The following is a 57,474-nucleotide window of genomic DNA, read 5'->3' as shown; positions in this document are numbered from 1 at the left end:
CCTGCTTGCAATGTTTTTCACTCGGGATGTCGCGAACAGACTACAGCAAGACACGTACATTCAGCGCGCGAGAATGTTCGGAGCCCGTGGGGAGTACTTGCCGCACTTCGAGTTGACCATTCCCAAGCAGTTGTACGCGAATTGGCATAGGTGCTTCGTATTCCACCGGCTTGCACTGGCTACGATCAAGAACAAGCTTGGCTCTCCCGTTTGGGTCGGCGATAGCCGCGTTTCAGTCGCATCCAAAGCAAGCATTAACAACGCCACGGTCGTTCTTGATAAGGGCGAGATGTCGTTTCAAATGTTTGACTACAACCCGTCGCTGGAGGCCTTGCTATTGCTGGATCAAGCCAGCACCAAAACACTGTGTGAGCTCAAGGATAAAATCGGTCCGCAAGCGATTCCGGACTTCTTGATCGACTACATCGAAATGGTCCAACCCAACGGAATCGGTTCGCTCGCAATCCACAAATCCTCTCCGGTGCCCAAGGGCAATACCTACGATCAGGCAGCGATTTCGCGTGCCAAAGGCTTTCTCGGCAAAACTCAGCTTGAGCCGGACAAATTCCCGAAGGCGATTCACCACATCAAGATTTTCTACAACGGCTCAAACAAGGCCCGTTTGTTCTACAAACACAGCGGAACAGTTCAGTTCATTCAAAACCAGAAACCAGCGCAGGACTAAATTAGGTGCCGCAGTATTGGGTCGAAATCTCGGCTCTATCGCACGGGCACGGTGGCCCAGGGTGGGAATTGGGTGTTTGCCTTTGGAGTCCAGCCGCCGATCGACGCAACAATAAGCGTTACGAGATAATGCGAGAGCCCGTCCTCGGTGACGTAGTATACCACTTGATCACTATCGACACTGGGCGAGCCCTGGTCGGAGTATCCGAGATATCGGGAAATGCTCAGCGCGTTCTGCAGCCACCGCCTGAGCCAGGTGCTTGGGCAGACTTTCCAGCGTACTATCGGATACCACTGCGCAATTTCGCGCCGTTGTCCCACCAGCCGTTGTTGCGAGAGATAGAGAGCGGCAACCTCGACAGCATCAGGCAGGACATCTATCCGAACAGACCAAAACATCATCCCTATGCGACGTACGGCTCTGGAATCCGTGTTGCTCAAGGTCTTTACCTGGGAAAGCTTACGAATCGCCTCGTCGAGATCTTTGACGTTTACACCGGGCGTCTGGCGACTAGTCCAAGTGAGATCGTTACGAGCATCAGGGAGTATCAGGAAGGTGAAGCGTTTAGAAGTGAGCGTACCTTCTTTGCTCGGAATGCCGCCTTACGGGACGACGCCATAAAGGCGCATGGACTACGTTGCGTGGTGTGCAGTTTTGATTTTCAGGAAACCTACGGAGAAATCGGGACTGGTTACATTGAAGTCCACCACCTTCATCCGTTGAGCCTAGCAGCCCAAGAAGCCGGAACAGTCGTCTCCCTAACAGTCGAGGATGTTCGGCCACTTTGCGCCAATTGTCACCGAATGGCACATCGTAGGCAGCCGCCATTCTCAATTGAAGAGCTGAAAGCCGCGTATACCCTTGGGCGACGGTCTTAGTCGGCTAGGTGATCAAGGTATCCGTCGCAACCGGTGAAGTATCCACCTACCCCGTCCATAACGTCCTTGAGAGCACTAAGGTTCAGAACATCCACACCGAGCGGGACCTCGTGCCCCCGCGTATCGACTGGGTAGCGATATGAGTAAGACTGCGGATCAACCTTCGCAAATTCGGCTACAATAGAGCTCACCACCGCATCTGTTTTGTCAGGATCCTGAACTCCATAGCCTGCCAATACTTTGACAAATTCAGTCCAAAGGAACGCGATGTCATGCGATTTCCAATTGGCTTCAACGCCAACGCGCCCGCCAAATGTGTAGATTAGATATTTAAGCTCCAGCTCTATGAACTGCCTGTACAGAAAAATAACTGGATAAATTAAAGTATCGCGCTTGAACCCCGACTGTTGGGCCTCATCTACCAGGGTGTCAGCGGCCTCTTTGTATCCCGTCATCATGAGCACGAGACGGCCATGGACTCCCTGAGTAGTCAGAGCATTTTGCTGCCAATCGCTAGATTTTGTGAAGGCTTGGTCACCTGGCTTAGGCCACCTAAACTCTCGGCTCAATATCTCTGCAAAGTCTCCCAAGGCGGTTACCTTCATTTTCGTATACATGATGTGCATTTGTGACGAATTGCCAGCGGAGTGTTTCAACCGGCAGGTTAAAACGCCTTCCTGCAATAGTCGTTATTCGGTAGCTGCTTTCCAAACAGCTTGGCAGGCAACCATATTCTATGCACTTTACCTCGATGACACCAAAGATCACCCGCTGTGACCGCCTCACTTCTGTCTAAGAGGTGATTGCCGGGTGGGCAATCATATCCAACTGTCGCGTACGTTTTGAACTGCTTCCAGAATGTTATCTCGTAGATTGCAGTCCGCGGGTCGCTATCAACTGTTGCACGACGTATCTCAAGGCCCGGCTCGCGCTTATATTCCTTTCCAGCCTTTTGAATCATCTCCCTTGCAAAATCCGCTTCCGCTCCATCAACGTAAGTGCTTACCTCGTAGGGAGTTTCGATAAAGCGACCGTCCTCACGATAAACTAATCCACGGACAATCTTCTCCGTCATTTTATCAACACCGGAACGTGGAATTTGCACTGCGAGTTGCTCGCCTTTTGCTCGGCCCCATCTTTCGCCGAGTCCGGACAGGATCTGGTCTTCCGGTATCTCCTCGCCCTTAAACATGTCGCCCAAGATTTTCCGGCAGCGGAGGGTTCGGGCGGCCGCGTCCTTCTCATCCCTTCCAGCGTTCGGGTCCATTGCTCTCAACGCAGTTTCGATGAGGCCTTGGGATGCCGGGTGTTTCGCATCCAACGCAAGCGCAAAGCGGTTCAGCAAGTCACTTTCAATTTTGCTATACTGTTGATTGCATTCCAAGCAGCACGGAAATTGCCATTTCTCTAGGTTGTCAGGCGTCGCATCGGGGTACCAAGATTTCGGAAACATGTGATCCGACGTGAGTTCGACATGGTCCTTGAGGCAGTGTACGCATTTCCCGATCCCCGGCTTCTTCGCCATTCGTCTCATCTGCTCCTGATTGTACCTCTCTATAGCACACTCACAGACGTTGTGCTGGCCTTGCCCGCGAGATCAATGTGGCATTGCCGCATGAGCTGCACGACGCGCGACGACTGGAATCGATGCGTTCTTTCGTTCGAGGACAGTTCGTTTCGCTCGTCATGGAGGCGGATTACGTCATTCATGCGCCGGCCGAAGGCTTGGCCTCTTGATAAGGTGGTGGCAAAACTTATCAGTTGCCTCGATATTCCATAACATCGGATATGCGATCAGCGACAGCGCGAAATTCCATAACATTCGATGGGCGAACCTCTGCTTTTTGACGCGTGAATTGGTTCAGACGCGATTGAATGCGGTCGCCCAGGTCGAGCGTTCAATGATTCCGTTGACGCGGCCGAGGTAAGCGACAGCATCTTGTGCTGCCATGGCCGCAGGCCCGTCATTTGCTGACGGGCAGGGGAGCCTTGAGATTTGGAGAGCTCCTATTCGCCCGACAAACGGTTGAGCAGCGAAGCTGCGTCCTGCAACCGGTGCGTTTCGTAGAACATTTGCTCGAGATCCATCGAAACTCTCACTCCTTCACTTACACTACCGGCCAGCGCGCAGGCCTCGGCAGCCTTGGCAATCCGTGCGGCCTCGCCGAGGCGAATACCAATTTCGGTCAAGATCAGGCCAATTGCCTGTTCGGTAACTTTGCGATCCATCATTGCCTCCGATTTACGGCGACAGTGACGCTCCACGTGCCGGGGAAGTCGAGCGGAAACGCAGCAATCTAGTGGCTCTTATCAGCCGGTCCGGATCACAAAATGATCCGAAAGAGCCCAAGGCTCTACGACCTATTTGGTCGGACGCTTTGGGGTGGCCTTCGGCGCGCCTTTTCCGGCAACATGGTCCTTAAAAAGCTTAACGGGATCGGCGCCAAGAGCGCGCGCAATGGCCGTGAACTCGATGATATCAAGGCGACGCTCGCCATTCTCATACTTTGCGACAAAAGATTGAGGGCGGCCGAGTTTTTTGGCCAACGCCTGCTGGCGAATGTCCGCTGATTTCCGCACTGCGACAAGCAGGTCGATCAGCCGGGCATAATCTGCGGATTTGAGGGTCTTCTGCATTTGCCGCCAAGGCCGTGAATCGGCGGCAAGTAATCTGATCCCGAAAATGGATTATCCCAAAATAGGATTATATTAACCGACCCTACCGATAGTGATCGCGGCAGCCGAGGGTTTTGTGGACTTCGGTAATAAGGGAAGCGATGTGCTGACCTGTCCACGCCGGGTCGTTCATGAGGCGGCGGGAGGGCAAATCGAGTAGTAAGCGGGGATGGTCCATGAATATTGCGGTGAAGGCGGCCTTGGGCTGTGCACTTGGATTTATCGTTGTCGGAGCTCTGGTCGGCGGCGGGAAAAGCGCTCCTCCGCCAGCTCCGAGCGTGCCGCTTCCCTCTGATCAGGCCCGTTTTATTGAGGCCGTCACAAAGGCGCGCTCCCAGTTTATTGCGGCCGCAAATGAGCTGGCTGCAGGAGGTCTTCGCAACAGCAGACAGCAGGCGGTTTGCAACGCCCTCCAAGGCAATTACGTTTCCGGCTGGATCGCGAAGGTTGCGGATCAATCAACAAATGGGGATGGCAAAGGTGTGGTTACCCTCGAGCTTGCCCCAAACTTGCAGGTATCGACCTGGAACAACGCCGTATCTGATTTTTCTGACAAAACCTTGATCGATCCGGAGAGTCAGCTCTTTAAGTCTCTGGCTGCAATGAAGAGAGGTGATACCGTCCGGTTCTCTGGTGATTTCTTTCCATCAAAAGTCGATTGCGTGAGAGAAATGAGCGTGACCCTGGCAGGGTCGATGAGGAGCCCGGTCTTCACCATGCGCTTCTCATCGATCCGCAAACTTTAGCGGTAAGGCTGGTCCATTCGTTGCCCTACCGTCAAAAACTTAGGTACCGAGGCGGCATTTTGATGATGAGACGGTTGATCATTCCATTCTGAATTCTTTGATGTGCCAGTTTTCGAGGTAGGTCGCCCCTAGGGCAAATTGCTTATCGTCTCCAAGGAAATTCCCGTTACTGTTGCGCCTCTCGATTCTTCTTCAGCGCCGCTTTGAAAGCAAGCAAAGGTCTTGCGGGATATTGCGCCTAAAGCGCTAGAGCTTTCGCAGCTGAATTCGAAAGCAACTCTTGTGACGAAACATGTTCGGTCGTGAGTGAAATTGCTTCCCGTAACCTTGTATGTCTTAAATCAGATGACGATGCTGACGTGCAAGCGAAAGTGGCCTTGGGAAACTTGCAGCCCATGATTGTCTTGGCAGCCCGAGCCAAGATTTGCTTGGAGTTGACGGATTTCCGCCAACACTAAGCCGACAGATCAAACCACCAATCGCCTTGAAATTTCGGTTTGAGAAAATTGATCAGAGACAAAACATTGTTAGATACCAATTTTGGCGAGGGAAACACCGCATGTAATTCTTGCTCCGGTAAAATGTAATCTATTAAAACTTGCACGAGTTGGCCACGGCGAAGGGCCTTCTGTGCGACATATTGGGGCAAGATAGAAATTCCAAGTCCATTTTCTGTGGCTGCCAGGACTGTTGAAAGGTTATTTGATCGCAATCTTCCATAAACATAAACAGGAAAAGAAATGCCATTTGACTCCTGGAGGTGCCAGACAGCATCCCCCTGCACGGTCGTGTAAACGATGCAGTCGTGTTTATTCAGCTGAGCTGGTTCAGAGGGAGCCCCACGATTTTCGACGTAATCTGGTGAAGCCACCATAACCCATGGATTGCGACCGAGGTATCTTCCCCCAAGTGAAGAATCTGCAAGTCGGCCCATGCGGAGTGCGATATCGACGCCTTGCGAGACAAGATCTACGTAGTTGTCATCACAACTTAGATCAATTCGAAGACTAGCATTACGATTCATGAAATCAATAAGCAGAGGAGTTACGATGCGTCGACCAAACGCAACCGATGTAGAGATTCGCAATGTACCTTCAAGCTGAACACGTCTCTGGCTGATGATGTTTTCAGCTTCGGCGAGTTCGTGCAAAGCCGCTTTGCACTTCTCATAATATAATGATCCTAATTCGGTGAGACTGATACCACGCGTATTGCGATTGAGTAACCGTACCCCGAGTTGCAATTCAAGCTGGGCAATACTCTTCGTTACAGTCGACTGAGAAATTGTGAGGTCGTCAGCAGCCTTAGAGAAGCTGCCGAGTTCGACCACTCTTGTAAAAACGCCGATCTCGCGAATTCTATCCATAACGGTTTATTGCTCGCAGAATTCGTTCTTGTCCAAATTAAGCTTGCGTCTGCGAAGGCAGTCGGTGCCAAATATCTAGTAATATTAGGTAAAGGAGCAACCACAAAGCTCCGTTAAACAAGGTTTTGGAATAACTGATATCGTCCTTGTGTCCTTCGCGCGAGGGTGTGAATGCAGCACATTGGGAATTCCCTCGCCTAGAGTTGGACTGGCCAGGCGACCTTCATATTCCATTGGCGGAATTCGACGCGATGAAAAGAGATATTGCTCGGCGCAAGCACGTTGAACTCCGGTCCGAGTCCGGTGATCAATCCAATTATCAAGCACACGCTAAAGACAGTGGCGTGCAATCGGTTGATCGCGCAATGCTGCTGATCGAGACCTTGGCCGAGGACGATGAGGGCTATAGGCTGACGGACCTAGCCATTCGCACAGGTTTGTCACGGTCAACGATTCACCGCTTACTCATCACATTAGAAAGGCGCCGCTTTGTACAATTCGACCGCGGGCAAGCTAGTTGGCATATTGGTGCTCAGAGCTTCGCGGTCGGCGCGACATTCGTTCGCCGAAGAAATTTCTTAACGCAGGTCATCCCCTATCTACGTAAGCTGCGAGACCAAACGCGCGAAACTGTAAATCTCGCCGTCGTCGACAACGGCGCGATGTTGGTCCTCACCCGTCTCGAAAGCCGCGAGATTATGCGCTCTGTAACCAAAGTCGGTGGTCGTGTGCCAATGGTTGCATCGGGACTTGGCAAAGCGTTGCTCTCTACTTACACCGAGGAAGACGTTTTCGCGATCATTCACCGAGAAGGCATGCCGAGGTTGACATCAAGGTCAATCGTCCGCGCCGGAGACCTATGCAAATCTCTACATGACATTCGCCAGCGCGGCTATTCCGTAGATTACGAGGAAGCGCAGATTGGATTGCGCTGTGTGTCCGCCGTGATTTATGACAATTGCAGTGAGCCGCTCGCCGCCATTTCCGTCTCAGGTACGGCGTCGCGGGTTCCCGATGATCGATTGCCTATACTCGGTAAGCTCGTGCAGGATGTCGCCATCGAAATAACATTGGCGCTTGGCGGAACGATTCCTGTAGCGACGGGTAAAAATGATGAATCCGCCAGGAATCCACGGATATGACCGAATCGTCGGCCTCAGCGGCGGTCACTTCTTCACAGCGGTGGCAAGGCAATTCAGGAGCGGATTTCCCATTGGGGTTGGCCCCTTCTAGCGGAGGGGCACCGCGCTCGCTCCTCCATATGATCAAGGGCATTTGCCCGTTCCCTGCGCGATTTATCCAATCGAGGAAAGGACCTGCTAATGACTAGCGAAGTAATTCGAAATCCTAAAACCGATCATCTCCTCACGCCAGAGAACGCTGCTTTCATTATTATCGACTATCAGCCGATCCAAGTTTCTTCGATCCGTTCGATGCCGCGCGAGGAACTCGTATTTAACATCGTCAGTGTTGCTAAGGCCGCAGTAAACTACAACCTTCCTATCGTCCATTCGACGGTTAACGTTGCGACTGGGCGTAATAAACCACCGATCCAAGACTTGCAGGATGTAATAGGTCATCTGCCTACCTATGACCGAACTTCCATCAATAGCTGGGAAGATGCTGACTTCAAGCAGGCGGTGAAGGCGATCGGCCGCCGAAAACTCATTATGACCGCGCTTTGGACCGAGGCCTGTCTGACCTTCCCAGCTCTCGATGCAATTCAGGAGGGCTTTGAGGTATATGTACCGATTGACGCCGTAGGCGGCACTTCCGTGACTGCACATGAGGCAGCGTTGCGGCGCGTCGAGCAGGCTGGAGCGAACCTCATAAGCCGCGTCCAGATGTATTGCGAGCTCCAGCGCGACTGGATGCGCGACGGGACCGTTGCGGGATTTATGGGCGTCTTCGACAACTATGACGGTTTCAACGTCGAGAAGGTTGCTGAGCAAGCGACCAAGCGCACCCCCTAGTGCCAGAAGATAGCGGCACCTAATAGTCTCCGCTGTAGTGATCGTCATGACGTAATTTGGCGGGCAACTGGCGTGCTTCGTGTTAAAGCACGACAATGAAACACCTTATCATTCAAAAGAACGGAGAGATAAAGCCAATGAGCGATACAGCCGAGAAAGTGAAGAAATATGCCGCAGCTTGGAATGAGGCTGATACCACCCATCGCGACGCATTGCTGGCCGCCTGCTGGGCTGACAACGGTATTTATGTGGACCCAAATGTCGAGATTTTGGGACGTGACAATCTTTCACGTCATATCGCCAAAGTGCAGATGGGGCGTCCCGGTGCGCATCTCGAGTTCATGAGCGGCATTGAAACGCATCACAATGTGCTACGGTTTCTCTGGCGTCTAGTGCACGCTGACGCCACATTTGGAGATACATCGATCGACGTCGGCGAAATCGGGCCCGACGGTCGCTTGATCAAGATGATTGGATTTTTCGGACCTCCGCCTTCACTTTAGCGCAATTTTTTCGTCAACCGCATCACAAGAAAAAGATTGCCGCGACTCCCTTGTAAAGCTCGGCAGGAATTTTCTCGGAAAGCTCGACATTCGGCAGCGCCAGCCTGTCTACATTTGGCCCACCAGAGCGCTTCATCCAGACCGGACTCACGGATCAGGCGTGCTTTCCCTCAGCACAACGACATGCCGCAGGGCAGAGGTTTGGCTGCATCGATACTATTTTACGGCTTGCCGGCGGAATTCGCTAATGCTCATAGGAGCGTCAAGCGGGTAGTGTCGATGTCAAGCCACCGTATTTCGAGTGAATTCTTCGATGTAATCCAACAATTCGTCGGAGGCCGCTGCTGCTGCGCTCGTATCGCCTCGAGCGATTTGTTCAGCCAGATTGGCATGCAGGGCGGCAGTTTCGGCGAGACTTGCATGCTTGTTATGATATTTTACCCAGAAACGTCTGGATAGGCCATGCATGAGTGCCATGGATTTTGCAGCAAATTCATTTTGAGAAGCTTCGTATTCAAGTTCGGTTAGACGGCTGTCCCAACGACTAAATAGCGTCTCATCGTCATCATCGCTGAAACTCCGCAAACTCAAGCCAATGTTGGCGAACTCCATTCTCTGTTCAGGGGTAGCGCGTTCAGCGGATAGTCGCGCAAGCAAACGCTCCGTCTCCCTTCTCATTTCCAGAAGACTAAGCTGTTTGTGAACATTCAATTCGCTCACAAGGACTCCCCTGCGAGGGAGAATGAGAACAAGTCCTTCGCGTTCTAATCGTCGCAAAGCTTCGCGGATCGGTGTTCTTCCCATGTTCAATTGACTGGCGAGAGCTTGTTCGGAAAGAGCTGCCCCCGGTTGCAGTCGCAAGGTGATGATCAGCTCCTCCAAGGTGCGGTAGGCGTGTTCAGCTAAACTGATGTCTGAATTAGCGTCGGCGTTCTCGGGGGCGACAGGCTTTTGCCGTTGGCGGACGTCAGTTTTGCGAAGCATCAAAAGAGACTTTCTTGTTCGATATCCAAAAACACATTTAGCCCACATTTGTCCGATCGCAACGACACAAACATTTCGAAGGCGGCTGATTAATAATTAGTTGCAATCCAACTTGACAGCGTATTGGCACGACCGTATTATCTGACGACAACTGATATTTCACATGTCGGCATACAGGCTGGCTGTATTCGATCGGAGGTAGCGCCATGGAACTGCGAAACTCATCTATGTCCAACAGGCAGCGTGCTTTCCGCGCGACTTATCGTCAGCAGATTGCGACGTGGTACAACGGCTGGCTGCATGTCTCGGTTATCTTTATTGCCGGCTTCTCCATCATTTACGTGTGCTCTGCTAATTTGAGCGACGTTGCTTGGTGGCAGTGGGGCGTCATTCCTGCTGTTTTCTTGACGTATCAGTTCGGAGAATATTGGGCCCATCGTGTGTGGCTTCATCGGCCTGCGCGTAATGGAGCGCTGCGGGAGCTCTACAACCGCCACACACTGCAGCATCATCAGTTCTTTACGGACGACGAGATGCGCTTCGCCGATCATATGGATTGGCGCGTGACCTTCTTTCCCCCATTCACAATGGCGACGATGCTTCTCATTGCGTTGCCCAGCGCGGTGATCGTGGGTTTGCTCATTTCATCGAACGCCGGCTGGTTGGTGATGGCGAGCGTGATTGGCAGCTATATGTGGTACGAGTTCGTTCATTTCTGCTGTCATGTCGAGGACAACTGGTTCCTCGTGTATTGCCCCATCGTCAATACTGCCCGCAGACACCATCGAGCCCATCATGATCACTCGATCATGATGGAGGTCAACATGGGTATCGGGACGCCGATCTTTGATTGGGTTTACGGTACGTCCGATCTTGACCGCGGCTTCTTTGGTCACGTTTTCAATGGCAATAGCTGGGAACATGTGAAGTCAAATCTGCGGCGAACAGCGAAGGCAGCTGACAAGCTTCCTCCCAAGGTTGCAGTGGCCGGCAGATAATCCACCGAAAGTGCCCTCGTAACGTTGGAGGAAAGCGATGGAAGCTGTGCTTTCGGTTGCTCGTTCGGTTGAGCCGGACCTCAGGTCACTTGGATGCTTCGCTATTCTTTGGGCGGCTTGTTCTCTTAGCGGGTTGATCATTTCTGGTCTGCTGCCGTTGGGTGCTCGCGCAAATAGTTCAGCGCCGTTGGGATTTGGCCTCGTGATTGGCAACGCAATATTGCTGGTCCTGTTGCTGATAGGAACGGTTGTATTTGCCGCATCCACCCTTCGTTTATCGAGCATCATCCTGATGGGGAGTTGGATATTTCTTTTTGCGCCAGCCATTTTTAACGTCGTTCCACAGCGGTGGCTCGACAGTTACGCGGGATTGCTGGTCTTGCTCTGTATTCAAGCAGCGGCAGTGATGATGTTGGGCCAATCCGCACATTTCGCAAATGCACTGTCGTTGTGAGCGAGGAAGAAGGTCATGTTGGTCAAGATAAAGCTTGTGATTTCGACTCTCGTTCTTCTCGTCGCTGCCTGCATCGCGTTTTATGACTATCGCATCGGACTATACCCACCCGCCGCAGTGGCATTGGGGGTCGGCATGTTTGTGGTTTTTGCCATCTGGGTATTTCCGGACGTCAAACGCAAAGGCAACGTCAAACGTAACAGCTAACTCAACAACAAAGGGCCTATCGGTGGAATGAGTTCCGGCGATGTCAACGCGGAGTAAGGGGAGTCGATGAGGTTAAAAGGCAGAACATTCCTTGTGACGGGCGCAGCAAGTGGCCTTGGAGAGAGTACGGCTCGCCTTATGGCCAAAGAGGGAGCCAATGTCGTGATTGGTGACATACTCGACGAAGAGGCTTCCCGCGTTGCTCAGTCGATCGTGTCTGACGGCGGATCCGCATCAACCGTTCATCTAGATGTCCGTAATGAGCCGGAGTGGATTGATGCCGTGAAATCTGTTGTGTCAACTTATAGCAAACTCAACGGACTTGTTAGCAATGCGGGAATCAGCGGAATGATTCCCGATGTCATGGATACAGATTATTTCGATCGTCTGATGTCGATCCATGCTCGTGGAACATTCCTTGGCATTAAGCATGCTGCGCCGGTGATCGCGCAGGCGGGTGGCGGTTCTATTGTTGCCACGTCATCCATCGCTGGAAAGATCGGCGCGGATTACGTTCACATGGGCTACAACGCCGCAAAGGCGGCGATACTCCTGCTCGTGAAATCTGCGGCGGGGCGCTATGCAAAGGACAATATTCGTTCGAATGCCGTTATTCCCGGTTGGATGCCGCCAATGCGCACATCCGTTGCATCTGCGGACCCGGAGTTACGTCCAAAACTTTTGCAGTCCGTCCCCTTGGGTCGTACTGGGCTTTTTCCTGAAGTCGCTGAAGCAATAGTGTTTCTGTCGACTGATGCGGCTTCATACATCAATGGGGCAGAGCTGCCGGTCGACGGTGGATTTTTGGCATATCGAGGGTTTCCCCAGCAGCTGTGAGCGGGGGGATGACGGGTTTTCATTGAGCGATTTTTATTCGCTCGCGGGGAAGAAACCACAAGGGCAAGGGCATGAGTACGTTTGAAGGTTCGAGAACGATTAACGGCGTGGAAGTGACTGTCGATGGGCGACCGTTGGATCGGGCTCTCCAGATTAAAACGTATGATGGCGGCTTCTTCGAGTGGGGTTACGAAGGCGATGCGCCGATGCAACTGTCTCTAGCGATTCTTAGTGAGTATCTTGGCGATTCGCAGAAGGCACTCTCTCTCGCTAATGGATTCATGAAAGAGATCGTTGCGAACCTGGGAAATGACTGGCAACTCACAAGCGACGACATTCGAACAGCGTTGCTGAATCTGCATGTCAACTGACGGTTTGCGCCGATATGCAGATACTCACCAGAATCTTTCAGACGTTCTTTGCGACATCTCGTGCTTTTCGGAGATGAAATGCAGGAGAAAGATTCGATGAATAAGAGCGGTTAACTCCATAGATGCAATTCGCCCAAGAACTTGTTGGAGCATCCAAATGAAATTCGTTTGGATCATGCGGAGATAGCGTCGAAAACAATAAGTCCTAAGAGCGTGCAAAGCGCCAAATTTAACGGAGGGGTAGTTGTCCGGAGAAGCGGAATCATATTCCGTTGACTTGAACGTCAACGGTCTGTCGTTGTCATTTGGCGGTTTGAAGGCGTTGACCAATGTTTCGTTCTCGGTTGCTCCGGGATCGATCACGGCGGTGATCGGCCCGAACGGCGCCGGCAAGACGTCGCTGTTCAACTGCATTTCCGGTTTTTATCGCCCCTCGGCGGGTGCGATCGAGTTTGCCGGCGAGGACATCAGCAAGCTGCACCCACCTGCACGCGCCAAGATCGGACTCGCTCGCACATTCCAGAATATTGCGCTGTTTCGCGGCATGACCGTGCTGGACAATATCAAGCTCGGCCGTCATGCGCACATGCAGACCAACGTGCTCGATGCGTTGTGGTACTTCGGCCGCGCGCGGCGCGAGGAGCTTGCGCTGCGGTCCGAGATCGAGCAACGGGTTCTCAATTTTCTTGAGATGGAACATATTCGTGACCAGCCGGTCGCGTCGCTCTCCTATGGTCTGCGCAAGCGGGTCGAGTTGGCCCGTGCGTTGGCGATGCAGCCACGCCTGCTGATGCTCGATGAGCCGGTGGCGGGCATGAACCGCGAAGAGACTGAAGACATGGCGCGCTTCATCCTCGATGTGAAGGAGGAGTGGGGCGTCACCATTCTGATGGTCGAACACGACATGGGTCTGGTGATGGACATTTCCGACCATGTCGTCGTGCTGAATTTCGGGCAGGTGATCGCGGCCGGAAAGCCCGCAGAAATCCAGAACAACCCGAACGTGATTGCGGCCTATCTCGGTTCGGGGGACGTCGGCGATCTGTCGCGTCGGATCGCAGGCGAGAGGGCAGCGTGATGGATTGGCTGTTTCTCTTCGAGGTGGTGCTGTCGGGATTGGGGTCGGGCGCATTGCTTGCGCTGACCGGCATTGCCTTCGTGTTGATCTACAAGGCGACGAAGGTGATCAATCTCGCCGTCGGCGAAATGCTGATGCTCGGTGCTTACTTTTTCTTCGGTCTAACGATTTCCCTGATGCTCCCGATTTGGCTCGCTGTTATCCTGACATTGGTGGGTGGGGGCATTCTTGGCGGCGTCTTCGAGCGCGTCCTGATCCGTCCGATGCTCGGCGAGAGCCCGATTTCGGTGTTCATGGTTACGGTCGGTCTGAGCTCGGTGCTAATCGGTTTTGTCGAGTTCATCTGGGGTGGCGATCCGAGGACGCTGCCCAGTTTCCTGCCATCCAAGCCGATCTTCATCGGCGATGCTTATGTCTCGCCGAAGATCGCCGTGTGTTTTGCGATTGCTTCTATCCTGATCGCTGTATTTCTTTTGGTCTTCCGGACATGGCGAGGTGGCGTTGCGCTCCGCGCGACGGCAACGGATCAAGGCGCGGCGCTCTCCTGCGGCATCAACGTTCCAGCGGTGTTCTCGGTGTCGTGGATTGTCGCAGGGATGGCGGCAGCCGGGTCGGGTATTCTTATTGGCTCGATCGGCGGCATCTCACCAAACATGGGCGTGTTTGGCCTCTCGGTGCTGGTCGCTGTCATTGTAGGCGGTCTGGATTCGATCGCTGGTGCGCTTGTCGCTGGCCTCGCGATTGGTGTCGTTGAAGCGCTGGTCGGAACCTACATGGGCGGCGAATACAAGCTGCTCGTCACTTTCAGCATTCTGGTGGTTGCCTTGATGATCCGTCCTTACGGGTTGTTCGGCACAGTTGAAATTGAGCGACTCTGATGCGGATCGGCGCGGTACACGAAACTTACGCCCAGGCGGAATCGCTGCTCGATACCAACGTGCAGCGTCTAATGATGGTCGCGCTGCTCGCGGCGCTGGTGCTGTTTCCATTCTTCGTGGATCAGTACTGGATTTATCTCGCCTGTCTGGTGGCGATCCACATTGTCAGCACGACCGGCCTGAACATTCTCACCGGCTATACCGGCCTCGTCAGCCTGGGCCAAGCGGCCTTCATGTCCGTCGGCGCATACACTGTCGCTATTCTGGAAATCCGGATCGGTACGCCGTTCTTCATTAATCTCGTTGTCGCGGGATTTGTTTCCGCCGCCGTCGGTCTTGTTGTCGGCGTGCCGAGTTTGCGCGTGAAGGGCCTTTATCTCGCCATCGCGACCATTGCCGCATCCTTCATACTGCACTTCATATTTGCCAATGGCCCTGCATTCCTTGGCGGTACGCAAGGGCTGAGCATGCCACCTGCGCGGCTGTTCGGTTACGATCTGGCGCGTCCGTTCCAGCTTTATTGGCTGTTCATACCGTTGACGGCGCTCGCCGTATTCGCCGCGGCCAACCTGTTCCGGACCCGGATCGGCCGCGCCTTTATCGCAATCCGCGATCGCGATATTTCCGCCGAAGTGCTCGGCATTCCGCTCTTGAGATACAAGCTGCTCTCGTTCGCACTGTCGTCGTTCTACGCCGGCGTCGCGGGCGGCATGTGGGCGTATTTCTTCCGCGTCGTGACGCCGGAGAGCTTTCCGCTGATCTATTCGGTCTTCTTCCTCGCCGCCGTCATCGTTGGCGGCATGGGCACGATCCTCGGCGCGATCCTTGGCGCGATCTTCATGACCATGGTGCCGGAGATTCTCAAGATTGCGGTGTCCTACATGACGTTCATTCCGAATGCGGTGGCGCAACTGTCGCCGATCCGGACAATCGTTTTCGGCTTGCTGATCATCGGTTTTCTGCTGTTCGAGCCGCAGGGCCTCGCCGAAATCTGGCGCCGCGTCCGACGTTTCTTTCATTTATGGCCATTCAAGAAATAACACACAGGGAGACACAGTAATGAAACACATTCCGAGGCGTCGAAAAATTCTATCCTACGCAGCAGCAGGTTGCCTGGCATTTGGAATCAATATGCAGGCGTGGGCCGCTGATGATATTGTAATAGGCGCGTCGATGCCGATGACGGGCGTATTTGGATTTGCTGGTATTCCTCTCAACGTAGGATTCCAGGATTATGTAAAGATCATCAACGACGCCGGTGGAATCGATGGTCGTAAGATCAGATATATACCCGAGGATACCTCTTACGCAGTTGATAAATCCATTGCAGCATTTAACCGGATCACCGCCAGCGAGAAGATAAGCCTCTATTACGGAGATTCCACGGGCTTCGCAAAAACCGTCAATGCCGAACTGAACCGGCGCGGCAATATTCTTATGGCTGGAACGTCCTTCGCGACCGAGCTGAACGATCCGAAAGAATTTCCTTTTCAATTCATTCCTGGACCCGATTATTCGCAAATGATCGGCATTCTGCTGGAATACATCGCCAAGACCCAGCCGGGCGCGAGGATCGCTCTGGTCAACTCGGACACCGAGTTCGGCCGCGATCCGGTTACAGCAACCGAAAAGCGTGCGGGTGATTTGGGATTGAAGATCGTCGCAAAGATCGCGACGCCGCCAACCAGCATCGACGTCTCCACCGAAGTACTCAAGCTGCGTCGTGCCGATCCGGATTACACCATCTTCCACGGCTACGTTCTTGCACCACTGCCGGAATTCATGGCGCAGATGAAGCAGCTGGGCCTCAAGAGCAAGTTCATGGGCACATTCTGGTCGATGGATAATGGGATTTGGGCGAATTCGGCTCAAGTCGCTGACGGCTACATGGGCGTGATGCCATATCGATACTATTTTGATACAGAGGGATCTTCACCGATGCTGGACAAGATCCGGCAGCTGCACCGGGAATATCAGCCGACGTACTATACGCAGGGCTTTCTGACCGCGATGTTGATGATCGAGGCTGTAAAGCGCACGCTCGATGCCAAGAAGGACCTTACGGCAGCGAACATGAAAGCGGCGCTGAACTCCATCAAGAACTTCGATACCGGCGGCATCATCGGCGTGCCGATCTCGATCCCAGGCAACACGGTGCCCGTCGGCCGTGTCTATCAGTATGACGGCGCGAACAAGACCATGAAGCCGGTCTCCGACTGGATCAAGATCGCGAAGTGACGAGCATGCTCGCAGAAAATCTCTTTGCTGAAATGCAGCAAGCGCAGTATCAACAAGCAGCGATTTCGCTGAAGAATGACCTTCTCTCAGTCAATAATATCGAGGTCGTCTATAACAAGACGGTCCAGGTGCTTCGCGGCCTGTCGTTGAAAGTCGACAAGGGAGCGGTGGTCGCATTGCTGGGCTCCAATGGAGCAGGTAAGTCGACCACGCTGAAGGCCATTTCCAATCTACTCGAACTGGAAGATGGCAAGGTCACAACAGGTGAAATCCTGTTCAAGGGCAGTTCCGTATCGCGTCTCGCTCCGCATCAACTGGTGCGGGGCGGACTCTTCCATGTGATGGAAGGGCGACGGATTTTTGAGGATCTGACGGTTGAAGAAAATCTGACTGCTGCGACCTACGCAATGTCCGGCCGCAGCGGAGCGAAGACGCCGTTCGATCTTGTCTATACCTATTTCCCCCGGCTGTTCGAGCGGCGCACCGGCCGCGCCGGCTATCTCTCCGGCGGCGAGCAGCAGATGCTGGCCATCGGCCGCGCGTTGATCGCGCAGCCGGAATTGATGTTGCTGGATGAGCCGTCGCTCGGACTATCGCCAAAACTGGTGGAGGAAATTTTCACCATCATCGCGCGCATCAGCCGGGAGCAGGGAGTTTCGATGCTTCTGGTCGAACAGAACGCCGCGGTGGCGTTTGCCGTCTCCACCTACGGCTACATCATGGAATCCGGAAAGATCGTGACCGACGGGCCAACGGAACAGCTGATCCGCGACCAGGACGTTCGCGAGTTCTATCTCGGCGTGGGTGCGGCAAATGCCGAGACAAAGAGCTTTCGCGGGATCAAGCATTACAAGCGCCGTAAGCGCTGGCTGTCCTGAGGCTGTGTGAGGATTGCATGAGCGAGACATTTCCAGAGTTCACGCTGCCGCAAATGCTGCGCGATAATGCACGCCGGGCGCCGGAAGACGTGGCGATCCGCCAGAAGGAATTCGGCATCTGGAATCCTTCGACCTGGCAGCGTTACTATCAGCGCGCCTGCCATGTGGGTCTTGGGTTTCGCGCGCTTGGACTCAACAAAGGGGGACATGTCGCCATTTTGTCCGAAAACCGGATCGAGTGGGTGCTGGCCCAGCTTGGCGCGAACATCGTCGATGGGATCGTAGTCGGCGTTTATCCGACGAGTCCGTCGAATGAAGTGGCCTACGTTCTGGCGCACTCCGAATCCGAAGTCATCGTCTGCGAGGATCAGGAACAGGTCGACAAGGTTCTCGAACGCCGCGACGAGTTGCCGAAGCTGCAGCGGATCATTGTCGTGGAAACCAAGGGTATCCGGGACTATCCGCCGGATCAGGTGATGTCGTTCGACGCGCTGGAAGCGCTGGGCGCTGCCTTCGAGACAAAGTATGCGGGGCTCGTTGACACAACGATCGACAGGCAGACGTTGGCGCAGATCGGGCTTATTATCTACACGTCCGGTTCGACCGGGAAGCCGAAGGGCGCGATGCTGAGCTACAAGAACATCCGCGCGCAGGCGATCGCCTCGGTGGATCGTCTCAGTCTGTCGAAAGACGAGAGCCTGCTGTCTTATCTGCCGCTATGTCATGTCGCTGAACAGATGACGACGGTGATGGTGCCGGTCTATCTCGGTTCGCTGGTTAATTTCGGCGAGTCGATCCGCACTGTGCAGGAAGACCTGCGGGAAGTCGCACCAAGCATGTTCCTCGGGGTGCCACGTATCTGGGAAAAATTGCATTCGTCCATCCATATCAAATTGCTGGAAGCCGGAAGCATTCGCCGGGCGCTGTTCGAGTACGCTTATGCTGCGTGCGAGCCGTTTGCGGAGAAGAACGCAGCGGACAGGACGTTGTCGGAGATGATCAGGTTCGGTCTGTCTTACTGGCTGATTTTTCGGGCGCTGCAGAATTTTATCGGGTTGCGCAAAACCCGCATTGCCATGACGGGTGCGGCGCCGATTTCGCCGGCTATCGTGCACTTCTTCCGCACCATCGGTGTGCCGCTGATCGAAGTTTATGGTCTTACGGAAAGCTCCGGGATTGCGCTGGGGCAAGTGCTGACGGATCGGCGGGTGGGGACGGTCGGTTATGGCATCGCCTTAATGGATGCGCGGCTGGGAGATTCCAACGAACTGCTGTTGCGCGGCGATACGGTTTTTGTCGGTTACTATCGAAACGACGAAGCCACCAATGTCGCAATCCGCGATGGCTGGCTGCATACCGGCGACGTCGCGGAGTTCAAGGATGGCCACTTCCGCATTGTGGATCGCCTGAAGGACATCATGATCACGGCTGGCGGGAAGAATCTCAGTCCGTCGGAAATCGAGAATACCGTCAAGGCCAGCCCTTTTATCAAGGAATGCATCGTCATCGGTGAGGCGCGCAAGTATGTCTCAGCGTTGATCCAGATCGATTACGACCTCGCCGGCAAGTGGGCGGAAGAGAAGGGCATCGCCTATACCAACTTCAGGAATCTCACCGAGAACGAAAGCCTCCGTGAGTTGATTCAGTCAGAGATCGATACGGCGAATGGTCAGCTTGCGCAGGTTTCGCAAATTCGTAAATTCCATCTTCTGACGAAAGAGCTGGATCACGACGATGACGAAGTGACCGCGACGATGAAAGTTCGCCGCGCCAACGTTCAGAAGAAGTATGCCCTGGAAATCGAAAATCTCTATGTCGTTCGTGAACTGGAGATGGCAGAAAAATAGAGCAGTTAAGGTGCCCGCAGACATCATTCAGGCAGTCAACAGTGGGCGATTCACCCATTTTGGGGATTTGAGGTTGGCATGGCACCTCATAAGGCCTCTGCGCGGGGCTGATAAATTGCCGTATGTTGGCAATGGGCGACAGGAATGCGTTGGTTGGCCACGATAAGTGCGTCTAATTCCACAAGCAAATGACCCTTCTTCTCGTAATTAGCTGTTACGCATGCGCGGGCGGCCAAGTTGTCGCTGTCCGCCACGGCTGACAACATCTGCATGCGGCTGCCGACATGAATCCATGGTCCAAGGAGAGCATTTTCCATAAGGACCCTGTTCATGATCCGTTGTAGCACGCCTGGATGGACGAGACCTTCGCGCGCATAAATTGGTTCAGCGTCTCGCACCTCGGCGCGATACTCCGCGCCTACCTCACCTTGCCAAGATCTTGGGGCGGTGCCGAGCCACTTACCGAGCCGATAGGATTCTGCGTCGATTGGCGTTCGCGTCTCAACAGGCGCGGTGTCGGGATAATCGGCGAGCGAAAATGACGGCGCTTTGGCGGCAAGTAAGGCTGTTCCGGTTGCTGCTATTTCACCGCTTCCGACAGTCAGGGCCATCACTTCGCCGGACTCCTCGGCCTGAACCAGCACCATCTCGCCGTCATAGACGGGCTTGGCGAAGCGCGCTTCGATCAATCCTCGTTCGAGAAATGCCCGGCCCCATTTCGCAACGGGAACGTGGATCATGTAGGCGAGCACATCGACGCCGGGCACCAATCCGCCCTTGAAGCCATATTTCAGGGCCACGGAGTCGTCGTGCATCTTATTTTCCGACAGCTTGGCGGTGTTGTAAGCTTTTACACGATACGGCTCTAGCCGCTCAGTCATGATTCATCCTCGCGATGCGAGCGCCAAGCCGTGTGCTCTGCATTCCAAAATGTTAGGGCCGGATAGCGGGAGTCAGGCGGACCGGGCTTTGCTGTTGTGCGCCTGAAATTGGCTCGTCTTGTTGTTACCTGCAATCAACTCGGCAGCTTTCTCGGCCATGGCCATGATCGGCAGATTGGTATTTCCGCTGATCACAGTCGGCATGATTGAACCATCGATGACTCTCAGGTTGTCGATTCCCCTGACTCGCAATTGGCCATCGACAACAGCGTTGCTGTCTTCGCCCATGCGACAAGTGCCAACAGGATGGTAGATCGTTTCGGCGCGCGCGCGAATCCATTTTTTTCGGGAATCGACACTGGTAAACGCATCGATGTCGATTTTTCGTTTGACGAATTTTTTCAGACCCGGCTGATCGATGATTCCGCACAGTTGCCTGACCCCTTCCTGCATGCTGACGAAATCCGACTCGTCAGAAAGAAAACGAGGATCGATAGCTGGAGTGTCGGATGGATTGGCCGACCGCAATCGCAGGGTTCCACGGCTCTTGGGCCGAAGCTGGCAAACGCGAATCGCGAAACCATGAGCGATGCGTTCGTTGGGTGGGGGATTCCGGAGCGCGACGATCAGATGAGCTTGCCACTCCGGCAGCGATGAACCCTGGTCGGGTCCCCAGAAGGCGCCGGCCTCGACGCCCTGGGACGTTGCGGGGCCTGTACCACGAAGAATATATTGCGCCCCTGCGAGGCCGCCCTTGATCAAGCCGAGATAAGGCGTCAGCGTCACCGGCTGAGATGCCTCCATGCGGATCGCGCAGTCGAGATGGTCCTGCAGGTTGTCTCCGACGCCGGCGGAATCAAGAACAGGCTTGATGCCGAGCGACTGCAGGTGATCCGCCGGACCGATGCCCGACAACATCAATAGCTGTGGTGAGCCGATGGCTCCGGATGTCAGCAATACCTCGCGCTCCGCCGGGATGGTGACCTCGCGTCCTCCCTTTTCGATCACGACGCCCCGCGCGCGCGTTCCCTCCATGGCGATCCGGCGAACTCTGCAGTTGGCCATAAGAGTGAGATTGCGCCGTCCCTTCGCTCGATCAAGATACTTGAAGGCTCCGGATCGCTTTCCTTCCGCGATGGTGAGTTCGTAGAAGCCCGCGCCGACTTGGGACGGACCGTTGAAGCCGTTGTTTTCCGGCAAGCCGGCCGACACCGCGCTTTCAATGAATGCTTTCGAAATGGGATGTTGCAGAGTGCCGTAGGACAGCCGGATAGGGCCAGAGTAGCCTCGATCCTGATCTCTCTCCCCGGTGACTAAAGTCGCGTCCTCGATTTTTCTAAGATATGGGCGCAGGTTCTCGTAACTCCATGACGGTAGGCCCTGCGCGGCCCACGAGTCGTAGTCCCAGGCATTACCTCGGATTGCAATCATGGAGTTGATGGAGGACGAGCCGCCCACAACCCGTCCACGCGGAATGTAGATCTTTCGATTGTTGAGATTGGCCTGAGGCTCCGTCCAGAACTGCCAGTTATACTTCGGACTCGTATAGAGCACCCGAATGCCAGCGGGCATGTGGACGAAGATGGACGCGGAGGGGGCTCCGGCCTCGATCAGGAGGACGTTGACATTTGGATCTTCGCTCAGTCGCGAAGCCAGCACGCATCCTGCGGATCCCGCGCCGACGATGATGTAATCATATCCGGATAGTTTCATTTTCGAATCCCCCTGGGAACGCGCGCGGCTGGCAGGTGCGGCTGATCTGGCATGAAGTGCGTAGCGTCAGTCGTTTGCGATTGCAGCGACGAATTTTGCCATTGTTTTTAAGTCAGTTTGGATTACCATTTTGGTATGTCCAATTATAAGAGTAGCGACTCTGGCGTCAACAGAGAGGTGCTTCGGTGATCACTCGTGTGTTTACGGTCATGCTTGTTGCGGCAGCCTGTGCCGTTTTTTTCTGGTCGGCGAAAGGGTTGCAGCATTGGAAGGCGAGTATGTCGCCACAAGAAAGATCGGCCTTTGAAAAGACGGTCTGGGCCCTCGGTCACTAGTGAGGCTCTCCGCTGCCAGATATTCGGCCTGGCGTATCGGCGCGACGTCCGTGGTTGCCAACAATGCACCCGGATTATTCGGGCAGCCCGGATTTGGAATGCTGCGGATGCGTTCCAGTATCGACGATCCGGCGGTCGCTGAGCCTCTGAATTTTCGCCTGATCAAACTTTAGCACGGTTTTGAGAACTTGTTCGGTGTCTTCACCTCGAAGCGGCGGGCTCTTCGAATATTCGATCTTCGTTTTCGAGAACTTGATCGGGTTGCCGACGAGAGGCGTAATGGCGCCGGAAGGATGCGGAAGATTGATCTGCAACTCCCGATGGATCACTTGCGGATGAGCAAACACCTGATCCAGCGTGTTGATCGGCGCGCAAGGAACGCCGACCGGTTCCAGCAACGATACCCAGTGATGCGTCGTCTGCTTGGCCAGATGGACATCGAGAAGCGGGATGAGTTGATCACGATTATGAAGCCGGTCGGTGTTCGTGGCAAAACGGGTATCGGCGGCCAGTTCCGCAAATCCCGCCGTCGCGCAAAATTTTCTGAACTGCTGGTCGTTTCCGACCGCGAGCACGAATGAACCGTCTTTTGTCTTGAATACCTGATAGGGGACGATGTTCGGATGCGCGTTCCCGTAGCGCTTGGGCGGACGCCCCGTCGTAAGATAATTCATGTTCTGATTGGCAAGCACGGACACCTGAACATCGAGCAGAGCCATGTCGATGTGTTGGCCTTCGCCGGTGCGTTCGCGATGCAGCAGCGCGGAAAGGACACCCGTCGCGCTGTACATGCCGGTCAGAATGTCGACGATCGGAACGCCAACCTTCTGAGGGCCTCCACCCGGTTTGTCGTCGCTCTCACCGGTAATGCTCATCAGTCCGCCGGTTGCCTGGATGGCCATGTCGTATCCTGCGACGTCCTTCATCGGGCCGGTCTGACCGTAGCCGGTGATGGAGCAATAAATGATATCTTGCTTCAGTTTCCGGAGGGACTCGTAGTCCAGTCCGTACCGACGCATGTCGCCGACCTTGTAATTCTCAATCACGATGTCGGCTTGCTGCGCCAGCGAGCGTACGATTTCGCTGCCTTCCTCGGTTGCGATATCGACGCAGATCGAATGCTTGCCGCGGTTAGCGCTGAGAAAATAGGCGCTTTCGGTTGTGTCGTTGGAGTCTCCGTCCTTCAGGAACGGAGGACCCCATTGCCGCGTGTCGTCGCCGGTGCCGGGACGTTCGATCTTCCAGACCTCCGCGCCGAGATCGGAAAGCAACTGGCCCAACCATGGTCCGGCAAGAATTCTTGAAAGATCGAGCACTCGGTAACCAACCAGAGGTCCAGCCATGACATTTCCTTGTCAGTTTATGCGGCGAAATCTGCTCTCGAGAGATCGCATGTTTCTTCGATCTATAATTGGATTGACCAAATTGGTCAAACCAAACAAAATTGAGGCTGGTCTGTGAAGTCCGATCCGGGCTGCCGACTCCGGCGCAAGTTTTTGCTGAACGATCTGGATTTTGCTGATGCTGAACGGGGAGATTGCTTGACAGCCGATAGGGGCGGACGTATGGAAGACCAAAATGGTCTGTCCAATTTGGATGCCGGTTATGTGGTTGGTTCCCGCATAACGATAATAACTAGAGGCAACGCGAAGTGAGGTTTGCTGTATGGCGCGAGTCACTCTCCAGAATGTGTCGAAATCCTTTGGCGGAGATCGAGGCCCTTGGGCCGTTCAGGATTTCTCATTGGATATTGCCGACGGCGAACTGATTGTTTTTGTCGGGCCGTCCGGCTGCGGGAAGTCGACGACGCTGCGCATGCTTGCCGGTCTTGACGATGTGACGTCCGGCAAGATTCTGATCGGCGGGCGGGATGTAACCGCGTTGCCGCCAAAAGATCGCAACATCGCGATGGTGTTCCAGAACTACGCGCTTTATCCGCAGAAGACCGTCTACGACAACATGGCGTTCGGCCTGCGTGTCCGGGGCGAGTCGAAGGACGAGATCGATCGTCGTGTGCGAAGCGCGGCGTCGAGTCTTGGTTTGGAGCCGTTGCTCGAGCGGAAGCCGCGACAGTTGTCGGGCGGTCAGATGCAGCGCGTCGCGCTCGGTCGCGCGCTCGTTCGCGACCCCGACGTTTTTTTGCTGGACGAGCCTCTTTCCAACCTTGACGCAAAGTTGCGCGTGAAGACTCGCGAGGAGATCGCGACGCTGCATGCGAGGCTTGGCGCCACGATGATCTTCGTGACGCACGACCAGGTCGAAGCCATGACGCTCGGTGATCGGATCGTCATCATGCGGGACGGCTTGATCCAGCAGGTCGGTAGCCCGCTCGATCTCTACGACCGGCCTGTCAACGCTTTCGTGGCAGCATTTATCGGCTCGCCCGAAATGAATCTGGCCGAGGGTGAACTGATCCGCGACAGTGCTGGAATGAAGGTCCGCGCGGGCGAAACGGTGCTCGAACTTCCGGACGGCGAGTTTGTCGAGATTGAAAAGAACGTCACGTTCGGCATTCGGCCGGAACACATTACGCGCGCTGATTCAGCATCCGGCATCGATATGGTCGTCAGCCTGGTCGAGCAAATCGGTGCGCAAACATATGTTCTCGGAACGATATTCGGTCAGAAGTTTCGTGCGGTGTTCGCGCGCGACGATGTGCTCGCGGCCGGCGACAGGATTCCCGTTGCTCTGCCGGCGCAGCAGCTTCACTTGTTCTCGCGAGACAGCGGAAAAACATTGAGACAATCAAAATCGATAAATGAAATTAACAAAGGGAGGGAGAATTATGACCAAGTACAACCCAAGCGAATGGAAGTCCAAGGGTAAGTCTTCCGGCTTTAACCGGCGAAGCTTCCTGAAGACATCGGCCGCCGTGATGGCGGGGGCGGCAAGCTCTTTTGCAGCTCCCTACGTCAATGCGCAGGCAAAGGTAACGCTCAGATTTCTGAACAATGAGACCGCGGCCGATAGCCAGACTGTCCTGCGAAATGCTTGCAGTGCGTACGAGAGCAAGTTCGGCGTCAAGATCATTGTCGATTCGACGCCGATCAGCGGTGCCTATGCGAAGACCATGGCGGCGATCAATGCGGGCACGCCTTATGACCTTTCTACCCAAGGTTATATCGCTCATATTCTTCAGTACGCCCGTGGTGGTCATCTTCTTCCGATGACGGAGCTTGTAAAGCAGCATTCGTGGGGCAAGATGGGTGCGTGGACGTACCAGGGTGAGAACTGGTTCTATCCCTACGATTACAACCTGGTGACGTGCTACTATCGAAAGGATCTCTATGCCGAGAAGGGTCTCAAAGTCCCGACCACCTGGGCAGAGTATCTCGAAAACTGCCGGGCGCTGACCGTTTCAAAAGACGGAAATATCGAACGCGGCGGTTGCGTTATTCCTCTGGCGAGCGACAGCGCTACCAACTGGGCAAGTTTTGGCAATCTGTTTGCGGAAGCTCCGCAGTTCTACGACGACAAGTGGAACGTTGTTCTGGATGCGCCGGAGAACGCCGGCCGCGCAGGCCGCTTCCTCGATCTTTTCGGCGAGCTCTACAAGACAATGCCTCCCGGATTGAACACGGTGGGTTACGCGGAGCTTATGAGTCTCTTCGTTACCGGGAAGGTCGCGCATACGCTTTACTCGGGACGAGTGGTCGAAGCGCTCGAGGCACGAAATCCGGAACTTGCAGACAAGTACGGAATTTTCGCTGCGCCGGATAGCGGTGGCAAACAGTCCGCGCTGCCCTTCGCCTTCGATGGCTTCGTCGCGTTCAAGACCAAGCAGAGTGAGGAAACAATGAAGTTCCTCAAATGGTTCATCGACGAGCATTATATCGACTGGTTGCATTCCGCCTGGATGAACTTCCAGCCTGTGCGCCTGGATGTCTATGAAGACCCTCGCTGGAAGAAGCACCCGATGATTCAGAAGCATTGGGCAACGATGATGCAGATGAAGTCGTTCATCGACCCGGACAGCAAGGTCAGGCTTTCATCGGTTGACCTGATCGGGCCGTCGATCGACCTGCGGCCTTGCAAGGTGTTTGACGCGAACATCATGCCGGAAATGCTGCAAAACAAGGTGCTCAAGAACATGTCGTCGGCCGACTGTGTGAAAACGGCCGCTGATCGCATCCGGGCGATCGGCTGAAGTTGTTGACGGGAAAGTAGGTTCTTCATGAGGCAGGATTGGCGAATTATTGGCTTGTTCGTCGGGGGTGTTTTGATACTCGGCGCCGTTGTCGGCGGGCCACTCCTGTATTCCATCAAGCTCTCATTCTACGCGGCGGAGTCGTTTATCGCTCCGCCGCGGTGGGTCGGGCTCGATAATTACCTAGCCGCGATTAAGAACCCGAGCTTCTGGGCCGCGCTCATGAATGGATTGGTGATTTCCATTTTTGCGATTATTTCGCAAGTCGTGCTCGGTGTGTCTATTGCGCTCGTTCTGAATCGTCAGTTCGTCGGGCAGACGATTGTCCGGGCGTTGTCGATAGTTCCGTATTTCTTGCCGACAGTTGTTGCGTGTCTCATCGCGCAATGGATGCTTGATCCAAACTATGGGCTGATCAAGAGTGTCCTCGCGTCGTTCGGATCCAGCATGTTCGACTGGGGCGCAAACTCCGCAACTGCGAAGGGAACGGTTGTTCTCGTCAGTGTCTGGATATGGACACCGTTCGTGGTGACATGCGTGCTTGCCGGTCTACAGACAATTCCGGCTCAGCTTTATGAAGCCGCGCGGGTCGATGGAGCCGGAGCCCTGAAACAGTTCTGGCACATTACGTTGCCGGGCCTCCGATCTGTGTTGATTGTGGTCATTCTGCTGAGAGGCATCTGGATGTTCAACAAGTTCGACGTGATCTGGCTGCTGACCAAGGGAGGGCCGCTGAACCAGACCGAGACGCTTCCGATCTTGGCCTATCGACGCGCGTTCCTGGAGTTCGATCTAGGGGGCGGAGCGGCGGTTGCAACGATCTCGTTTCTTCTTCTGGCGTCCATCATTCTGATCTATCTCAGATTCTTTCCGATCGACGAAGCAAAGCAGGGGCGATGACAGTGACGCAGAAATATTCACATCCTTCCGTCGTTGCGGCTGTTTCCGATCCGCGGCAGAAGCCATTCCTTCGCCATTCATCCAGGTCTGAGCCTTTGCCGACGGAGATATCATCGCCTGTATCCGGGCAGAAATCGTTCGGCTGGGCGAGCGAGCCGATCAAGAAACTTGCCGGCCCCATCGCACTCTACTCAGCTGTCATTTTAATCTGCGTCTATTCGTTTTTCCCGATTTACTGGATGATCATATCCAGTCTCCGGGCACCGCAACGGTTGTTTCTCGACACATCGCTGGTGTTCTGGCCGCCGGATCTGTCGTCGTACAGGTCGCTGCTGGAACTCACGAACTATACGGCCAATTTTCTCAACAGCACCCTGATGGCGATGGCGACGATTATCGTCTCCACGACGCTTTCGGCGTTTATCGCCTATGGCGCGACGCGGTTGAGGTTTCGCGGCAAAACAACATTGGTCGCCTCGATGTTGTTCGCCTACATGTTCCCGCCATTGATGCTCGCGATTCCGATGTCAGCGTTGTTCCGCATGGCGGGTCTTTCCGACAGCCTGTGGGGCTTGCTGGTCGCTCATCTCGCAATCTCGCTTCCGTTGGGCGTTTGGCTTTTGTGGGGTTTCTTCAAGTCGATGCCATTTGACCTGGAAGAAGCCGCAATGGTGGATGGCTGTTCGCAATTCAGCGCATTCATCAAGGTTGTCCTGCCGCTTTCCGCGCCGGGTCTGATCACGGTCGGAATCTTTTCGTTCCTGCTGTCCTGGGCCGACTATGTCTTCGCTCTCATCCTCATCATGAGCGACCAAAACAAGACGCTTCCAGTCGCCCTTGCGTCGATGCTCGGAGCGCAGGATTTGCGTTGGGGCGAAATCCTCGCCGGTGCGTCCCTCATTGCGTTGCCGCTCTTTGTAATCTTTACGTTCTGCTACCGCTATTTCGTCGCGGGACTTACGGCAGGCGCGCTGAAGGGGTAGGCGGCATCTGTCTGCAGAGCATGGTTCGGTGCGCGCTGGCGCCCCGAACCGGCGTGGGCCGCTTGAGCGGCGCGGGCTTGCGGAGAAAGCCTATCGTCTTACAGGTATCTTCGGCTCTCCCAGCAGCGTCTGCCAGGTTTCGATTGTTTGAGACAGGTGCTCATTCATTTTCTGTTCGGCCTGGCCGACGCGCCGTCCCTCGATGGCCTCAAGGATTTCGCAATGATCCTCATAAGAGCGGCGACCGCGGTTGTGATCGGAAAAATAAACGCGGCGGCGCTGCCGGGACAGTTCGTAGAATGATTTTACAACGCGAAGCAGGATATCATTCTTGGTGGCAGCGAAGATCGCTAGGTGAAATGCCTCGTCTTCCAGCTCGATCGTCTGCTTCTTCGCAAGACGCTTCTCGGTGGCGGTTAAAATCGCGCGCAGATCGCGGATATTGTCAGGCGTCCTGCGGGTGCAGGCCAGCCGAGCGGCCTGTACTTCGAGCATACGCCGTACCTCGAAGACATCGGCGATCTCGTTGGCCTGGAATGGAAGGCCGGACTCGGCGTGAAGGACCAGAGCTTCGATGCTGCTTTCATCCGAGTTTCGCAAATAGATGCCCGAGTTGGGCCGTCTCTCGATGACGCGCATGACCTCCAGAGCGGCCAGCGCCTCACGGACGGCGCCCCGGCTTGTTTCGAATTTCTCCGCGAAGTCTCGTTCGGACGGCAGGCGCTCGGAGGGTTGATAGCGGCGCTCACGGATAAACGAAAGGATTTTTCCAATGGCGTTCGAGGGAGCCTCAGGCTTGTCGGTTCGGTTTCGCTCGGTCATCTGCGTCTGCTCTTTCTGCGCCCGGGAGGGGACTGGTACGTCAAGCCTTTTCATGCCGGCCCCTCCAATAGTCACGAATCTAAGTGATATTCACTCTATTTCGAGTGGCGATGACATGACAGGTGCTTTGCGCGCCGGGCCCGGATCGGGCGCCCCGAATCCACAAACCAAATTGCGGCCCCGCACGGCGGTCGCTTGATTCCTCTTCACCGGGCATGTAAGATTGGTATACCGGATTGGTAGGACCTAAACTGCCGGGATCCAGAAAAAATGCCCGTCCGCGTATAGTTCCTTGCTATCAGGTTGATAAATTTGAAATCTTTGGAGCCCATCGGGCAAACCAGCAAGCCCCAAACCGCCATGACTGACTACGTCGTCGATCTGTTTGTCATCGGCGGCGGTTCGGGCGGCGTTCGCGCCGCGCGGATCGCAGCCAATCATGGCGCCAAGGTCATGCTTGCCGAAGAGTATCGCATGGGCGGCACTTGCGTGATTCGCGGTTGCGTGCCGAAAAAACTGTTTGCCTATGCTTCGCACGTCCACGAGGAAATCAAAGACGCCGCGGGTTTCGGGTGGAACATTCCATCCGCGACATTCGACTGGCCGACGCTGGTCGCCAACAAGGACAGAGAAATTGCCCGGCTCGAAGCGGCCTACACCGGCAATGCCGCGAAGGCCGGTGCGAGTGTCGTTAAGGCACGTGCGGTGTTCGAGGATGCGCACACGCTTCGGCTGTCCACCGGCGAAACGGTGCGCGCGAAATACATTCTGATCGCCACCGGAAGCGCGCCCAATCACGGCGCGGCGATTCCCGGCATCGAGCATGTCATCTCGTCGGATGATATTTTCCACTTGCCTGCATTCCCGAAGCGCATCGTAATCCAGGGCGGTGGCTATATCGCGTTGGAGTGCGCCAGCATCTTCGCAGGTCTCGGCGCCGACGTGACGCTCGTCTATCGCGGCGATAACATCCTGCGGGGATTCGATGAGGATGTTCGCGCGCATGTCCGCGGAGAGATCGAAGCGGCGGGCATTTCCGTTCTCACGGGCTGCACGGTGAACAAGGTCGAGAAGCGCGGCGAGGGCTTTACCGCGCATCTGTCCGGGGAAAGAACGATCGCCGCTGACCAGGTGCTGTTTGCCATTGGCCGTCATCCCAACGTCAAGGGCCTTAGGCTTGAAAAGGCGGGCGTGGCGCTCAATCCGGCCAACGGCGGCATCGCCGTCGACGGTTTTTCGCAAACCAGCGTGCCGCACATTTATGCGGTGGGCGACGTCACCCACCGGGTCAATCTGACGCCGGTCGCAATTCGCGAAGGACATGCCTTCGCCGATACTGTGTTTGGCAAGCGGCCTGTGCGCGTTGACTATACCGAGATATCAACGGCGGTGTTCTCGCAGCCTCAGGTCGGAACGATCGGGCTGACTGAAGCCGAGGCGAGGGCGCAGTTCACGCATGTGGATATTTACAAGGCCGATTTCAGGCCGATCAAGGCCACGCTGTCAGGCAGCCAAGGCCGCGTTCTGATGAAATTGATCGTCGACCAAACATCCGACCGTGTCCTCGGCTGCCACATCGTTGGTCCGGAAGCTGCCGAGATCGTTCAGGCTGTCGCCATCGCGATCAAGATGAAAGCAACCAAGGCCGACTTTGATGCCACGATGGCGCTGCATCCCACCTCTGCCGAGGAACTGGTGACGATGCGAACGCCGACCCACCGTTACGTTCGGGAGGCGGCGGAATAGCCGCCGAGAGCTCTTGCCTCTAGGACGCCGGGGAGACGGACCGGCGGACAGACGCGGTCCAAGAAATACCGCTTGACATCGCGCGATCGAGAAGACCAAATTGGTAGTACCAATATGGAGCTGCAGACTTGAGCCGCAGCCGTGTCCGCGTAGCGATGACGCGATGCGGATGCGGCTCTGACTTAGCAGCGGCCAAGAAACAGGCTGACAATATGGATCTGATATCGAATTTGCCCGCCCGCATTCACGGGATACTCGATGAGGGCGCCAAGGGGGACGCCTCTCGGATTGCGTTTACCGACGAGCGCGGTGTCGATTGGTCTTATCGCCGCTTGATAGACGTCGTTGAACTGGTCGCCCTTGAAATGAGCCGGCTCGGTGTTCGTCCGGGCGATCGGGTCATGATCGTGTGTGAAAATTCGATTGCTGCAATCGTCTTGCTTTATGCGTCGAGCCGGCTCGACGCCTGGGCGGTCATCACCAATGCACGTCTCAGCCAGAACGAGCTGAATTTGATAGAGCGTGACTGTCGGCCACGGCGTGTGTTCTATACCCATGCCGTTTCATCCGATGCTGATGCTCATGCTTGTCGCCGGAATGCGGACATCGAGTCGTTCACCGGCATAGGGAAGGTGAAAGTCGGAGAGCTCGATGCGGACTCGGTTGCGGAGCGGACGCACCAGGATCCCTCCCGGCAGGTCGCCGTTGTTATTTACACGACGGGCACAACCGGCCGCCCAAAGGGGGTGATGCTCAGTCATCGTAGTCTGGCGTTTGTCGCTTGCCGGGGGAAAAGGACCGATACAATTCATCCGGACGATGTCTCGCTGTGCGTGATGCCGATTTCCCATTCGTATGGACTGACGCTCATGCAGGGCATGCTGTTCGCAGGCGCGCATCTGAAGATCATGCCGAGATTCTCGCTCACGCAGGCTATCGAAGCCATCTTGAGCAAGACGCTCACGATATTTACCGCCGTTCCCGCGTTGCTGGCGCGTATTGTCGCTCACGTTGACCAGGCCGGGCTTCGGCTCACACCGAACACGCTTCGATATGTTTATACCGGCACGGCTCCGCTCGACCTTTCGTTGCGCCAAAACGTCGAACGCGTGTTTGGGGTCGTTCTTCACAACGGTTACGGTCTCACGGAGACGTCACCCACGATCAGCCGGACCCAATATGCAAAGGGAAGCGACGAAATCAATATCGGGCCGCCCATTTCCGGAGTCGAGATCAAGATTGTCGGAGCGGACGGCAACGAGGTCGAGGACGGCTTGCCTGGCGAGCTTCTCGTGCGAGGGCCGAATGTGATGCTTGGCTACTACGGTCAGCCGGAACTGACCGCGGATGCTATCGATGAGCACGGTTACTTGAAGACCGGAGACATCGTCAGCCGCAACGCGCGCGGCGAAATGATTATGCAGGGGCGATCGAAAGAATTGATCATCCGTTCCGGGTTCAACGTTTATCCGCCCGAGATCGAGGCGGTGCTTAATACGCATCCGACGGTTCTCAACTCTGCGGTCGTCGGGCGGTCGGTTGAAGGCAACGAGGAGATCATCGCCTTTGTTGAGCCTGTTCCTGGAAGCTGCATAGAAACCGACGACCTGTTCACGCTTATCGAGGAACAGCTTGCGCGATACAAGAAGCCTCAGCAGATCATCGTGATGCCGCAACTTCCGGTCGCGCCAAACGGCAAGATCCGGAAGCATGACTTGAAGAAATATGCCGAAACAGCTGGCCTAGCCGTCTAGTCCTTCCAGACCCAATTCTCATCAAGCGCCGTTGGACATCGCCATGAATCAGGAACAGGCCTATCCGGATATCAAAATGTTCATCGACGCGACCTGGTGCGAGGGATCGCACGGCAAGTCGGGCGCCGTGCTGAATCCGGCAACCGGGCTTGCGATTGGGCGCGTTCCACACGCTTCCGTCGACGACCTTGACCGCGCGCTGGAGTCCGCATCGCGCGGCTTCGGCATATGGCGCAAGACGTCCGCGTTCGACCGCTACAAGCTGATGCGGTCGGCTGCCGAAAAATTGCGGGAGCGGGCCGGCGAAATCGCTCGCATTCTCACCCTCGAGCAGGGAAAGCCCCTGGCGGAAGCGAAGCTGGAGGTGCTGCTGGGTGCGGACATCATCGACTGGTTTGCCGAGGAAGCTCGCCGATCCTACGGCCGCGCCATTCCTTCGCGTTCCGGAGCAGTGCAGCAAGTCGTGATCAAGGAGCCGGTCGGTCCGGTGGCGGCGTTCACGCCGTGGAATTTCCCGATCAATCAGGCTGTTCGCAAAATCTCGGCTGCGATCGCCGCCGGCTGCTCCGTGATTCTCAAGGGACCTGAGGAAACGCCGGCCAGCTGTGCCGCTCTGGTTCAGGCCTATGCCGATGCTGGTCTGCCGCCCGGCGTGCTCACCCTCGTCTTCGGCGTGCCAGCCGAAGTGTCTTCGTATCTGATCGCTCACCCCGTCATTCGCAAGATTTCATTCACAGGCTCGACCCAAGTCGGCAAGCAACTCGCCGCTCTGGCGGGATCCCATATGAAGCGCGTGACGATGGAACTGGGAGGGCATGCGCCGGCGCTGGTGTTCGGTGATGCTGACGTTGCGCAGTCCGCCAAACTGTTGTCCGCGGCGAAGTTCAGGAACGCGGGTCAGGTTTGCGTCTCGCCTACGCGTTTTATCGTGCACAAGAGTGTCTACGAGGAATTTGTCGACCACTTCACATCGGCTGCAAAGAATCTGGTGGTTGGCAACGGTCTCGACGCCGCGAGTCAGATGGGTCCGTTGGCCAATCATCGCCGTATCGAGGCAATGGAGGCGCTGATCGCCGACGCCACATCGTGCGGCGGCCGCATCAGGGCCGGTGGCAAGCGGATAGGAAACGAGGGATTCTTCTTTGAACCGACCGTGCTCACGGACGTCCCGCTGAACGCGCGCATCATGAATGAAGAGCCGTTTGGTCCGGTTGCACCCGTCAGCGTCTTCTCAGAACTCGATGAAGCCATTGTGGAAGCGAATCGTCTTCCTTTTGGCCTGGCTGCTTATGCCTATACCAAATCGGCCTCTGTCATTGGCGCCGTCAGCACAGGCGTCGAAAGCGGAATGATGTCGATAAACCATCATGGTCTTGCGCTGCCTGAAACCCCGTTCGGTGGCATCAAGGACTCCGGATACGGCTCCGAAGGCGGGACGGAAGCCATGGAGGCCTATCTGAACACCAAGTTCGTTACTCAAATGAATAGCTGAGCCACGAAGATCATCGCGGCTTCGCGGCTTTCTCCCGCCAGTTGAAATTCCAGAGCTTCGTTGCGCGGACGCCGGCGGGTTTGCTCTGCCACGCCCGCTTGATGGGGCCATGGTCTCGCAAGAAGGCCTGCGGCAGCGAAGAAATTGTCGATCGGCGATTGAAGATACGCTTGACAAGTAAACTCGCCGGGCATTAATTGGTATTACCAATCTGGATTGGCCAGTAGTCGACCAAAGATTTCCCTCCCGATTATCGGGCCGTACGAATCGGGTCGGACTGACTTTCTGGTTCAACACAAGCGAGGACAAGGAGCGAAGCAATGAATGCACCCCTGAATATGCCAAAAGGGCAGCGTAGGAAGTTCTGGAGTTGGGGTTACGAAGGCCAGGACATTCCCGAGTCTGAAGTGAAGTCGATGCACGAACGCGTCGCCAAGCGTCTCGGAATGAGCGATTTCACAGTTCTGCCGGATCCGACTCTTGACGAGATCGAGTTGCGCGCTCCGCGGATCAAGCCACCGGCGTCCCTTGCGAGCTTCTGCACGACGGAAAAGTGGGATCGCGTCTCGCATACTTATGGCAAGAGCTTCCGCGATCTGGCCATGATCTACAAGCGCAAGTATCCGAATCCGCCGGATGTCGTGGCCTATCCTCGCGACGAGAAAGACATTGCGGCCGTTCTCGACTGGTGCGGTGAAAATGGCTACGCGGCCGTGCCTTTCGGCGGCGGATCAAGCGTCACGGGCGGCATCAATCCACCGGACGACAGCAGCTACAAGGGCGTGGTCACGATCGACCTCGAGAATCTCAATCGCGTTCTGGAGGTAGATCCGACCTCGCGTGCTGCTCGTATCCAGGGTGGCACGTTCGGTCCTTCGCTCGAGGAGCAGCTGAAGCCGCACGGCTTCACATTGCGCCACATCCCGCAGTCCTGGGAGTTCTCAACACTCGGTGGATGGATCGCGACCCGTTCTTCCGGTCACTATGCGACGCATCTGACTCATATCGACGACATGGTGGAGAGTCTGCGCGTCGTCACGCCGACCGGCACGATCACGAACCGCCGGCTGCCGGCCTCGGGCGCCGGTCCGAGCCCAGATCGCGCCTTCATCGGATCAGAAGGTACGCTTGGAATCATCACCGAAGCCTGGATGCGTCTACAGGGCCGGGTGAAGTTCCGCGCCAACGCCTCTGTGTCGTTCAAGACTTTCTACGAGGGTGCGAAGGCCGTTCGGCAGATCACCCAGGCCGGTCTTTATCCCGCAAACTGCCGCTATCTCGATGAGAAGGACGCGTTCTTCTATGGAGCTGGCGATGGCACGGAATCGGTGCTGCTGATCGGCTATGAATCGGCCGATCATCCGGTCGATGCGTGGCTGGATCGCTCGCTGGAAATCTGCAGGGATTTCGGCGGTACGGTGAAGCAAAAGGCCGGAACGGGCAGCGATGCTCTCGAAACCAGCCGATCGGGCGCGCAGGGCAGCTGGCGCAACCAGTTCCGCTATCTGCCCTATCTCATGCACGTTCGCGCGGCCATGGGCATTGTCAGCTTCACCTTCGAAACGGCCTATACGTGGGACAAGTTTGAGGCGCTCGACACGGAAGTCATGCGGCGGGTGGCTGAAGCGGAAAAGAAGATTTGCGGTGGAGGCATTGTCTGCCGTCGCTTCTCGTTCCTTTATCCGGATGGACCGGCGCCGTACTACTCGATCATGGCTCCGTCTTCTCACGAGAAGAACATTGAGCACTATGCGGCCCTGAACAAGGTGGCTTCCGACGCCTTGCTCGAACTCGGCGCCACCATCACGCATCACCATGCCGTCGGACGCAGCTTCCGGCCCTGGTATGACAAGGAGATCGATCCGGGCTTCATCCGCATGATGCAAGCCAACAAGCGCGAGATCGATCCAAACTGGGTGCTCAATCCAGGCATTCTGTTCGACAAGCCCAAGGCTTAAATCGAACGACATTATCCATTCGGCTGTTTCGCAGGACGTTGGTATATGATTGACCTCTACTTTTGGACCACGCCGAATGGATACAAAATCACGATAATGCTGGCCGAACTCGGCCTGCATTATCGGGTTCTGCCGATTGACATCACCAAGGGTGATCAATTCGGCCCCGAGTTTCTCAAGATCAGTCCGAACAACAAGATCCCGGCCATTGTCGATCATGATGGCCCGGACGGGAAGCCGCTGTCCGTTTTCGAGTCGGGGGCCATCCTTCTGTATTTTGCTGAGAAGACCGGCAAGTTGCTGCCGTCCGATGCGCGGGCACGGATGGAAGTCATTCAATGGTTGATGTTTCAGATGGGCGGCGCCGGACCTATGTTGGGTCAAGCTCATCATTTCCGGCGCTATGCGCCAGAGCAGATTCCCTACGCGGTCGAGCGCTACACGAAGGAGGCCGCGAGGCTTTATGGCGTGATCGATCGTCGCCTGGCCGACCGCGAATATCTCGCCGGCGACTACTCGATCGCGGATATTGCGACCTTTCCCTGGATTCGGCCCTATCGATGGCAGGGACAGGAGCTTGACACCTATCCCAATCTCAAGCGCTGGTTTGACGCCATCAAGGTTCGTCCCGCTGTGCAGGAGGGGTTGGCCGTCATGTCCGAGACGAAAAAGTGGGAAGCAAAACCGGGCACGGAATCCTGGAAAAACATGTTTGGCGCGAAAGCGTGACAACGAAGAGATGGCAATCACGCCATCGGCCGCGGGCTGTTCGTCGCGGAGATACATAACGAATGCGGTAGATCGACCGGAAGCAATCGCGCCTTGCCTTAGAATGCCAACAAGGGATTTTTGGGATGTTGACAACGATCGATCGCGTGCAGATTGCCACGCGGGACGCCAAGAGCGTTGCGGAAACCTGGCGCCGCAGACTGGGCGCCGAGGAGATTTCCTTTGACGTTATCAAGGCGCTTCGGGCCAGACGGACCACGCTGCGCGTAGGAACAGGCGAAGTCGAACTTCTGGAGCCGGATGGCACCGGGATTGTGGAGCATGAACTGGTCCGGCGCGGGCGGTCTCATGTTTTCGGCGCCGGTGCGACATCGTTGGACATGCCCGGTCTCGCCAGCAATGCGATCAATGGCGGTGCTCAGCATATCAAAGAAGGTGACCAGGATTTCATTCGCATCGAGATCGAAGGCAGTCCCGTGCACTTTGTGATCTCGCCGCTACGCGATGTGAAGCCGGCTGGGAAGCTGGATTTCCTCTACGAAGTCACATTGCTCGTGGCGGACCAGTCCGCCGCGGTGAACCAGATTTCGCGCGTCTTCGGATTGAACCGGGAGAATTTTGTCGCAATCACATCGGAGCTTTTCGGATATAGCGGCGTTCTCACTCTCTTTTCTCCGGATCGTCTCGATAGATTCGAAGTCATCACCCCCACCGATGCGTCCAAGACGATGGGCCGGTATTGCGCGCGTGAGGGCGTGTCGTTCTACATGGCGTACGCGGAGAGCCGCGACGTCGGCGGTATCGAGCGGTCGGCAAGGGCGGACGGCGCAGGCCTGACCCTGGATTCGCGGGAAAAGCGGGAGGAAGGCCGGGAGCCCGAACAGATCTGGCTTCATCCGAGTGCGCTCGATGGAATGATGCTTGGCATTTCCAGGCCGACGCTCGCATGGAAATGGTCCGGACACCCGGAGCGTGTCTTGGCTTCTGGCTAGAGGCTGGAGCGTGCACTGCAAGATCCGTGTTGGACGAGAAGAAGATTCTCCCCGGACCTTGAAGTGTGCGCCCGCGTGTTCCGAGGAAGGAGATGCTCTTGAACGCGACGATGTTTTCCGAGCCGAACAAGGACATACTCGATCGCCGTGAAGCCATCGTGGGGCATCTGGCGCGCTTGGTTTCTTCCGATGGGCTTATCACGGACAGGGACGAGTGCAGGGCGTATGAAACCGACGCGTTCACCGCCTACCGCAAGATGCCGCTCGCCGTTGTGCTGCCGGCATCGACGAACGAAGTCAGTGCTGTTCTCAAATTTTGCCATGACCACGGGGTGAAGGTCGTGCCACGCGGCGCGGGCACCTCGCTTGCAGGAGGGGCAATTCCCACCGAGGACTCCATTGTTCTTGGGCTTTCAAGAATGACCGGCGTGCTGGAGATCAACTATGATGACCGCTTCATTCGTGTCGAAGCGGGTGTCACCAATCTAAAAATTACCGCAGCGGTCGCGGACAGGGGCTTTTTCTACGCGCCGGATCCGTCGTCACAGCTTGCTTGCACCATCGGGGGCAATATCGCCAACAACTCGGGCGGTGCGCATTGTCTGAAATACGGTGTGACGACCAACAATCTTCTCGGCGTCAGAATGGTGCTTATGGACGGAACGATCATCGACCTTGGCGGAAACAGTCACGATAGCGGCGGTTTGGACCTGCTTGGTGTCGTGGTTGGATCTGAAGGTCAGCTTGGGGTCGTGACCGAGGCTACCGTCCGGATACTGAGATCTGCCGAAGCCGCGCGCCCCGTTCTGTTCGGATTTTCCTCATGCGATGGAGCTGGCAACACAGTTGCGGAAATCATCGCGGCTGGAATCATTCCGGTCGCGATTGAGTACATGGACAAGGCCGCGATCGAAATCTGCGAAGCCTTTTCCAGGGCGGGGTATCCGCTCGACGCTGAAGCGCTTCTGATCATCGAAGTGGAGGGCTCGAAGGCGGAAATGGACGCGACGCTTGAACGGATCATATCGATCGCGCGAGCCAACGGGGTGCAGACGGTGCGGGAGAGCAGATCCGCGATTGAAACAGCGGCCATATGGAAGGGGCGGAAGTCGGCGTTCGGCGCGACCGGGCGCGTTGCGGACTACTTGTGCATGGACGGTACCGTGCCGACGGGGAAGCTGTCCTACGTGTTGGCGCAGATCACCGAGATCGTGAAGCGCTACGGATTGCGTGTAGCTAACGTCTTTCACGCCGGCGATGGGAATATGCATCCTCTTATTCTCTATAACGCCAACGATCCGGCGGAGCAGTCGAAAGCGGAAGCTGCAGGCAACGACATTCTCAAGTTATGTGTTGAAGTCGGTGGTTGTCTCACGGGAGAGCACGGTGTCGGATTGGAGAAGCGCGATCTGATGAGATATCAATTCAACAGGATCGATTTGGACCAGCAGATGCGTTTGCGTGAAGCGTTTGATCCAAAATCGTTACTCAACAGAGACAAGGTGTTTCCCATTGACTGCTGAAATCAAGCGTAACGCTGGACGAAATTTCCCATGTCAGGAGATTTGAAGCCGCACGACGAAAAGAGTCTCTCCGAGTCGATCAAAATGGCGGGCGCATGGAATGTACCGCTCGTCGTCCGCGGAGCAGGCAGCAAATCGCAAATAGGCAGGCCGAACGGATATGCGACATCCGTTACAACCCAGCGCATGCGAGGAGTATCGATCTATGAGCCGACAGAGTTGGTGATCGGAGCTCTTCCCGGAACCGCGCTGTCCGAGATCAACGAGACACTGGCAAGCCGGAATCAAATGCTGCCGTTCGAGCCGATGGATTATCGGGCGCTTCTGGGTGGCGATCACGAGCCGACGATCGGCGGAATCGCGGCCGGAAATGTTTCTGGTCCGCGACGGGTCATGGCTGGAGCCTGCCGCGACAGTTTGATCGGCATACGGCTGGTCAATGGCCGCGGCGACATCGTGAAGTCTGGCGGCCGGGTTATGAAGAACGTGACAGGTCTCGATCTGGTCAAGCTCAATTGCGGAGCGTGGGGCACCTTCGGTGTCTTCAGTGAAGTTATTTTCAAGGTTTTGCCAAAACCGGAATCGACATCCTCGCTCGTCCTGCGCGGATTGAACGATGCGACGGCGATTGCCGCATTGACGGCGGCCATGGGATCTCCATTCTCCGTTTCCGCAGCAGCGCACCTGCCGAAGGAAGTGGTGTCCGAACCCCTGACCATCGTCCGCGTCGAAGGCTTCGAATCGTCCGTGATCTATCGTTGCGGGGAAATCGCCAAGCTTTGGCGGCCATATGGAGATGCAGATCTTCTGGAAGAGACGGTCGGCACGGATGTTTGGTCGGACGTGCGGGATGCGCGGTGGCTGGTCGATCCTGCTGAGAGCGCCATATGGCGGCTTTCGCTGGCCCCTTCGAAGGCGCCCGGCGTCATTGACCACATCAAACGAGTGCTGGATGCGCGTCATTTCTACGATTGGGGCGGCAGTTTGGTTTGGCTCGCTGTCAACGCATCGGAAGATGCGGGCTCGACGGTTGTCCGGAACGCGATGCGCGGTCTCGGCGGTCACGCGACGCTTCTGCGCGCATCGCCCCAGGTGAGAAGCACCGTGGATGTATTCGAGCCGCTTTCACCGGCGCTTACTGAGCTGACTCGAAGGATCAAGTTCGCGTTCGATCCCGACCGTATTCTCAATTTCGGAAGAATGTATTCCGGCATCTGAGATAGAAACAGGAATTCCATGCAAACGAACTTCTCGCTGGTCGCGCTTGCCGAGTCGCACATGCGTGAATCGGAGAAAATTCTCCGTGCTTGCGTTCATTGTGGTTTTTGTACCGCCACATGCCCGACCTATCTGTTGCTGGGAGATGAACTCGACAGTCCGCGCGGGAGAATTTACCTCATCAAGGATATGTTCGAGAATGAGAAGCCCGCAAGCGAGAAGGTGGTCAAGCATATCGATCGCTGCCTTTCCTGTCTTTCGTGCATGACCACATGCCCCTCAGGGGTCCACTACATGCATCTGGTGGATCATGCGCGGGCTCACATTACAGAGACCTACAAACGTCCCTTGATCGATCGTGTTCTGCGGAGCGCACTGGCCGCGGTGTTGCCGAATCCGAAATGGCTCAGGCCTGCGCTGTTCGCGGCATCGGTTGTCAGGCCGATAAAGAAATGGCTGGTTCGGCTCCCCGGCGGGACACAACTCGGCGCGATGATCGATCTCGCTCCGGCTTTGAGGCCGCGTAAACATGCTCCTCCGGAATTGAACGAAGGAAACCGGCGCGGCAGGGTTGCGATCCTGACAGGCTGCGCCCAGCAGGTCATCGCTCCCGGTATCAACGACGCTGCGATCCGGTTGTTGAGGCGTCACGGCATCGAGGTGACAAGTCCGCGTGGTGAGGGGTGTTGCGGCGCGCTTGTGCACCATATGGGTTATGAAGATTCAGCCCTGGATGCGGCTCGGCGCAACGTCGATGTCTGGACACGCGAGCTAGACGAGAATGGACTCGATGCCATCATCGTCACAGCGTCGGGTTGCGGAACGACCGTCAAAGATTATGGGTTCATGCTTCGCGAGGACAAGGCGTATGCTAGCAAGGCTGCGCGCGTGTCCGAGCTTGCACAAGATATCTCGGAATATCTTCATACACTTCGACTTCAAGGCCCGACTAGAGCTACAGGGCAATTGGTCGCATATCATTCGGCCTGCTCGATGCAGCACGGTCAGCGCATCGTGGATCAACCGAAATCCCTTCTGACTCAAATGGGGTTCGTTGTTAGTGATGTTCCAGAAGGCCACATATGCTGCGGCTCGGCAGGTACGTACAATGTTCTGCAGCCCGAGATTGCCGGCCAGCTCAGGTCGCGCAAGGTAGCGAATATCGAAAAGCTGAAGCCGCAGATCATCGCGAGCGGCAATCTCGGGTGCATCACGCAAATCGGCGCCGGGACGGCTATTCCGATTGTTCATACGGTGGAGTTGCTTGATTGGGCTACCGGCGGTCCCTTGCCAGATGCAATGGAAGGTAATTTCGACTAAGTAGCGTGAGGCATATCAGACGTCCGAAGTAAGGTCGCGAAAGAGCTCAGAGAAATTCAGGGAAAGTATGCAGAGCTCGTCGAGTACAAAGTTGCTGCCGGAGAACAACTCAACGCATCGACATACGAGCTCTTCAAGATGGCGTTGTACACCAATTGGAAATCCATGCGGTTGGGGGAGCCAATGCCAACCAGCCGCTGATGTTGATCGTTCCAGAGACCTATCAATCAACTGTCGAAGCCAAGGTGCCATCGCAAGATATTAACCAGTTACGCGTGGGGCAGCCATTGTGATGCGCTTTGCCGCGTTCAACGGACGATGCCAGAAGTCAAAGGCTTCGGCACGCTTTTCTCAGCCGATGTAAATCAAGACCAGAAAATGAACATGAGTTATTACGTCGTTCGCATAAGCTTAACGGCTGAGGAAACGGCTCATCTAACGGACTTGGATTAATAGCAGGCATGCCTGTCGAGACTTCCGGATCGCAGAAATGCAAGCGCAGTCGCTAGATTTTTAAGATTTCTCATCCTACCCAACTCAAAGTGGTATCATACCCCGTACCACCGTATTGGAGAGCTAGACTGATGCTATCTACGATGTCATCGGTTTCGCCGTGCGGATAGCTGAGAAGTTCTCTTTCGACCAGAGACATGAACGTAGCTTGTTTGGGAAACCGCACATTGCCATCTTTAAATTTGGATTGCTGGGTATAGAGCCGACCTCTTCGATCTTGCTCGATGGGCTGAAGTTTAATTGACGAGCGCCGTGGTAAGTCGCGCTCGCTTTTGAGCGCTCTTGCTATTGCGGTTTCCTCCATCTGGATCTGCTCTGGGTTGTACTTTTGTACGAGTTCGACGAACACTTTGCGCAGCTCGGGGTATTCGTAGATGCCGCGCTCTACGTGTAGCAAATAATAATTGTCGCCAAGTCGCATCCAAATCGTGCACACAGTCCAGTCACTCTGCCCGCCATCGTTAAGGGCAGTGTCCCAAGACATAAAAACGCGCTTATACCGCTGATCCTCAGGTAGCTTGCTGTAATAGTGAAGCCACGGTTGCTTAATGATATTGCCGGACCATCTAGGATTTTGAGCGATCCAAGCTAGCGCGTAGACCGTAGAATCGACCTGATCGTCATAGTTGGAACTCGGGAACGAAAGCAGTTCGGTTAAATAGGTATCGAGCCAATCTGCCGTTTTTGGAAAAAGAACGAATCCGCCTTCGATCACTGACGTCTGGCCATACAATCGCATGATCTTATTACCGTCCAAGGACGGCGCAGCCTGCACTTTCGAAAGGCCTTCGGCGCGTAGTTGTTGGATTAAAGAAGACCCGGATGACATGTCCTCAATCAAAACGACCGTCGCATGGTGACGCTCAGCTTGGCTTTGGACGGATTTCTTTAGATCGGGGAATGAAAGTCTTTTGCGAAAAACGTCTAGCAAATAAGCTTTTTTGTCCTTAACCCCCCAAGTCGTGCAGACGCTGAAATTTGCAATTTCAGTATCCTTCACGGCTGTATCCCAACTTTGAAGAATTGTTCCGAAATCGTCAGGCTTTTCGTTTGCCGTATAGAATTTTAGCCACTCGCGCTTGACGATGTGGCCTTCCGGCGGTTGCGGGTTCTGTTGATACTGGGCAGCAAAATGATATGGCGTCACTGACGCGCGAAGCGTATCTAGGGACGATCGCGGCATCAGGGATGGTTGAAGAATATCTCCTGCCTTTCGACGAAACTGGGTCGTTTGGTACGGTGTTCGAATTTCATAGGATTCGTCTTCTTCGGCGATCGCTGAGAACGACAATACTTTCCAGTTTTCCATCTTCTGGACATGAGCGACCAGATCATCGGCGTGCAATCGCTGCATGACTATGATGATCGCACCTTCGACTTGCTTGTTGAGACGGCTGCGCAAGGTGTTATTGAACCATTCGTTCACGCCTTGGCGTCTTGCGTCAGACAGTGCTTCATCAGCTTTCAAAGGATCGTCGATCACGATGACGTCTGCGCCACGACCCGTAAATCCACCTCCGACTGAAGTAGAGAACCGGAAACCACCTTGTGTGGTTTCGAAGTCAGCTACGGTGTCTCTTTTGCTAGAAATCCTGGTGTTGAACAGGGCTTGATAAAATGCACTGCCCATGAGGCGACGAGACTGTCGTGCCAGAGTATCGGAAAAATCCTGGGCGTAAGAGACGCATGCCACCTGCTTCTCCGGAAAGTGTCCCAGGAACCAGGCAGGGAACGCGATGGATGCGGAGTGAGATTTCAAGTGCCGCGGCGGAACATTGATGATCAGACGTTTGCAACTGCCGTGGGCAACCTCTTCGAGGGCTCGAGCAATTAATTCCTGATGCCAGTTGTATTCGAATGTCGCCGCTGGATTGAGCTCAAGAAAGGAACGATGGATGAATGCAAGCAGATCCTGCCGATAGATTTCGGCCACCATCCTTGCCGGAGATAGAGTCATCAGTCGCTCTCCCGCTGATCGTATGGCCGCAGGCGCTTGTAGATTGCCCGGATCACTATTTGATCGGTATCGCTAAAAGGATATTCGGAAGGTCTGGCTGCCTCGGCACGCGCTTCGATGTCTGCAATCACGTCGATGAATTTCAATAATAGCTTTTCATTTCCCGTTGCACCTGCGTTTGCCAAATGTATCGCCGCTGCTTGTGCTTTAGATATTTTCCGCCGTTTCCCGTCGATGGCGACGGTGACCTGATCGCGCGCAGCTTCCATTACGAGAGTAACGATATTCTTGCTGCCCTTGGGGCGACCCGGTCGAGGTCGGCCATCGCCTTTTCTAAATTGGGTATGTTTCGGCGGCTTGCCGCGTCCAACCGAATATTTATCTTTCTTTTCGGCCGGAGCGTCGGTGTCGTGCGTTGCTCTTGCGCGAGGCGTTTGCTTTTCCTTCGAGGATTTTTTGTCGATCCGACTTTTTTGCTCTGATGTTAGCCGTTGTACCCGCTTGACCATTCTTGTCGTGCTCCGTCCGCGTGGCCTTAACTCGATCGAAACTCAAGCCAGATTCTACATGTATGGCTTTCAGGCTATAGATCTCTTTGAACCGTTGAATGATGAGATCAGCATAATGCGAATCCAGTTCAATGCCGTATCCATGCCGGCCAGTCTTTTCAGCCGCGAGCAATGTGGTGCCGCTGCCGGCAAACGCATCCAGAACGATGCCGCCTCGTTTTGAGCAATCGAGAATGGCGTCGCTGACCAGTGCAAGTGGTTTCGGTGTCGGGTGCCCGGCAAGCGCGGTGTCCCGGTCCTTCCCGAAACTGCTCATGCCGGGATAATGCCAAATATTTGTTCTGCTTCGTCCGAAGCGCCCCAGTTCAACATTATTGATGTGCTTGGCGCGGCCATTCTTATAGACAAAAACGAACTCGTGAGCGGAGCGGTATAAGGAACCCATACCGGCATTGCTTTTCGACCAGACGCAGATATTCTTGAGTTCCGTATATACATCATCGGCAGCATCGGCCAATTCTCGAATATGCCGCCAGTCCATGCATACGAAATGGATTGAGCCGTCGACGCTGAACGCGGCGAGGTTCTTCAAGGCGCGCCGCAGGAAGTTCGTGAACTCCTGCCGGTTCATCTCGCCTGATGCCATCGCAAATTCCCGGTGCTGCTTTTTGCCCAGACCAGAAACATTGCCTGCAATCGGCACGTTGTAGGGCGGGTCAACAAACACCACTTGTGCTCGTTTGCCCTGGAGGAGGCATTTATAACTTTTCGGCTTGAGGGCATCTCCGCACAGTAGAAAGTGGTCACCGATCTGCCAGCAGTCTCCGTGCCGCGATACCGCGGGGAGGGAGCGATCGATCTCGGGGATGGCATCTGCCTCGTCCGGTCCGCTGTCGCTCGCCTGGCCGACTATCAGATCGATCTCGGCCATCTCAAAACCAGTGACCGTCACATCGAAATTCGGCTGGACAGAAAGCTCCTGCAGTTCAAGGGCAAGCAGGTTGGGGTCCCATCCTGCATTCTCTGCAAGCCGATTGTCTGCGATAACATAGGCCCGGATTTGGGTTGGGCTGAGCTGGTCGACCCTCACGGTCGGAACGTCCGCCATGCCTAGGGATATGGCAGCAGTAATCCGGGCGTGGCCCGCTACGACGCCGTCCGAGCCATCGATCAGGACGGGATTGATAAAACCAAATTCCTGGATGCTGGCGGCAATCTGTTTGATCTGCCGGGGCGTATGCGTACGGGGATTCTTGAGGCGAGGTTTGAGCTTGCGCGGGTCTTTATATTTGATGGCCAGCGTGCTCAAAGCGCCCCCCAAGCCTGATTTGCAGAGATTGTGCACTCACGAATCGCGAATCAAAAATATTGGGAAAGCCTCCCATTTCTTTGGCTGATTTTCCCAATTTTACGATGTGTTTTCCCAATTATTTTTTGTTCGGATTCCGGAAAATTGGCCTCTGCCGCAGGGGTTTTCTGCATTTTGCAAATTCGAATCGCACTATTTGCGCGATTTTCCCATTATTTATCCCATTTCCGCCGCGAGACTGGTTGGGTAATCACTGCGTGCACCACCAACGTTTTCAATAGGTTGAGCAAGAGCGGTGTGATGGCTCCGCGAGCCAACCAATTTTTCATTTATCGGTCGATATCCAATCGCTTTTGATCGGGTTCTTCGCGTAATGAACCGTTATGGAATGTTGAATGGAGGGTAAAGACTCGGTGCAGAGGCACAGTGGTGATTGGTCGGCGAGGTTGCGCCGAATCCTCACTCAGCGCTGCGGCATGCCTTCAGGAACAATGGTCTGAACGATGGATTTGTCCAGCGCCTCGTACTTGTGAAGTTCGATCATCTCGTAGAGTTCGGCGCGAGTCTGCATGACGTCCACGGTCTTGTGCGTCCCGCCGTCGCGCGCGATGGCCTTATAGAGAAGCTCCTGCGCCCTGTTTGCGACGCGCAATGACGACACCGGCCAGATCACCATGCGATAACCCATGTCCTGGAATTCCTGCGCGGTAAAGAATGGCGTCCGGCCAAACTCAGTCATGTTGGCGAGCAGCGGCACGCCGGGCATGCGCTTGGCAAACGCGCTGAACATCTCCTCGGTGTTCAGCGCCTCGGGGAAAATTGCGTCGGCTCCCGCCTCCATGTAAAGTTTCGCTCGCGCGATCGCGCCATCGAGTCCTTCGGTTGCGGCCGCGTCGGTTCGTGCGATGACGATCAGATCGCGGCGAGCTTTCGCGGCAGCAGCTACTTTTGCGGCCATATCGTGGGCATCGGCGAGTTTCTTGTCGTTGAGGTGGCCGCACTTCTTGGGCAGGAGCTGGTCCTCGAGATGCACGGCGCCGGCGCCGGCGTCTTCGAAGGTGCGGACCATATGCATGACGTTGAGCGCCTCGCCGTAGCCGGTGTCGCCATCTACAAGCAAGGGGAGTCCGGATGAGCGCACGATCTGGCGGACGAAGAACGCGACCTCGTCAACTGAAATGACTCCGAGGTCCGGCAGGCCCATCGACGCGGTCATGGCTGCACCCGACAGATAGAGCGCCTCGAAGCCCGCGGCCCTGGCCTGAAGCGCGGCCATCCCGTTATGAGCGCCCGGCAGACGCAGAATGCCGGGGCGTTGCAGCAAGCTGCGGAAACGGCGGCCCGCGCTTTCGGCGGGAAGATCGGAGGCGACGAGATAAGGCATACAGGATTTCCTTGAAAAAGCCGTCACGCCGCGCGGGCGGACGAGGGCGATTGCCCCCGTTCACCGAGCGGCACGAATGTCAGGTTTTCCGGGCCGACGTAGTTCGCCGACGGCCGGATGATCTTGTTGTCGATGCGCTGCTCGATGACATGCGCGGCCCAGCCGGAGGTGCGCGAGATCACGAACAGCGGCGTAAACATCGCGGTCGGCACGCCCATGGCGTGATAGGACACCGCACTGAACCAGTCGAGATTGGCGAACATCTTCTTGGTTTCGGCCATCACCGCCTCGATCCGGTCCGCGATCTCGAACATCCGCGTGCTGCCGCCCTCATGACTGAGCCGCCGCGCGACTTCCTTGATGACCTTGTTGCGCGGATCGGCCACCGCATAGACCGGATGACCGAAGCCGATCACGACTTCCTTGGCGTCGACACGGTGGCGAATGTCCGTTTCTGCCTGGTCGGCGCTGTCGTAGCGTTTTTGAATCTCGAACGCGACTTCATTGGCCCCGCCATGCTTCGGTCCGCGCAACGCGCCGATGGCGCCGGCGATGGCCGAATACATGTCGGAACCGGTGCCCGTGATGGAGCGCGCGGTGAAGGTTGAGGCGTTGAACTCATGCTCGGCATAGAGGATGAGCGAGGTGTGCATCGCGCACTCGTGCGAAGCCGATGGTTTCTTTCCATGAAGCAAGTGCAGGAAATGCGCGCCGATCGACTCGTCGTCGGTCTCGACCTCGATGCGGCGGCCATGATGCGCGTAGTGATGCCAGTACAGCAGCATCGATCCGAGCGAGGCCATCAGCCGGTCCGCGATATCGCGCGCGCCGGGCTGGTTGTGATCGTGCGCTTCCGGCAGCACGCAACCCAGCACCGAGACGCCTGTGCGCATCACATCCATCGGATGCGCCGCCGCCGGAAGAAGCTCCAGCGCGCGCAGCACCGCTACCGGCAGGCCGCGCAGCGATTTCAGCCTGGCCTTGTAGTTGCGCAGTTCGGACGCGGTCGGCAGGCTGCCGTGAACCAGCAGATGCGCGATCTCCTCGAACTCGCAGGTCTCCGCGACATCGAGAATGTCATAGCCACGGTAGTGCAGGTCGTTGCCGGTGCGGCCCACCGTGCACAGCGCGGTGTTGCCGGCGACGACGCCGGACAAGGCCACGGATTTCTTGGGCGCGTTCGTGGGCGCTGGTTTCACGTCCATCGCAGTTCCTCCTTTACCGGGTGGCGGCGCGCTTGAGCGGCGCGTCGTGGGGCCAATCGAAGATGCCATGGGACGAGCGGCTGCCGAGCAGCTTCGCATCGACGGTGAATGTGAGATCGGTCAGTTCACCGGCCTTCAACGAAGTCAGCCGTTCCACCGTGGCGATGAAGCGATCCTGTTCCGATGGCGCGATCACGCCGTCCGACAGCGTGCGGAACTTCTTGATGTAGTCCGGCCGCTGGAACGGCCGCGCACCGAGCGGATGGGCGTCGGCTACTGCGAGTTCATCGCTGATGATCGAGCCGCCCTTCAATGTGACGACGACGCGCCCGCCGAATGCCTTCTCCTTCGGATCGTGGCTGTGATAGCGCCGCGTCCACTCGGGATCTTCCACCGTCGAGATCTTGTGCCAGAGCGCAACGGTCTCCGCGCGGTTGGCGCGTTCCGGCGCGTAGGACTTCTCGTGGTGCCAGCCGCCGTCTTCCAGCGCGACGGCGAAGATGTACATGATCGAGTGGTCGAGGGTTTCGCGGCTCGCCTTGGGGTCCATCTTCTGCGGATCGTTGGCGCCGGTGCCGATTACATAATGGGTGTGATGGCTGGTGTGAATGACGATGCTGTCCACCTTCGACAGATCGCCGATCTTCGGCCCCATGCGGCGCGCCAGATCGATCAGCGCCTGGCTCTGATACTCGGCCGAGTGCTCTTTGGTGTAAGTGTCGAGAATGGCGCGCTTCGGCTCGCCCTTTTCCGGCAGCGGCACGGTGTACTGCGCCTTCGGGCCGCTCAGAAGATAGGCGATGAAGCCGTCTTCGCCTTCCCAGGCGGGCGAGGGCGCACCTTCGCCGCGCAACACCCGGTCCACGGCCTCGATGGCCATCTTGCCGGCGAAGGCCGGTGCATAGGCCTTCCAACTCGATATTTCGCCCTTGCGTGACTGGCGCGTGGTGGTGGTGACATGCAGCGCCTGCTGCACCGCCTGATAGATCGTCCCGGCCGGCAGGTTCAGCAGTGTGCCGATCCCCGCAGCCGCCGATGGCCCGAGATGGGCGATATGATCTATCTTGTGTTCGTGCAGGCAGATTCCCTTCACGAGGTCGACCTGAATTTCGTAGCCGGTGGCGAGGCCGCGCACAAGGTCAGCGCCGGACAACCCGCAATGCTGCGCGACGGCGAGGATCGGCGGAATGTTGTCGCCGGGATGGGAGTAATCCGCCGCGAGAAACGTGTCGTGGAAATCCAGTTCGCGTACCGCGACGCCATTGGCCCATGCCGCCCATTCCGGCGAAATACGCTGGCTCTTGTTGAGGCCGAACACGGTTGATCCCGGCTGGAACGGATGCGCTTCGGCCTGTGCCCGCGCGCTCGCCACCGGACGGCGCGCGACCGATGCAGCCGCCACCGACGCATTGTCGATGATGCGGTTGCCGATCATCTCAACCACCTCGGTCTCGACCTTCACCGGATCGGAGGCGACCTCCGCGATCTTCCATGCGAGCTGGTCGGCGCGATCGAGCGTCTCGGCGGACTTGTAGGTGCGAACGGTATGCTGCTTCACGGTGGTCTTTCCCTGTCAGGTCAGTTGGTGTTTGAGATCGGGTTTTGCGGTTTGCGCGAGGGCGACCGGACGACCGTGGTCGTTGACGGCAACCATCTCGAAATTTCCGCGGGTCACCACGTCGCGCTGCCCGCCGGCGAGATCTTCGCGGATCATCTCCACGGACACCGTCATCGAGCTGCGGCCTTCGCGCGCGACGCGGGCGACGATCTCGATCAATTGGCCCATGGGGATCGGCTGGTGAAATTCGATTCTGTCGGAGGCCGCCATCACCACCTTGCACCGCGCGTGCCGCGCGGCGGCGACGAACGCGGCCTTGCCCATCAGCTTCAGCGCATCGCCGCCGAACAGTGTGCCGTAGTGATTGGACAGGCCCGGAAACACCATTTCGACGAAACGGGTCTCGCGTGCTGCCTCGGTGGCGGTCGCAGATAATTGCATGTGAAGCACTCCGGACGGATTGTCATTCCGCCTAAACTTCGCAATATCTGCACTGTGAGGTGCTTGAAAACGCCTGAAATAGCGAAGTTTTGCAAAGGTTTCGGGTTGAGTTTGCAAAGTTGCAAAGTCTGCAAAGATGGATGTCAGATGAAAAAGACCTTCATGGGTGTGCGGCTTAAGCGGCTTCGCGAGGAGCGACGGCTGACGCAGGCTGCGCTGGCGGCCAAGCTCGGCATTTCGCTGAGCTATCTCAACCAGTTGGAGAATAATCAGCGGCCGCTGACGCTGCCGGTGCTGCTTGCCCTGAGTTCGACCTTCGGTCTCGATGTGCAGTCGTTTTCAGACGACGACGAGGCGCGGCTGATTGCTGATCTGCGTGAGGCGCTGGCCGATCCGGCGCTGGGTGAAACCATTGCCACCGCCGATCTGCGCGAACTTGCGTTAAACATGCCGGCGGTGGGACGCGCGCTGGTCACGCTCAGCCGCAAGTATCGTCAGGCCACCGAACAGACCGCGGCGTTGTCCGCGCGGCTCGGCGAAGACCGTCAGGCGGCGTCCGCGATTCTGCCGTCGACGCCGTTCGAGGAGGTGCGCGACTTCTTTTACGCGCATAACAACCACATTCCCGAACTGGACGAGGCGGCGGAATCCATCGCCACGCGGATGAAATTTCCCATCGGACAGATGGCGGCCGCGCTTGCCGACTATCTTGAGCAGCGTCATGGCGTCAAAGCGGTGTTCGACACCTTCGAGGAATTGCCATTCGGCACGCAGCGGAAATTCGATTCGACTGCGAAGATCATGCAGCTCTCGCGGCGGCTGCGCCCCGGCCAGCAGGCGTTCCAGTTCGCGACGCAGATCGCGATTCTGGAATTCGACAACGAATTGCGCGCCATCATCGACAAGGCTGGTTTCACCAATGACGAGGCGCGGGGACTGGCACGGATCGGGCTGGCCAACTATTTCGCGGGCGCGATGGTGCTGCCTTACACGATGTTTCTGGATGAGGCGGAGCGCTGGCGCTACGACATCGAACTGCTCGGCCACCGTTTCGGCGTTGGCTTCGAGACCGTCTGCCATCGCTTAAGCGCGTTGCAGCGGCCGAATGCGCGCGGCGTCCCGTTTTTCTTCATTCGGGTGGATCGTGCTGGAAATATCTCAAAGCGGCAATCCGCGACGGACTTCCATTTTTCCCGCGTCGGCGGGACCTGTCCGCTCTGGAACGTCTACGAGGCCTTCGCAAATCCGGACCGCGTCTTGACGCAGTTAGCGCGGATGCCGGATGAGCGGACCTATCTGTGGATCGCGCGCACGGTGTCGCATGGGCAGGGCGGCTATGGCGCACCGACGAAAACTTTCGCGGTGGCGCTGGGTTGCGACGTGCGCCACGCCGAACGCATCGTGTATTCGCAAGGTTTGAATATTGATCCGGCGGTAGCGACGCCGATCGGTATGGGTTGCAAGGTCTGCGAACGGCTGGATTGTCCGCAGCGCGCGTTTCCGCCGATTGGCCGCGAACTCAACATTGATGAGTCGCGCTCGCATTTCGCGCCTTATGCGACTTCTGCGCCAAACGCATAATGAGCGGTTATGGAATACGTGGTTCCTGACACGTTTCGCATTGGTGTTGGCCAAATGTTTAACTTGATGCACGTTTAGTGCTGTGGACCTGTCACCCGGAATCTAAAGCCTTTCGTTTCCGACGATTTCGATGCCGAAGCCGGACAGTCCCCTGAAATGATGAATCGAAGACGTGAGATGGCGGATCGATGTGATGCCCAGATCCCGAAGGATCTGTGCGCCTACCCCGATTTCGCGCCACTGCCGGTTGCGGTCGGCTTCGATCGAGGTTGACGGTTCAATGGAGACCCGCGGGACACCGGCAGCGCCATCCCGCAGATATACCAGCACGCCGCTTCCGTTATCCCTGAACCTTTCCAGCACGACATTCATCCTGACCTGAGCCTGCCCGGAAAACATATCGCGTATGATGTTAGGCTTGTAAAACCGCGTCAGTACGTTTTCTCCATCAGCGATATCGCCGTAGACGTAAGCCACGTGATGAATAGGATCAAACGGCGAGCGGTAGGAGTAACCTTGTAACGGCCCGATGGGGCTATCCGCGGTCACAGCTGAAACCCGTTCGATCAATTTTTCGCGCCCCTGCCGGAAGCGAATGATGTCGGCGATGGTTACGTGCTTCAGGCTATGTCTGCCTGCAAACTTGGTGACTTGCGAGCCTTTCATCACGGAGCCGTCATCGTTCATTAACTCGCTGATAACGCCGACCGGAGGCAACTTTGCGAGGTTGCACAAATCAACCGCCGCTTCGGTGTGGCCGGATCGCATAAGCACGCCGCCCTCCTTGGCAATCAGCGGGAAGATGTGCCCCGGCCGGGCGAAGTCGTTTGCGCCAGCATTGGGATTGCTCAATGCGCGGCAACAGGATGCGCGCTCTTCGGCAGAAATTCCGGTGCCATTATCCGGCTTGTAGTCGATGGAAACCGTGAACGCCGTCGTGTGGTTTGAATCGTTGTTGCTGACCATCGGATCGAGCCTAAGATGGCGCGCGCGGTCGGATGTAATTGGCGCGCAGACAATGCCTGAGGTGTGACGGATGATGAATGCCATCTTCTCGGCACTGCAGAGCGATGCAGCAACGACGAGATCGCCTTCGCCTTCGCGGTCGTCGTCATCGGTAACGACGACGATCTCGCCATCCGCAAAGGCCTTCAGGGTTTCGGAGATTGGATTCGTCATCAGGTGCTCGCGCCAGGTTGGTAGATACGGGTAGCCTTGGCGAGTCAGGCCTGGCCACAAACCTTGTGGAACGACATTCTTTACGTGCGTACACAATCGAAAATGCAGCGCTGCCAACTGTTAGCAATGCGGGTTTATGCCGTGATCTGACGGCGTTGCGGGTGCCTAAACTCCCGCAGTGCTCAGCGCACGAAATGAATCGCCTGTGACCGCGCGGTCCATCCGGTCTTCTGCAACTGCACTGTACCGTGGTTTCATGGGACGCTCGATGTGTCTTGCAGCATTGCACGATTTGACGGTAATAGGCCGGTTGGCGTCGATCGGCAAAACCAATTTGTGAGAAATCCGCTTCAGCGCTAGATTCGAGCGAATGCTGGAAACGCCGGGAATGCGCGAGATTTTGTTGACGATCAGATCTTCGAGATCGTTTATGTCGGACACCATCACGCGCAACAGGTAGTCGCTGTCTCCCGTCATCAGGTAGCACTCCATCACCTGACTGAGGCGATCGATGGAGCGGGTGAAGTTGTCGAGGGTAAGCTGAACCTGCTTTTCGAGCTTGACCTGAATAAATGCGGTAACGCCGATACCGAGAGCCGCCGGATCGAGCACTGCGATGCGTCGGTCAATCACGCCGAGCTTTTCGAGCGTCTTGACCCGTGCAAGACAGGGTGACGGCGAGAGGTTGACGCGGGAGGCGAGTTCGACATTTGTCAAATTCGCATTCTGCTGAAGTTCATTCAGAATCTTGATATCAATTCTGTCGAGAACTGTTGTGGTCATGACGTGTCTCCCAGGGCAAATCGGTAGCTTTTCGAGGCCCGGCCCCACCCGTTGTTTCGCGCGGTGACATCCCGATGACGTGGATGCTAGCCGCAGTTCGATCTGTCGAATTTCGATAAAATGACGACTTGTATCTAAAAACAGTCATTTTGCTTTTGCAGGTATTTACGCGCCTTTGCACCCAAGGTGATCGGTAAAATAGGCGCGCGTGGCGTTCACTATTGTATTGATAACGTTAGACGAAAGAGCATGTCTCGATCACGCCTGATGTAGATGGGACCCCGACGGAAAAGCCGTCGCGGAGAAATGCGCGATTCACTTATCTCGCTTCGGACTCAGTTCTGCGGTGCCTCAGCGCTGCCGGCTGGCTCCAGCGCAAGGTCATTTGTCGAGAACGCGCGGATCTTGAACCGCGCGTCAGTCGCGTCGCGGCTCACTTGCTCGCTCTCCGCGGACGAGCGACGGATGAGCGCCGGCATCGGGAACGACACTCTGCTCCTTCATGCTCTGTCACGGAATCTGTTCGGGCGACGCAACATCGATGACCTAACTTTCAGCCTGGAAGTCAGTCATGTTGCCGGTAGATTGAGCGCGTGATGCTCACGCGACTGTCAAACCGGTGTCTGTCGTGCGGCACCTTAAAGCATACGGTCGATCCCGAGAACGGCGCGATGCATTCACTAGTGCGCTGAAGTCCTTTGCTTGCAGGCATCTGTAGGACGTTCGTTTCGGTGGGCCGACCGGACCAGCATAAAATGCTGCTCCGTCACTTAGGCGGTGATCTGTTCGGGCATTAATGCTGAAGGGCCGGAGTGACTATCGTCGAACAGTTGCAGCTCGCGAGACGTCGCAGACTGGCAGACGTTCCATGAACCGGACATGTGAAAGTGAAACTCAAGCAGGTTTATCTCACCGCGCAACAGCCCGAAGGTCTGGCCAGCTTCTATGAGGCTCTCGGCCTGACCGTGCGCTTCGCGGATGCGAGCAAGTGGATTCAGTTCGCGGGTGAAAAAACAGCGTTCTGTATCGCTGGTCCGGGTGAGTCGGTGTCCGCTCATTCGCGAGATGCGATTCTGGTGTTTGAAGTCGAGAATCTGGAGGCAGCGATGGACCGTGCTCGCGAGGCGGGCGCCAGGGTATCGGAGAAAATTCGCGACATGGGTCCGCACGGCCGTGTTGCGCGCGTCACAGATCCGCTTGGCAATGTGATCCAGTTCTTCAGTGCGGCCAGGTAGCACGGCGATGCGAGCCGCGTCCTAATTCCGATCCGTTTAATCGAGGCAATAGCCGTCATGATCTTGCGAGCTTCTCCGATGCCGATACAAGAAATACCGCCGTTTAACGCAGCAGAATTCCGCAATGCCATGCGCAATGTTCCCGGTGCCGTGTCCATCGTGACCACCGGCAAGTGGCCCGGCCGCCACGGCCTGACCCTCACGGCGGGATGCTCGTTATCCACTGATCCATCGAGCGTGTTGGTCTGTGTGAACAAATCAGCCGGTGCGCACGACACCATTAAGGCGAGCAAGGCCTTCTGCTGGAACATCCTAGCAGCGGAGCATTCGGCGCTGGCTCACAAATTTTCCGGACAGGATGGCAGCAAGGGTGATGTGCGGTTTTCGGATAGCCTCTGGCAGGAACTCGAAACGGGCGCGCCAAGCCTGATCGATGCGATCTGCAGCTTCGATTGCCGCATGGTGCATGCGCACGATGCTGGTAGCCATACGATTTTCATCGGCGAGGTTGTTGCGCAGACGACGAGCAAGGACCGTGAGCCGCTTCTCTATGTGAAGGGCTCATTCGCAGTGCCAAAGTCTCACGATGGGTTGCACTGAGACGGACATCACGCTGACGAAAGGAGAGGGGTATGGGCCCACTATGTATGAGCGTCAACCTGCCGGGCTGCGACACGCCGGCGTATCGAACCGATTCCGGATCGTGCCTGATTCGGAGCCGATTGGAGCGGCGCCTTCTTTGTCAACAACTGACAATATGAGCGTCCGCTGATGTTATCGCTTTGGCTCAATGTTCTCGCTAGCGGAGTGCTTCTTGGGCTCGTCTACGGACTCGTCGCACTTGGTCTCACCATCATTTTCGGCGTGATGCGCGTCGTGAACTTCGCGCATGGCGAAATGGTCGTGTTCGGTGTCTACATCGGGTACTGGTCGGTTCGTCTCTGGGACGTCCCAATCATCGTCGCAGCCGCCATCGCCGCCGTTGTGATGTTCGTTTTTGGATATCTGCTGGAAACGCTGATCGTGAAGCGTTTTGTCAATCGGCCGCATCACTACCAGTTCATCGTCTTTATCGGTCTGGCGCTGTTGTTCAGCGGCTTCTTGCTGGTCGCGTTCGGTCCGGACCCGCGCCCCACTGCGTCCCAACTGTCGTTTCATACGGTCTCGATTGGCCTGCTCAAGCTTGATCTCGCGCGGCTTCAGGCCGCGGCGACTGCGGGCCTGCTGATCATTCTGCTCGGTGCATATCTTAAGTATTCGGCGTTTGGCCGGTCACTGAGAGCCGCAGCTAACAACCGGCTGGGCGGGCTGGTCGTGGGTCTGAACATTCCGCAGATCTACGCCGTCACGTTCGGTATCGGCACCGGGTGTGCCGGAGTGGCCGGTGCTCTGATTTCTCCGCTGTTCGACGCGCAACCCTATCTCGCGGTCGACTTCACGTTGTTGGCATTCGTGACGGTGATTGTGGGCGGCCTTGGCAGCTTCAGCGGAGCTTTGCTGGGAGGTCTCACCATCGGCGTGGCAGAAGCTGTTGCCGCGCTAATGTTCGCTCCCTCGATGAAGACTGCGCTGCCTTATGCGCTCCTGATCATCATTCTGATATTCCGTCCGAGGGGTTTTTTCGGTGCCAAAGAAATTTAATGAAGCAACCGATCAGAAGCGATGGATTGCCGGAGCAGGCGTCTTCGTGATCCTCGCTCTGGTTGGCTT

The 57,474-nt window shown here is 56.2% G+C and carries 54 protein-coding genes and 1 pseudogene (2 of these 55 running past the window's edge); 36 read left to right on the top strand and 19 right to left on the bottom strand.

Annotated features, from left to right (window positions below):
• Together AC1Q67_RS06075 and AC1Q67_RS06070 are read left to right on the top strand one after the other, a co-directional pair.
• Positions 1–685, top strand: the final stretch of a protein-coding gene (locus AC1Q67_RS06075; protein WP_002713067.1) for a Z1 domain-containing protein. 1,163 nt of this gene lie to the left of the window's left edge; the window shows 685 of its 1,848 coding nt (coding positions 1,164–1,848); its start codon lies beyond the left edge, outside the window; it ends in the stop codon at positions 683–685.
• 128 nt (positions 686–813) lie between these two features.
• Complete coding sequence (locus AC1Q67_RS06070) at positions 814–1,563, top strand: HNH endonuclease (protein ID WP_081602400.1); 750 nt, start codon at positions 814–816, stop codon at positions 1,561–1,563.
• Here AC1Q67_RS06070 and AC1Q67_RS06065 read toward each other — a convergent pair.
• Both AC1Q67_RS06065 and AC1Q67_RS06060 read right to left on the bottom strand, forming a co-directional pair.
• The gene (locus AC1Q67_RS06065; protein WP_210161302.1) at positions 1,560–2,168 is read right to left on the bottom strand and encodes a hypothetical protein; all 609 of its coding nucleotides are present in this window, start codon (positions 2,166–2,168) and stop codon (positions 1,560–1,562) included. The two genes, AC1Q67_RS06070 and AC1Q67_RS06065, sit on opposite strands and share 4 nt — an antisense overlap.
• Before the next feature lie 59 nt (positions 2,169–2,227).
• A complete protein-coding gene (locus AC1Q67_RS06060; RefSeq protein WP_002713064.1) occupies positions 2,228–3,088 on the bottom strand; it encodes an HNH endonuclease in 861 nt (286 codons plus the stop codon).
• A gap of 56 nt (positions 3,089–3,144) precedes the next feature.
• Between AC1Q67_RS06060 and AC1Q67_RS06055 the strand changes: the two are divergent.
• Positions 3,145–3,300, top strand: a pseudogene (locus AC1Q67_RS06055) (MobA/MobL family protein); the annotation flags it as partial.
• Positions 3,301–3,570: 270 nt separating this feature from the next.
• Here the strand turns inward: AC1Q67_RS06055 and AC1Q67_RS06050 are convergent.
• Together AC1Q67_RS06050 and AC1Q67_RS06045 are read right to left on the bottom strand one after the other, a co-directional pair.
• Positions 3,571–3,792, bottom strand: coding sequence for a hypothetical protein (locus AC1Q67_RS06050; RefSeq protein ID WP_002713062.1), 222 nt, complete (start codon positions 3,790–3,792; stop codon positions 3,571–3,573).
• A 132-nt stretch (positions 3,793–3,924) separates the two neighbouring features.
• The gene (locus AC1Q67_RS06045; RefSeq protein WP_002713061.1) at positions 3,925–4,200 is read right to left on the bottom strand and encodes a helix-turn-helix domain-containing protein; all 276 of its coding nucleotides are present in this window, start codon (positions 4,198–4,200) and stop codon (positions 3,925–3,927) included.
• A gap of 215 nt (positions 4,201–4,415) precedes the next feature.
• On the opposite strand from AC1Q67_RS06045, the gene AC1Q67_RS06040 reads away from it, so the two are divergent.
• Complete coding sequence (locus tag AC1Q67_RS06040; protein WP_002713060.1) at positions 4,416–4,985, top strand: hypothetical protein; 570 nt, start codon at positions 4,416–4,418, stop codon at positions 4,983–4,985.
• A 454-nt stretch (positions 4,986–5,439) separates the two neighbouring features.
• Here the strand turns inward: AC1Q67_RS06040 and AC1Q67_RS06035 are convergent, their stop codons facing one another.
• Entirely contained in the window at positions 5,440–6,351 is a 912-nt protein-coding gene (locus tag AC1Q67_RS06035) for a LysR family transcriptional regulator (RefSeq protein WP_002713059.1), read from the bottom strand.
• Between the two features lie 251 nt (positions 6,352–6,602).
• Here AC1Q67_RS06035 and AC1Q67_RS06030 point away from each other — a divergent pair, with 251 nt between their 5' ends.
• The 3 genes from AC1Q67_RS06030 to AC1Q67_RS06020 all read left to right on the top strand — a co-directional run bounded on the left by AC1Q67_RS06030 (position 6,603) and on the right by AC1Q67_RS06020 (position 8,827).
• Positions 6,603–7,493 carry an IclR family transcriptional regulator gene (locus AC1Q67_RS06030; protein WP_002713058.1) on the top strand — a complete coding sequence of 297 codons (891 nt, stop codon included), beginning with the start codon at positions 6,603–6,605 and terminating at the stop codon, positions 7,491–7,493.
• Positions 7,494–7,673: 180 nt separating this feature from the next.
• Positions 7,674–8,324 (top strand): hydrolase, encoded by a 651-nt coding sequence (locus AC1Q67_RS06025; protein WP_002713057.1) that lies wholly within the window; start codon positions 7,674–7,676, stop codon positions 8,322–8,324.
• 137 nt (positions 8,325–8,461) lie between these two features.
• Positions 8,462–8,827, top strand: coding sequence for a nuclear transport factor 2 family protein (locus AC1Q67_RS06020; RefSeq protein ID WP_002713056.1), 366 nt, complete (start codon positions 8,462–8,464; stop codon positions 8,825–8,827).
• 282 nt (positions 8,828–9,109) lie between these two features.
• Here the strand turns inward: AC1Q67_RS06020 and AC1Q67_RS06015 are convergent, their stop codons facing one another.
• Complete coding sequence (locus tag AC1Q67_RS06015; protein ID WP_002713055.1) at positions 9,110–9,811, bottom strand: GntR family transcriptional regulator; 702 nt, start codon at positions 9,809–9,811, stop codon at positions 9,110–9,112.
• A gap of 206 nt (positions 9,812–10,017) precedes the next feature.
• Between AC1Q67_RS06015 and AC1Q67_RS06010 the strand changes: the two genes are divergently transcribed.
• The 11 genes from AC1Q67_RS06010 (at position 10,018) to AC1Q67_RS05960 (ending at position 19,597) form a co-directional block, all read left to right on the top strand.
• Positions 10,018–10,809 carry a sterol desaturase family protein gene (locus AC1Q67_RS06010; protein ID WP_002713054.1) on the top strand — a complete coding sequence of 264 codons (792 nt, stop codon included), beginning with the start codon at positions 10,018–10,020 and terminating at the stop codon, positions 10,807–10,809.
• A 37-nt stretch (positions 10,810–10,846) separates the two neighbouring features.
• The gene (locus AC1Q67_RS06005; protein ID WP_002713053.1) at positions 10,847–11,263 is read left to right on the top strand and encodes a hypothetical protein; all 417 of its coding nucleotides are present in this window, start codon (positions 10,847–10,849) and stop codon (positions 11,261–11,263) included.
• A 15-nt stretch (positions 11,264–11,278) separates the two neighbouring features.
• On the top strand, positions 11,279–11,470 hold the full coding sequence (locus tag AC1Q67_RS06000) for a hypothetical protein (protein WP_002713052.1): 192 nt from the start codon (positions 11,279–11,281) through the stop codon (positions 11,468–11,470).
• A gap of 66 nt (positions 11,471–11,536) precedes the next feature.
• The gene (locus AC1Q67_RS05995; RefSeq protein WP_002713051.1) at positions 11,537–12,307 is read left to right on the top strand and encodes an SDR family NAD(P)-dependent oxidoreductase; all 771 of its coding nucleotides are present in this window, start codon (positions 11,537–11,539) and stop codon (positions 12,305–12,307) included.
• A 71-nt stretch (positions 12,308–12,378) separates the two neighbouring features.
• Positions 12,379–12,678, top strand: a complete 300-nt coding sequence (locus tag AC1Q67_RS05990) for a DUF6166 domain-containing protein (protein WP_002713050.1) — start codon at positions 12,379–12,381, stop codon at positions 12,676–12,678.
• 277 nt (positions 12,679–12,955) lie between these two features.
• Entirely contained in the window at positions 12,956–13,756 is an 801-nt protein-coding gene (locus AC1Q67_RS05985; protein ID WP_009737320.1) for an ABC transporter ATP-binding protein, read from the top strand.
• Positions 13,756–14,634: a branched-chain amino acid ABC transporter permease gene (locus AC1Q67_RS05980; RefSeq protein WP_002713048.1), complete on the top strand. Its 879-nt coding sequence runs from the start codon at positions 13,756–13,758 to the stop codon at positions 14,632–14,634. Before AC1Q67_RS05985 ends, AC1Q67_RS05980 begins: the two co-directional genes overlap by 1 nt.
• Entirely contained in the window at positions 14,634–15,674 is a 1,041-nt protein-coding gene (locus AC1Q67_RS05975; RefSeq protein WP_002713047.1) for a branched-chain amino acid ABC transporter permease, read from the top strand. The genes AC1Q67_RS05980 and AC1Q67_RS05975 overlap by 1 nt, the downstream gene beginning before the upstream one ends.
• Positions 15,675–15,693: 19 nt before the next feature.
• Positions 15,694–16,872, top strand: a complete 1,179-nt coding sequence (locus AC1Q67_RS05970; protein ID WP_002713046.1) for an ABC transporter substrate-binding protein — start codon at positions 15,694–15,696, stop codon at positions 16,870–16,872.
• A 5-nt stretch (positions 16,873–16,877) separates the two neighbouring features.
• On the top strand, positions 16,878–17,750 hold the full coding sequence (locus AC1Q67_RS05965) for an ABC transporter ATP-binding protein (protein WP_002713045.1): 873 nt from the start codon (positions 16,878–16,880) through the stop codon (positions 17,748–17,750).
• 17 nt (positions 17,751–17,767) lie between these two features.
• On the top strand, positions 17,768–19,597 hold the full coding sequence (locus AC1Q67_RS05960) for an AMP-dependent synthetase/ligase (protein WP_002713044.1): 1,830 nt from the start codon (positions 17,768–17,770) through the stop codon (positions 19,595–19,597).
• 86 nt (positions 19,598–19,683) lie between these two features.
• On the opposite strand, the gene AC1Q67_RS05955 is transcribed toward AC1Q67_RS05960, so the two are convergent.
• The 3 genes from AC1Q67_RS05955 to AC1Q67_RS05945 form a co-directional block, all read right to left on the bottom strand.
• A complete protein-coding gene (locus AC1Q67_RS05955; RefSeq protein WP_002713043.1) occupies positions 19,684–20,478 on the bottom strand; it encodes a hypothetical protein in 795 nt (264 codons plus the stop codon).
• Between the two features lie 72 nt (positions 20,479–20,550).
• Complete coding sequence (locus tag AC1Q67_RS05950) at positions 20,551–22,191, bottom strand: GMC family oxidoreductase (protein WP_002713042.1); 1,641 nt, start codon at positions 22,189–22,191, stop codon at positions 20,551–20,553.
• Between the two features lie 409 nt (positions 22,192–22,600).
• Positions 22,601–23,869, bottom strand: coding sequence for a CaiB/BaiF CoA transferase family protein (locus AC1Q67_RS05945; RefSeq protein WP_002713041.1), 1,269 nt, complete (start codon positions 23,867–23,869; stop codon positions 22,601–22,603).
• A 322-nt stretch (positions 23,870–24,191) separates the two neighbouring features.
• On the opposite strand from AC1Q67_RS05945, the gene AC1Q67_RS05940 reads away from it, so the two are divergent.
• From AC1Q67_RS05940 to AC1Q67_RS05925, 4 genes are read left to right on the top strand one after another with little or no spacing between them, the layout of a single operon-like run.
• Positions 24,192–25,352, top strand: coding sequence for an ABC transporter ATP-binding protein (locus tag AC1Q67_RS05940; RefSeq protein WP_002713040.1), 1,161 nt, complete (start codon positions 24,192–24,194; stop codon positions 25,350–25,352).
• Between the two features lie 49 nt (positions 25,353–25,401).
• A complete protein-coding gene (locus AC1Q67_RS05935; protein WP_492235698.1) occupies positions 25,402–26,673 on the top strand; it encodes an ABC transporter substrate-binding protein in 1,272 nt (423 codons plus the stop codon).
• 27 nt (positions 26,674–26,700) lie between these two features.
• On the top strand, positions 26,701–27,573 hold the full coding sequence (locus AC1Q67_RS05930; protein WP_002713038.1) for a carbohydrate ABC transporter permease: 873 nt from the start codon (positions 26,701–26,703) through the stop codon (positions 27,571–27,573).
• Positions 27,570–28,556, top strand: a complete 987-nt coding sequence (locus AC1Q67_RS05925; protein WP_002713037.1) for a carbohydrate ABC transporter permease — start codon at positions 27,570–27,572, stop codon at positions 28,554–28,556. Before AC1Q67_RS05930 ends, AC1Q67_RS05925 begins: the two co-directional genes overlap by 4 nt.
• A 90-nt stretch (positions 28,557–28,646) precedes the next feature.
• On the opposite strand, the gene AC1Q67_RS05920 is transcribed toward AC1Q67_RS05925, so the two are convergent.
• The gene (locus AC1Q67_RS05920; protein ID WP_009737314.1) at positions 28,647–29,378 is read right to left on the bottom strand and encodes a FadR/GntR family transcriptional regulator; all 732 of its coding nucleotides are present in this window, start codon (positions 29,376–29,378) and stop codon (positions 28,647–28,649) included.
• A 360-nt stretch (positions 29,379–29,738) separates the two neighbouring features.
• On the opposite strand from AC1Q67_RS05920, the gene gor reads away from it, so the two are divergent.
• The 9 genes from gor to glcF all read left to right on the top strand — a co-directional run bounded on the left by gor (position 29,739) and on the right by glcF (position 42,110).
• Positions 29,739–31,124, top strand: coding sequence for a glutathione-disulfide reductase (gene gor, locus AC1Q67_RS05915; RefSeq protein WP_002713035.1), 1,386 nt, complete (start codon positions 29,739–29,741; stop codon positions 31,122–31,124).
• Between the two features lie 128 nt (positions 31,125–31,252).
• The gene (locus tag AC1Q67_RS05910; RefSeq protein WP_245259222.1) at positions 31,253–32,878 is read left to right on the top strand and encodes a class I adenylate-forming enzyme family protein; all 1,626 of its coding nucleotides are present in this window, start codon (positions 31,253–31,255) and stop codon (positions 32,876–32,878) included.
• A 43-nt stretch (positions 32,879–32,921) separates the two neighbouring features.
• Positions 32,922–34,370, top strand: coding sequence for an NAD-dependent succinate-semialdehyde dehydrogenase (locus AC1Q67_RS05905; protein ID WP_002713033.1), 1,449 nt, complete (start codon positions 32,922–32,924; stop codon positions 34,368–34,370).
• 320 nt (positions 34,371–34,690) lie between these two features.
• The gene (locus AC1Q67_RS05900) at positions 34,691–36,328 is read left to right on the top strand and encodes an FAD-binding oxidoreductase (protein WP_002713032.1); all 1,638 of its coding nucleotides are present in this window, start codon (positions 34,691–34,693) and stop codon (positions 36,326–36,328) included.
• 45 nt (positions 36,329–36,373) lie between these two features.
• Positions 36,374–37,057, top strand: a complete 684-nt coding sequence (locus AC1Q67_RS05895) for a glutathione S-transferase N-terminal domain-containing protein (RefSeq protein WP_002713031.1) — start codon at positions 36,374–36,376, stop codon at positions 37,055–37,057.
• A 125-nt stretch (positions 37,058–37,182) separates the two neighbouring features.
• Entirely contained in the window at positions 37,183–38,049 is an 867-nt protein-coding gene (locus AC1Q67_RS05890) for a VOC family protein (protein WP_002713030.1), read from the top strand.
• A gap of 92 nt (positions 38,050–38,141) precedes the next feature.
• Entirely contained in the window at positions 38,142–39,572 is a 1,431-nt protein-coding gene (locus tag AC1Q67_RS05885) for an FAD-linked oxidase C-terminal domain-containing protein (RefSeq protein WP_002713029.1), read from the top strand.
• A 30-nt stretch (positions 39,573–39,602) separates the two neighbouring features.
• Positions 39,603–40,790: an FAD-binding protein gene (locus tag AC1Q67_RS05880; RefSeq protein WP_002713028.1), complete on the top strand. Its 1,188-nt coding sequence runs from the start codon at positions 39,603–39,605 to the stop codon at positions 40,788–40,790.
• A gap of 18 nt (positions 40,791–40,808) precedes the next feature.
• On the top strand, positions 40,809–42,110 hold the full coding sequence (gene glcF / locus AC1Q67_RS05875) for a glycolate oxidase subunit GlcF (RefSeq protein WP_002713027.1): 1,302 nt from the start codon (positions 40,809–40,811) through the stop codon (positions 42,108–42,110).
• A gap of 523 nt (positions 42,111–42,633) precedes the next feature.
• Here glcF and terL read toward each other — a convergent pair.
• The 7 genes from terL to AC1Q67_RS05840 all read right to left on the bottom strand — a co-directional run bounded on the left by terL (position 42,634) and on the right by AC1Q67_RS05840 (position 50,986).
• The gene (gene terL, locus AC1Q67_RS05870; RefSeq protein WP_002713026.1) at positions 42,634–44,580 is read right to left on the bottom strand and encodes a phage terminase large subunit; all 1,947 of its coding nucleotides are present in this window, start codon (positions 44,578–44,580) and stop codon (positions 42,634–42,636) included.
• The gene (locus AC1Q67_RS05865) at positions 44,580–45,044 is read right to left on the bottom strand and encodes a DUF5681 domain-containing protein (protein WP_245259266.1); all 465 of its coding nucleotides are present in this window, start codon (positions 45,042–45,044) and stop codon (positions 44,580–44,582) included. Before AC1Q67_RS05865 ends, terL begins: the two co-directional genes overlap by 1 nt.
• Complete coding sequence (locus AC1Q67_RS05860; protein ID WP_002713025.1) at positions 44,959–46,398, bottom strand: site-specific DNA-methyltransferase; 1,440 nt, start codon at positions 46,396–46,398, stop codon at positions 44,959–44,961. The genes AC1Q67_RS05865 and AC1Q67_RS05860 overlap by 86 nt, the downstream gene beginning before the upstream one ends.
• 463 nt (positions 46,399–46,861) lie before the next feature.
• The gene (gene prpB, locus AC1Q67_RS05855) at positions 46,862–47,782 is read right to left on the bottom strand and encodes a methylisocitrate lyase (RefSeq protein ID WP_492234833.1); all 921 of its coding nucleotides are present in this window, start codon (positions 47,780–47,782) and stop codon (positions 46,862–46,864) included.
• Positions 47,783–47,805: 23 nt separating this feature from the next.
• A complete protein-coding gene (prpC, locus tag AC1Q67_RS05850; protein ID WP_492234834.1) occupies positions 47,806–48,987 on the bottom strand; it encodes a bifunctional 2-methylcitrate synthase/citrate synthase in 1,182 nt (393 codons plus the stop codon).
• A 13-nt stretch (positions 48,988–49,000) separates the two neighbouring features.
• A complete protein-coding gene (locus AC1Q67_RS05845; RefSeq protein WP_492234835.1) occupies positions 49,001–50,545 on the bottom strand; it encodes an MmgE/PrpD family protein in 1,545 nt (514 codons plus the stop codon).
• A gap of 15 nt (positions 50,546–50,560) precedes the next feature.
• Positions 50,561–50,986 carry an acyl-CoA thioesterase gene (locus AC1Q67_RS05840; protein ID WP_492234836.1) on the bottom strand — a complete coding sequence of 142 codons (426 nt, stop codon included), beginning with the start codon at positions 50,984–50,986 and terminating at the stop codon, positions 50,561–50,563.
• Between the two features lie 147 nt (positions 50,987–51,133).
• Between AC1Q67_RS05840 and AC1Q67_RS05835 the strand changes: the two genes are divergently transcribed.
• Positions 51,134–52,567, top strand: a complete 1,434-nt coding sequence (locus tag AC1Q67_RS05835) for a short-chain fatty acyl-CoA regulator family protein (RefSeq protein ID WP_492234837.1) — start codon at positions 51,134–51,136, stop codon at positions 52,565–52,567.
• Between the two features lie 102 nt (positions 52,568–52,669).
• On the opposite strand, the gene ribB is transcribed toward AC1Q67_RS05835, so the two are convergent.
• Positions 52,670–53,746 carry a 3,4-dihydroxy-2-butanone-4-phosphate synthase gene (ribB, locus tag AC1Q67_RS05830; RefSeq protein ID WP_492235699.1) on the bottom strand — a complete coding sequence of 359 codons (1,077 nt, stop codon included), beginning with the start codon at positions 53,744–53,746 and terminating at the stop codon, positions 52,670–52,672.
• A gap of 165 nt (positions 53,747–53,911) precedes the next feature.
• Positions 53,912–54,529 (bottom strand): Lrp/AsnC family transcriptional regulator, encoded by a 618-nt coding sequence (locus AC1Q67_RS05825; protein WP_492234838.1) that lies wholly within the window; start codon positions 54,527–54,529, stop codon positions 53,912–53,914.
• An 887-nt stretch (positions 54,530–55,416) separates the two neighbouring features.
• On the opposite strand from AC1Q67_RS05825, the gene AC1Q67_RS05820 reads away from it, so the two are divergent.
• The 4 genes from AC1Q67_RS05820 to AC1Q67_RS05805 form a co-directional block, all read left to right on the top strand.
• Positions 55,417–55,764, top strand: coding sequence for a VOC family protein (locus AC1Q67_RS05820; RefSeq protein ID WP_492234839.1), 348 nt, complete (start codon positions 55,417–55,419; stop codon positions 55,762–55,764).
• A gap of 129 nt (positions 55,765–55,893) precedes the next feature.
• Entirely contained in the window at positions 55,894–56,364 is a 471-nt protein-coding gene (locus AC1Q67_RS05815) for a flavin reductase family protein (protein ID WP_492234840.1), read from the top strand.
• A 171-nt stretch (positions 56,365–56,535) separates the two neighbouring features.
• Positions 56,536–57,405 (top strand): branched-chain amino acid ABC transporter permease, encoded by an 870-nt coding sequence (locus AC1Q67_RS05810; RefSeq protein ID WP_024576523.1) that lies wholly within the window; start codon positions 56,536–56,538, stop codon positions 57,403–57,405.
• Positions 57,389–57,474 carry the 5' portion of a branched-chain amino acid ABC transporter permease gene (locus AC1Q67_RS05805; RefSeq protein WP_492234841.1) on the top strand. It continues 946 nt past the right edge of the window, so 86 of the gene's 1,032 nt are visible here — the first part of the coding sequence; its start codon is at positions 57,389–57,391; its stop codon lies beyond the right edge, outside the window. Before AC1Q67_RS05810 ends, AC1Q67_RS05805 begins: the two co-directional genes overlap by 17 nt.

Source organism: Afipia sp. GW823-FHT06G09, from assembly GCF_058794875.1.
This window is presented reverse-complemented; position numbering and strand designations above follow the sequence as displayed.

Coding starts and splice junctions, on each gene's coding strand:
- AC1Q67_RS06070 (WP_081602400.1), top strand. CDS start 814: ATGCGAGAGCCCGTCCTCGGTGACGTAGTATACCACTTGATCACTATC.
- AC1Q67_RS06065 (WP_210161302.1), bottom strand. CDS start 2,168: ATGAAGGTAACCGCCTTGGGAGACTTTGCAGAGATATTGAGCCGAGAG.
- AC1Q67_RS06060 (WP_002713064.1), bottom strand. CDS start 3,088: ATGGCGAAGAAGCCGGGGATCGGGAAATGCGTACACTGCCTCAAGGAC.
- AC1Q67_RS06050 (WP_002713062.1), bottom strand. CDS start 3,792: ATGGATCGCAAAGTTACCGAACAGGCAATTGGCCTGATCTTGACCGAA.
- AC1Q67_RS06045 (WP_002713061.1), bottom strand. CDS start 4,200: ATGCAGAAGACCCTCAAATCCGCAGATTATGCCCGGCTGATCGACCTG.
- AC1Q67_RS06040 (WP_002713060.1), top strand. CDS start 4,416: ATGAATATTGCGGTGAAGGCGGCCTTGGGCTGTGCACTTGGATTTATC.
- AC1Q67_RS06035 (WP_002713059.1), bottom strand. CDS start 6,351: ATGGATAGAATTCGCGAGATCGGCGTTTTTACAAGAGTGGTCGAACTC.
- AC1Q67_RS06030 (WP_002713058.1), top strand. CDS start 6,603: ATGAAAAGAGATATTGCTCGGCGCAAGCACGTTGAACTCCGGTCCGAG.
- AC1Q67_RS06025 (WP_002713057.1), top strand. CDS start 7,674: ATGACTAGCGAAGTAATTCGAAATCCTAAAACCGATCATCTCCTCACG.
- AC1Q67_RS06020 (WP_002713056.1), top strand. CDS start 8,462: ATGAGCGATACAGCCGAGAAAGTGAAGAAATATGCCGCAGCTTGGAAT.
- AC1Q67_RS06015 (WP_002713055.1), bottom strand. CDS start 9,811: ATGCTTCGCAAAACTGACGTCCGCCAACGGCAAAAGCCTGTCGCCCCC.
- AC1Q67_RS06010 (WP_002713054.1), top strand. CDS start 10,018: ATGGAACTGCGAAACTCATCTATGTCCAACAGGCAGCGTGCTTTCCGC.
- AC1Q67_RS06005 (WP_002713053.1), top strand. CDS start 10,847: ATGGAAGCTGTGCTTTCGGTTGCTCGTTCGGTTGAGCCGGACCTCAGG.
- AC1Q67_RS06000 (WP_002713052.1), top strand. CDS start 11,279: ATGTTGGTCAAGATAAAGCTTGTGATTTCGACTCTCGTTCTTCTCGTC.
- AC1Q67_RS05995 (WP_002713051.1), top strand. CDS start 11,537: ATGAGGTTAAAAGGCAGAACATTCCTTGTGACGGGCGCAGCAAGTGGC.
- AC1Q67_RS05990 (WP_002713050.1), top strand. CDS start 12,379: ATGAGTACGTTTGAAGGTTCGAGAACGATTAACGGCGTGGAAGTGACT.
- AC1Q67_RS05980 (WP_002713048.1), top strand. CDS start 13,756: ATGGATTGGCTGTTTCTCTTCGAGGTGGTGCTGTCGGGATTGGGGTCG.
- AC1Q67_RS05975 (WP_002713047.1), top strand. CDS start 14,634: ATGCGGATCGGCGCGGTACACGAAACTTACGCCCAGGCGGAATCGCTG.
- AC1Q67_RS05970 (WP_002713046.1), top strand. CDS start 15,694: ATGAAACACATTCCGAGGCGTCGAAAAATTCTATCCTACGCAGCAGCA.
- AC1Q67_RS05965 (WP_002713045.1), top strand. CDS start 16,878: ATGCTCGCAGAAAATCTCTTTGCTGAAATGCAGCAAGCGCAGTATCAA.
- AC1Q67_RS05960 (WP_002713044.1), top strand. CDS start 17,768: ATGAGCGAGACATTTCCAGAGTTCACGCTGCCGCAAATGCTGCGCGAT.
- AC1Q67_RS05955 (WP_002713043.1), bottom strand. CDS start 20,478: ATGACTGAGCGGCTAGAGCCGTATCGTGTAAAAGCTTACAACACCGCC.
- AC1Q67_RS05950 (WP_002713042.1), bottom strand. CDS start 22,191: ATGAAACTATCCGGATATGATTACATCATCGTCGGCGCGGGATCCGCA.
- AC1Q67_RS05945 (WP_002713041.1), bottom strand. CDS start 23,869: ATGGCTGGACCTCTGGTTGGTTACCGAGTGCTCGATCTTTCAAGAATT.
- AC1Q67_RS05940 (WP_002713040.1), top strand. CDS start 24,192: ATGGCGCGAGTCACTCTCCAGAATGTGTCGAAATCCTTTGGCGGAGAT.
- AC1Q67_RS05935 (WP_492235698.1), top strand. CDS start 25,402: ATGGCGGGGGCGGCAAGCTCTTTTGCAGCTCCCTACGTCAATGCGCAG.
- AC1Q67_RS05930 (WP_002713038.1), top strand. CDS start 26,701: ATGAGGCAGGATTGGCGAATTATTGGCTTGTTCGTCGGGGGTGTTTTG.
- AC1Q67_RS05925 (WP_002713037.1), top strand. CDS start 27,570: ATGACAGTGACGCAGAAATATTCACATCCTTCCGTCGTTGCGGCTGTT.
- AC1Q67_RS05920 (WP_009737314.1), bottom strand. CDS start 29,378: ATGACCGAGCGAAACCGAACCGACAAGCCTGAGGCTCCCTCGAACGCC.
- gor (WP_002713035.1), top strand. CDS start 29,739: ATGACTGACTACGTCGTCGATCTGTTTGTCATCGGCGGCGGTTCGGGC.
- AC1Q67_RS05905 (WP_002713033.1), top strand. CDS start 32,922: ATGAATCAGGAACAGGCCTATCCGGATATCAAAATGTTCATCGACGCG.
- AC1Q67_RS05900 (WP_002713032.1), top strand. CDS start 34,691: ATGAATGCACCCCTGAATATGCCAAAAGGGCAGCGTAGGAAGTTCTGG.
- AC1Q67_RS05895 (WP_002713031.1), top strand. CDS start 36,374: ATGATTGACCTCTACTTTTGGACCACGCCGAATGGATACAAAATCACG.
- AC1Q67_RS05890 (WP_002713030.1), top strand. CDS start 37,183: ATGTTGACAACGATCGATCGCGTGCAGATTGCCACGCGGGACGCCAAG.
- AC1Q67_RS05885 (WP_002713029.1), top strand. CDS start 38,142: ATGCTCTTGAACGCGACGATGTTTTCCGAGCCGAACAAGGACATACTC.
- AC1Q67_RS05880 (WP_002713028.1), top strand. CDS start 39,603: ATGTCAGGAGATTTGAAGCCGCACGACGAAAAGAGTCTCTCCGAGTCG.
- glcF (WP_002713027.1), top strand. CDS start 40,809: ATGCAAACGAACTTCTCGCTGGTCGCGCTTGCCGAGTCGCACATGCGT.
- terL (WP_002713026.1), bottom strand. CDS start 44,580: ATGACTCTATCTCCGGCAAGGATGGTGGCCGAAATCTATCGGCAGGAT.
- prpB (WP_492234833.1), bottom strand. CDS start 47,782: ATGCCTTATCTCGTCGCCTCCGATCTTCCCGCCGAAAGCGCGGGCCGC.
- prpC (WP_492234834.1), bottom strand. CDS start 48,987: ATGGACGTGAAACCAGCGCCCACGAACGCGCCCAAGAAATCCGTGGCC.
- AC1Q67_RS05840 (WP_492234836.1), bottom strand. CDS start 50,986: ATGCAATTATCTGCGACCGCCACCGAGGCAGCACGCGAGACCCGTTTC.
- AC1Q67_RS05835 (WP_492234837.1), top strand. CDS start 51,134: ATGAAAAAGACCTTCATGGGTGTGCGGCTTAAGCGGCTTCGCGAGGAG.
- ribB (WP_492235699.1), bottom strand. CDS start 53,746: ATGACGAATCCAATCTCCGAAACCCTGAAGGCCTTTGCGGATGGCGAG.
- AC1Q67_RS05825 (WP_492234838.1), bottom strand. CDS start 54,529: ATGACCACAACAGTTCTCGACAGAATTGATATCAAGATTCTGAATGAA.
- AC1Q67_RS05815 (WP_492234840.1), top strand. CDS start 55,894: ATGCGCAATGTTCCCGGTGCCGTGTCCATCGTGACCACCGGCAAGTGG.
- AC1Q67_RS05810 (WP_024576523.1), top strand. CDS start 56,536: ATGTTATCGCTTTGGCTCAATGTTCTCGCTAGCGGAGTGCTTCTTGGG.